The organism is Pseudomonas sp. IT-P218 (assembly GCF_949767605.1).
Lineage (GTDB): Bacteria > Pseudomonadota > Gammaproteobacteria > Pseudomonadales > Pseudomonadaceae > Aquipseudomonas > Aquipseudomonas putida_AE.
The window spans coordinates 1-56,415 of record NZ_CATKQQ010000077.1 but is presented as its reverse complement, the minus strand read 5'-3'; the positions used below and the strand labels follow the sequence as shown (position 1 = coordinate 56,415).

Annotated in this window: 56 protein-coding genes, 1 other RNA gene and 1 pseudogene (1 of these 58 only partly in view); 28 read left to right on the top strand and 30 right to left on the bottom strand. The window is 60.2% G+C overall.

The genetic code is table 11. The annotated features are described in order from the left end of the window. From ACM6I6_RS26510 to ACM6I6_RS26480, 7 genes are all read left to right on the top strand, one after another. On the top strand, positions 1-101 hold the final stretch of the coding sequence (locus ACM6I6_RS26510; protein ID WP_414920925.1) for an electron transport complex protein RnfA. Its footprint begins 469 nt before the window's first position; the window shows 101 of its 570 coding nt (coding positions 470-570); the start codon falls outside the window, past its left edge; the stop codon is at positions 99-101. Further along, entirely contained in the window at positions 98-1,108 is a 1,011-nt protein-coding gene (gene rsxB / locus ACM6I6_RS26505) for an electron transport complex subunit RsxB (RefSeq protein ID WP_406592747.1), read from the top strand. Before ACM6I6_RS26510 ends, rsxB begins: the two co-directional genes overlap by 4 nt. Next, positions 1,095-2,081 (top strand): RnfABCDGE type electron transport complex subunit D, encoded by a 987-nt coding sequence (locus ACM6I6_RS26500; RefSeq protein ID WP_414920924.1) that lies wholly within the window; start codon positions 1,095-1,097, stop codon positions 2,079-2,081. Before rsxB ends, ACM6I6_RS26500 begins: the two co-directional genes overlap by 14 nt. After that, complete coding sequence (locus ACM6I6_RS26495) at positions 2,078-2,689, top strand: RnfABCDGE type electron transport complex subunit G (RefSeq protein ID WP_414920923.1); 612 nt, start codon at positions 2,078-2,080, stop codon at positions 2,687-2,689. Before ACM6I6_RS26500 ends, ACM6I6_RS26495 begins: the two co-directional genes overlap by 4 nt. Further along, entirely contained in the window at positions 2,682-3,269 is a 588-nt protein-coding gene (locus tag ACM6I6_RS26490; RefSeq protein ID WP_414920922.1) for an Rnf-Nqr domain containing protein, read from the top strand. Before ACM6I6_RS26495 ends, ACM6I6_RS26490 begins: the two co-directional genes overlap by 8 nt. 25 nt (positions 3,270-3,294) lie before the next feature. Then, positions 3,295-3,933, top strand: coding sequence for an endonuclease III (gene nth, locus ACM6I6_RS26485; protein ID WP_274074225.1), 639 nt, complete (start codon positions 3,295-3,297; stop codon positions 3,931-3,933). A gap of 106 nt (positions 3,934-4,039) precedes the next feature. Next, positions 4,040-4,219 (top strand): PA3496 family putative envelope integrity protein, encoded by a 180-nt coding sequence (locus ACM6I6_RS26480; RefSeq protein ID WP_046819033.1) that lies wholly within the window; start codon positions 4,040-4,042, stop codon positions 4,217-4,219. Positions 4,220-4,309: 90 nt separating this feature from the next. Here ACM6I6_RS26480 and ACM6I6_RS26475 read toward each other — a convergent pair whose 3' ends face one another. Beyond that, entirely contained in the window at positions 4,310-4,936 is a 627-nt protein-coding gene (locus ACM6I6_RS26475; RefSeq protein WP_008057539.1) for a response regulator transcription factor, read from the bottom strand. Between the two features lie 516 nt (positions 4,937-5,452). Between ACM6I6_RS26475 and ACM6I6_RS26470 the strand changes: the two are divergent. Next, a pseudogene (locus ACM6I6_RS26470) lies at positions 5,453-6,226 on the top strand (hypothetical protein). 70 nt (positions 6,227-6,296) lie between these two features. Here ACM6I6_RS26470 and ACM6I6_RS26465 read toward each other — a convergent pair. Together ACM6I6_RS26465 and ACM6I6_RS26460 are read right to left on the bottom strand one after the other, a co-directional pair. Next, entirely contained in the window at positions 6,297-7,514 is a 1,218-nt protein-coding gene (locus tag ACM6I6_RS26465) for an argininosuccinate synthase (protein ID WP_020799894.1), read from the bottom strand. A 128-nt stretch (positions 7,515-7,642) separates the two neighbouring features. Further along, complete coding sequence (locus ACM6I6_RS26460) at positions 7,643-8,548, bottom strand: flagellar protein MotY (protein ID WP_414920921.1); 906 nt, start codon at positions 8,546-8,548, stop codon at positions 7,643-7,645. Positions 8,549-8,707: 159 nt separating this feature from the next. Between ACM6I6_RS26460 and pyrC the strand changes: the two genes are divergently transcribed. Then, entirely contained in the window at positions 8,708-9,754 is a 1,047-nt protein-coding gene (pyrC, locus tag ACM6I6_RS26455; protein ID WP_414920920.1) for a dihydroorotase, read from the top strand. Further along, complete coding sequence (gene rnt, locus ACM6I6_RS26450) at positions 9,751-10,428, top strand: ribonuclease T (RefSeq protein ID WP_274074222.1); 678 nt, start codon at positions 9,751-9,753, stop codon at positions 10,426-10,428. The genes pyrC and rnt overlap by 4 nt, the downstream gene beginning before the upstream one ends. 150 nt (positions 10,429-10,578) lie before the next feature. On the opposite strand, the gene ACM6I6_RS26445 is transcribed toward rnt, so the two are convergent. After that, positions 10,579-11,181 (bottom strand): peroxiredoxin, encoded by a 603-nt coding sequence (locus tag ACM6I6_RS26445; RefSeq protein ID WP_008057532.1) that lies wholly within the window; start codon positions 11,179-11,181, stop codon positions 10,579-10,581. A gap of 305 nt (positions 11,182-11,486) precedes the next feature. Between ACM6I6_RS26445 and ACM6I6_RS26440 the strand changes: the two genes are divergently transcribed. The 12 genes from ACM6I6_RS26440 (at position 11,487) to ACM6I6_RS26385 (ending at position 24,403) form a co-directional block, all read left to right on the top strand. Beyond that, complete coding sequence (locus tag ACM6I6_RS26440; protein WP_008057530.1) at positions 11,487-11,705, top strand: bacterioferritin-associated ferredoxin; 219 nt, start codon at positions 11,487-11,489, stop codon at positions 11,703-11,705. 198 nt (positions 11,706-11,903) lie between these two features. After that, positions 11,904-12,380 (top strand): bacterioferritin, encoded by a 477-nt coding sequence (gene bfr / locus ACM6I6_RS26435; RefSeq protein WP_274074221.1) that lies wholly within the window; start codon positions 11,904-11,906, stop codon positions 12,378-12,380. Positions 12,381-12,580: 200 nt separating this feature from the next. Then, on the top strand, positions 12,581-13,483 hold the full coding sequence (locus ACM6I6_RS26430; RefSeq protein ID WP_274074220.1) for a chemotaxis protein CheV: 903 nt from the start codon (positions 12,581-12,583) through the stop codon (positions 13,481-13,483). 27 nt (positions 13,484-13,510) lie between these two features. After that, positions 13,511-13,969: a GNAT family N-acetyltransferase gene (locus ACM6I6_RS26425; protein ID WP_414920980.1), complete on the top strand. Its 459-nt coding sequence runs from the start codon at positions 13,511-13,513 to the stop codon at positions 13,967-13,969. Positions 13,970-14,056: 87 nt separating this feature from the next. Then, complete coding sequence (locus ACM6I6_RS26420) at positions 14,057-14,371, top strand: hypothetical protein (RefSeq protein ID WP_323606939.1); 315 nt, start codon at positions 14,057-14,059, stop codon at positions 14,369-14,371. Between the two features lie 105 nt (positions 14,372-14,476). Next, positions 14,477-15,637, top strand: a complete 1,161-nt coding sequence (locus ACM6I6_RS26415; protein WP_414920919.1) for an efflux RND transporter periplasmic adaptor subunit — start codon at positions 14,477-14,479, stop codon at positions 15,635-15,637. Next, positions 15,634-18,747: a multidrug efflux RND transporter permease subunit gene (locus ACM6I6_RS26410; protein WP_323628752.1), complete on the top strand. Its 3,114-nt coding sequence runs from the start codon at positions 15,634-15,636 to the stop codon at positions 18,745-18,747. The genes ACM6I6_RS26415 and ACM6I6_RS26410 overlap by 4 nt, the downstream gene beginning before the upstream one ends. A gap of 9 nt (positions 18,748-18,756) precedes the next feature. Beyond that, a complete protein-coding gene (locus ACM6I6_RS26405) occupies positions 18,757-19,434 on the top strand; it encodes a heavy metal response regulator transcription factor (RefSeq protein ID WP_414920918.1) in 678 nt (225 codons plus the stop codon). Beyond that, positions 19,424-20,788: a heavy metal sensor histidine kinase gene (locus ACM6I6_RS26400; protein WP_414920917.1), complete on the top strand. Its 1,365-nt coding sequence runs from the start codon at positions 19,424-19,426 to the stop codon at positions 20,786-20,788. The genes ACM6I6_RS26405 and ACM6I6_RS26400 overlap by 11 nt, the downstream gene beginning before the upstream one ends. A 272-nt stretch (positions 20,789-21,060) precedes the next feature. Further along, the gene (locus tag ACM6I6_RS26395; protein WP_323627047.1) at positions 21,061-21,282 is read left to right on the top strand and encodes a hypothetical protein; all 222 of its coding nucleotides are present in this window, start codon (positions 21,061-21,063) and stop codon (positions 21,280-21,282) included. Positions 21,283-21,529: 247 nt separating this feature from the next. Beyond that, the gene (locus ACM6I6_RS26390; protein WP_414920979.1) at positions 21,530-22,792 is read left to right on the top strand and encodes an OprD family porin; all 1,263 of its coding nucleotides are present in this window, start codon (positions 21,530-21,532) and stop codon (positions 22,790-22,792) included. Positions 22,793-22,912: 120 nt separating this feature from the next. Continuing rightward, positions 22,913-24,403, top strand: coding sequence for a diguanylate cyclase (locus ACM6I6_RS26385; protein ID WP_406592330.1), 1,491 nt, complete (start codon positions 22,913-22,915; stop codon positions 24,401-24,403). 78 nt (positions 24,404-24,481) lie between these two features. Here ACM6I6_RS26385 and lpxC read toward each other — a convergent pair whose 3' ends face one another. The 18 genes from lpxC to rsmI all read right to left on the bottom strand — a co-directional run bounded on the left by lpxC (position 24,482) and on the right by rsmI (position 43,964). Next, complete coding sequence (lpxC, locus tag ACM6I6_RS26380; protein WP_008060300.1) at positions 24,482-25,393, bottom strand: UDP-3-O-acyl-N-acetylglucosamine deacetylase; 912 nt, start codon at positions 25,391-25,393, stop codon at positions 24,482-24,484. 112 nt (positions 25,394-25,505) lie between these two features. Next, entirely contained in the window at positions 25,506-26,699 is a 1,194-nt protein-coding gene (ftsZ, locus tag ACM6I6_RS26375; protein WP_046819017.1) for a cell division protein FtsZ, read from the bottom strand. Between the two features lie 78 nt (positions 26,700-26,777). Further along, positions 26,778-28,037 (bottom strand): cell division protein FtsA, encoded by a 1,260-nt coding sequence (ftsA, locus tag ACM6I6_RS26370; RefSeq protein WP_008060298.1) that lies wholly within the window; start codon positions 28,035-28,037, stop codon positions 26,778-26,780. A gap of 13 nt (positions 28,038-28,050) precedes the next feature. Then, on the bottom strand, positions 28,051-28,917 hold the full coding sequence (locus ACM6I6_RS26365; protein ID WP_323606942.1) for a cell division protein FtsQ/DivIB: 867 nt from the start codon (positions 28,915-28,917) through the stop codon (positions 28,051-28,053). Between the two features lie 4 nt (positions 28,918-28,921). Continuing rightward, a complete protein-coding gene (locus tag ACM6I6_RS26360) occupies positions 28,922-29,896 on the bottom strand; it encodes a D-alanine--D-alanine ligase (protein ID WP_323606943.1) in 975 nt (324 codons plus the stop codon). Further along, complete coding sequence (gene murC / locus ACM6I6_RS26355) at positions 29,893-31,353, bottom strand: UDP-N-acetylmuramate--L-alanine ligase (protein WP_323627052.1); 1,461 nt, start codon at positions 31,351-31,353, stop codon at positions 29,893-29,895. Before murC ends, ACM6I6_RS26360 begins: the two co-directional genes overlap by 4 nt. After that, the gene (murG, locus tag ACM6I6_RS26350) at positions 31,346-32,416 is read right to left on the bottom strand and encodes an undecaprenyldiphospho-muramoylpentapeptide beta-N-acetylglucosaminyltransferase (RefSeq protein WP_274074209.1); all 1,071 of its coding nucleotides are present in this window, start codon (positions 32,414-32,416) and stop codon (positions 31,346-31,348) included. The genes murC and murG overlap by 8 nt, the downstream gene beginning before the upstream one ends. Next, positions 32,406-33,623: a putative lipid II flippase FtsW gene (gene ftsW / locus ACM6I6_RS26345; RefSeq protein WP_274074208.1), complete on the bottom strand. Its 1,218-nt coding sequence runs from the start codon at positions 33,621-33,623 to the stop codon at positions 32,406-32,408. Before ftsW ends, murG begins: the two co-directional genes overlap by 11 nt. Further along, entirely contained in the window at positions 33,620-34,966 is a 1,347-nt protein-coding gene (gene murD / locus ACM6I6_RS26340; protein WP_414920916.1) for a UDP-N-acetylmuramoyl-L-alanine--D-glutamate ligase, read from the bottom strand. The genes ftsW and murD overlap by 4 nt, the downstream gene beginning before the upstream one ends. Before the next feature lie 6 nt (positions 34,967-34,972). After that, positions 34,973-36,055 (bottom strand): phospho-N-acetylmuramoyl-pentapeptide-transferase, encoded by a 1,083-nt coding sequence (gene mraY / locus ACM6I6_RS26335; RefSeq protein ID WP_008060275.1) that lies wholly within the window; start codon positions 36,053-36,055, stop codon positions 34,973-34,975. Further along, a complete protein-coding gene (locus ACM6I6_RS26330) occupies positions 36,055-37,422 on the bottom strand; it encodes a UDP-N-acetylmuramoyl-tripeptide--D-alanyl-D-alanine ligase (protein ID WP_414920915.1) in 1,368 nt (455 codons plus the stop codon). Before ACM6I6_RS26330 ends, mraY begins: the two co-directional genes overlap by 1 nt. Beyond that, the gene (locus ACM6I6_RS26325; protein ID WP_274074205.1) at positions 37,415-38,878 is read right to left on the bottom strand and encodes a UDP-N-acetylmuramoyl-L-alanyl-D-glutamate--2,6-diaminopimelate ligase; all 1,464 of its coding nucleotides are present in this window, start codon (positions 38,876-38,878) and stop codon (positions 37,415-37,417) included. The genes ACM6I6_RS26330 and ACM6I6_RS26325 overlap by 8 nt, the downstream gene beginning before the upstream one ends. Further along, entirely contained in the window at positions 38,878-40,617 is a 1,740-nt protein-coding gene (locus ACM6I6_RS26320) for a peptidoglycan D,D-transpeptidase FtsI family protein (RefSeq protein WP_178134366.1), read from the bottom strand. The genes ACM6I6_RS26325 and ACM6I6_RS26320 overlap by 1 nt, the downstream gene beginning before the upstream one ends. After that, positions 40,617-40,910, bottom strand: coding sequence for a cell division protein FtsL (gene ftsL, locus ACM6I6_RS26315; RefSeq protein ID WP_032834661.1), 294 nt, complete (start codon positions 40,908-40,910; stop codon positions 40,617-40,619). The genes ACM6I6_RS26320 and ftsL overlap by 1 nt, the downstream gene beginning before the upstream one ends. Continuing rightward, on the bottom strand, positions 40,907-41,854 hold the full coding sequence (rsmH, locus tag ACM6I6_RS26310) for a 16S rRNA (cytosine(1402)-N(4))-methyltransferase RsmH (RefSeq protein WP_414920914.1): 948 nt from the start codon (positions 41,852-41,854) through the stop codon (positions 40,907-40,909). The genes ftsL and rsmH overlap by 4 nt, the downstream gene beginning before the upstream one ends. Beyond that, the gene (gene mraZ / locus ACM6I6_RS26305; RefSeq protein ID WP_274074204.1) at positions 41,851-42,306 is read right to left on the bottom strand and encodes a division/cell wall cluster transcriptional repressor MraZ; all 456 of its coding nucleotides are present in this window, start codon (positions 42,304-42,306) and stop codon (positions 41,851-41,853) included. Before mraZ ends, rsmH begins: the two co-directional genes overlap by 4 nt. Positions 42,307-42,662: 356 nt before the next feature. Next, positions 42,663-43,016: RNase P RNA component class A (rnpB, locus tag ACM6I6_RS26300), an RNA gene on the bottom strand. A gap of 75 nt (positions 43,017-43,091) precedes the next feature. Then, on the bottom strand, positions 43,092-43,964 hold the full coding sequence (gene rsmI, locus ACM6I6_RS26295) for a 16S rRNA (cytidine(1402)-2'-O)-methyltransferase (protein ID WP_274643041.1): 873 nt from the start codon (positions 43,962-43,964) through the stop codon (positions 43,092-43,094). A gap of 208 nt (positions 43,965-44,172) precedes the next feature. On the opposite strand from rsmI, the gene ACM6I6_RS26290 reads away from it, so the two are divergent. The 4 genes from ACM6I6_RS26290 to ACM6I6_RS26275 all read left to right on the top strand — a co-directional run bounded on the left by ACM6I6_RS26290 (position 44,173) and on the right by ACM6I6_RS26275 (position 47,619). After that, a complete protein-coding gene (locus tag ACM6I6_RS26290) occupies positions 44,173-45,984 on the top strand; it encodes a penicillin-binding protein activator (RefSeq protein ID WP_414920913.1) in 1,812 nt (603 codons plus the stop codon). After that, entirely contained in the window at positions 45,984-46,346 is a 363-nt protein-coding gene (locus ACM6I6_RS26285; RefSeq protein WP_274074377.1) for a YraN family protein, read from the top strand. The genes ACM6I6_RS26290 and ACM6I6_RS26285 overlap by 1 nt, the downstream gene beginning before the upstream one ends. 104 nt (positions 46,347-46,450) lie before the next feature. Beyond that, on the top strand, positions 46,451-47,044 hold the full coding sequence (locus tag ACM6I6_RS26280; protein ID WP_007972584.1) for a phosphoheptose isomerase: 594 nt from the start codon (positions 46,451-46,453) through the stop codon (positions 47,042-47,044). Further along, positions 47,041-47,619 (top strand): BON domain-containing protein, encoded by a 579-nt coding sequence (locus ACM6I6_RS26275; protein ID WP_008147477.1) that lies wholly within the window; start codon positions 47,041-47,043, stop codon positions 47,617-47,619. The genes ACM6I6_RS26280 and ACM6I6_RS26275 overlap by 4 nt, the downstream gene beginning before the upstream one ends. Before the next feature lie 165 nt (positions 47,620-47,784). Here ACM6I6_RS26275 and ACM6I6_RS26270 read toward each other — a convergent pair whose 3' ends face one another. The 7 genes from ACM6I6_RS26270 to rplM form a co-directional block, all read right to left on the bottom strand. Then, positions 47,785-48,198, bottom strand: a complete 414-nt coding sequence (locus tag ACM6I6_RS26270) for a ClpXP protease specificity-enhancing factor (RefSeq protein WP_046819002.1) — start codon at positions 48,196-48,198, stop codon at positions 47,785-47,787. A 16-nt stretch (positions 48,199-48,214) separates the two neighbouring features. After that, the gene (locus ACM6I6_RS26265; protein ID WP_007972581.1) at positions 48,215-48,832 is read right to left on the bottom strand and encodes a glutathione S-transferase N-terminal domain-containing protein; all 618 of its coding nucleotides are present in this window, start codon (positions 48,830-48,832) and stop codon (positions 48,215-48,217) included. A 150-nt stretch (positions 48,833-48,982) separates the two neighbouring features. Further along, entirely contained in the window at positions 48,983-49,765 is a 783-nt protein-coding gene (locus ACM6I6_RS26260) for a cytochrome c1 (protein WP_274074202.1), read from the bottom strand. After that, positions 49,765-50,976, bottom strand: a complete 1,212-nt coding sequence (locus tag ACM6I6_RS26255; RefSeq protein WP_008060256.1) for a cytochrome b — start codon at positions 50,974-50,976, stop codon at positions 49,765-49,767. Before ACM6I6_RS26255 ends, ACM6I6_RS26260 begins: the two co-directional genes overlap by 1 nt. After that, positions 50,976-51,569: a ubiquinol-cytochrome c reductase iron-sulfur subunit gene (gene petA / locus ACM6I6_RS26250; RefSeq protein WP_414920912.1), complete on the bottom strand. Its 594-nt coding sequence runs from the start codon at positions 51,567-51,569 to the stop codon at positions 50,976-50,978. The genes ACM6I6_RS26255 and petA overlap by 1 nt, the downstream gene beginning before the upstream one ends. Positions 51,570-51,838: 269 nt before the next feature. Further along, entirely contained in the window at positions 51,839-52,231 is a 393-nt protein-coding gene (gene rpsI / locus ACM6I6_RS26245) for a 30S ribosomal protein S9 (protein ID WP_003228056.1), read from the bottom strand. A 14-nt stretch (positions 52,232-52,245) separates the two neighbouring features. Beyond that, a complete protein-coding gene (gene rplM / locus ACM6I6_RS26240) occupies positions 52,246-52,674 on the bottom strand; it encodes a 50S ribosomal protein L13 (RefSeq protein ID WP_003228062.1) in 429 nt (142 codons plus the stop codon). Positions 52,675-52,920: 246 nt separating this feature from the next. Here rplM and ACM6I6_RS26235 point away from each other — a divergent pair, with 246 nt between their 5' ends. Then, the gene (locus tag ACM6I6_RS26235) at positions 52,921-53,961 is read left to right on the top strand and encodes an NADP(H)-dependent aldo-keto reductase (RefSeq protein WP_323627057.1); all 1,041 of its coding nucleotides are present in this window, start codon (positions 52,921-52,923) and stop codon (positions 53,959-53,961) included. A 103-nt stretch (positions 53,962-54,064) separates the two neighbouring features. Here the strand turns inward: ACM6I6_RS26235 and ACM6I6_RS26230 are convergent, their stop codons facing one another. Beyond that, the gene (locus ACM6I6_RS26230) at positions 54,065-55,201 is read right to left on the bottom strand and encodes an acyl-CoA dehydrogenase family protein (RefSeq protein WP_274074199.1); all 1,137 of its coding nucleotides are present in this window, start codon (positions 55,199-55,201) and stop codon (positions 54,065-54,067) included. 222 nt (positions 55,202-55,423) lie between these two features. Here ACM6I6_RS26230 and ACM6I6_RS26225 point away from each other — a divergent pair, with 222 nt between their 5' ends. Further along, positions 55,424-56,344: a GlxA family transcriptional regulator gene (locus tag ACM6I6_RS26225; protein ID WP_274074376.1), complete on the top strand. Its 921-nt coding sequence runs from the start codon at positions 55,424-55,426 to the stop codon at positions 56,342-56,344. Positions 56,345-56,415 lie beyond the last annotated feature (71 nt).

Below are 56,415 nucleotides of genomic sequence, written 5' to 3'. Positions count from 1 at the left end.
ACGATGTGCCCCTGCCCTTTCGCGGCCTGCCGATCGACCTGGTCGGTGCCGGCCTGATTGCAGTGGCCTTTCTCGGATTCAGCGGACTGATCAAAACATGAGTCTGATTCAACGCATCGACGCCCTCTTGCCGCAGACCCAGTGCGGCAAGTGTGGCCATCCCGGATGCAAGCCGTACGCCACCGGCATTGCCAACGGCGAGCCGATCAACAAGTGCCCGCCCGGCGGCAGTGAAACCATCCACGCCCTGGCCGAACTGTTGCACGTACCGGTGCTGGAGCTGGACGTCAGTCGCGGCTCGGCCCCGGCGCAGATTGCCTATATCCGTGAGGCCGAATGCATTGGTTGCACGAAATGCATTCAGGCCTGCCCAGTGGACGCCATCGTCGGCGCGGCCAAGTTGATGCACACGGTCATCATCGACGAATGCACCGGGTGCGACCTTTGCGTGGCGCCTTGCCCGGTGGACTGCATCGAAATGCATCCGCTGCCATTGAACAGCGTGCTGCCGATTGTCGGTGGCCTGGCTTTCAGCCTGGAGGAGCAACGGGCACGCGCCGCCAAGCGCGATCATGCGCGGCGCCGTTTCGAGCAGCGCAACGCCCGCTTGCAGCGTGAAGAACAACAAAAAACTGCCGAGCGCGAGGCCCGTGCGCAACGGGTCGTCCAGCCCAGCGAAACGATCCTCGACCCGGTACAGGCAGCCCTGGAACGCGTCCGCGCGCAAAAGGCGGCGAATGCCGATGCGGCCCTGAAAAAAGCCAAGATCGACCTGGCGATGAGCCGGGCGCAGTTGAACAAGTCGCTCAAGGCCTTCGGTCATCCGCCGACCTTCGAACAGCAATCGCAGTTGATTGTCCTGCAACAGCAGTTCGAAGCCGCTGAGCAGGCTTTGGCCCAACTGGAACGCAGTGCGCCACCTACCCCGCCCCCCGTCGCGGCTCCGGCGCAGGACGCCGAGCTGAAACGCGCAAAAATTCAGCTGGCCATGCGCCGCGCCGAACTGAAGAAAGCCCAGGCCAGCGCAGCACCCGCCGAACAAATCGAAGCCCTTGAGCGGGCCCTGAGCGAAGCCGAACGCCAGGTGGATGCCCATGCCGCCCCTTGAACCGATCGACGAGCGCCTGCAACAGGCGATGAAACTGGTTCTGCTGGCGACGTTGCCAGGGATGCTGGCGTTATTCTGGTTCTACGGCTGGGGGGTGTTGCTCAACCTGATACTGGCAGGCGTCAGTGCGCTGGGCGCGGAAGCGGCGGTACTGCGCTTGCGCCGGCGTGCGCTCAAGCCGACCTTGAGCGACGGCAGCGCCCTGGTCAGTGCCACGCTACTGGCCCTGGCCTTGCCGCCCTACTGTCCCTGGTGGCTGACGATCAGTGCTGCCGCGCTGGCCATGGTGTTCGGCAAGCACCTGTATGGCGGGGTCGGCAGCAATCCGTTCAATCCGGCGATGCTCGGTTTCGCCTTGGTGATGGTGACGTTTCCGCAACAGATGACCCAATGGCCTGCCTCCCAGGGCATGGACCTGTGGGGTGGTGTGCAGCAAGTATTCGGTGTCGGCCAAAGCCCGGACGCCTGGGTCCGGGCCACGGCACTGGACAGCCTGCGGATCAACAAGAGCCTGACCATGGACGAACTCTTCTCGGCCAATCCGGCCTTTGGGCGTTTCGGCGGTCGCGGTGTGGAATGGGTAAGCCTGGCCTACCTCGCCGGTGGCGCGTTTTTGCTGCAACGCCGAGTGTTCAGCTGGCACGCGCCGGTCGGCATGCTCGCCAGCCTGTTCGTCATCAGCCTGTTGTGCTGGAACGGTTCGGGCTCAGACTCCCATGGTTCGCCGCTGTTTCATCTGCTCACCGGCGCCAGCATGCTGGGCGCATTCTTCATCGTCACTGAACCGGTATCCGGCGCCAAAAGCCCCGGGGCGCGACTGCTGTTTGGTGCAGGAGTCGGGTTGCTGACCTATCTGATTCGCACCTGGGGCGGTTACCCGGACGGCGTGGCCTTTGCCGTGCTGCTGATGAACCTCTGTGTACCGGCGCTGGAGCGGCTGGTCGCGGCCAGGCAGGAGCGGATCGCACCATGAGCCGAGCGTCGAGCGCCGCCATCCTCGCGTTACTGACCGCCCTCGGAGCAGGCCTGACCTATCTCGCGCAACACAGCAGCGCACCACGGATTGCGGCTGAGCAGCGCCTGATCGACAGTCGTTATCTGCTCGACCTGCTACCGCCCGACAGCTACGACAACCAGCCGCTGGACCAACCGCTCAAGCTCGACAACACCGCGCTGGGCAACAGCACGCTGCTGACGGGTTATCGGGCGACCAAGGCCGGCCGAGCCTATGCCGTGCTTTTACGCAGCCAGACCCCGGGCTACGCGGGCGCCATCGATTTGCTGATCGCCATCGATCTCGACGGCAGACTGCTGGGGGTCAAAACCCTCAAGCAAACGGAAACCCCGGGGCTCGGCGCACGAATCGCCGACTGGCCCAATACCTGGCTTGCAGCCTTTTCCGGCAGGTCGCGAATCGATCCGGGCGACAATGGTTGGGCCTTGAAAAAGGACCAGGGGCAGTTCGACCAGATTGCGGGAGCGACCATCACCTCAAGAGCGGTGATCAATGCCACCCATGACGCCTTGCGTTATTTCGATGAGCACCGGCACTCACTGCTTGGGAGCCCCTCCGATGAGTAATCCGTTGCGGCTGCAGAAAACCTTGATGCTCGTGCCGCTGATTGGCGCCACCGACTCACTGGTGAATGCCCTGGGCCTGTGGTTGCTGTTCATTGTCGTGATCAGTGGGTTCGGCCTGTGCATGAACGCCTTGCGATCGCGCCTGCTCCCGGCAACCCACTTGTCGGCCAGCGTGCTGCTTGCCGCAACGCTGACCAGTTGCGCAGAACTCGGCGCGCAGGTCTGGTCGCTGCAATGGCACCAGCATGCCGGGATCTATACCGGCTTGATCGCCTTGCAATGTGTCGTACTGGAGCGCTCCGATTTCTTCCAGAGCCCCTGGCGAGAGCGCTGGCGTCTGTGCGGCCTGTTCGGCGCATCGATGGTGGCTATGGGCCTGCTGCGTGAACTCATCGGTTACGGGACACTGGGCAACCACCTACCCTGGCTGGCTGCTGTAACACACGCGGATTGGCCGGGCTGGGTACTGACCGCTGACGGTGGCCTGCGCCTGGCCACGCTGGCCCCCGGAGGTTTCATACTGCTGGGATTGCTGATCGCCGCCTGGCAAGCCTGGCACCGCCCGACACGCTCAAACTGACTGCCTTCGAGGAAACGCTTCGCCCATGAATGCCGCAAAACGTCTGGAAATTTTCCGCAGGCTGCATGAAGACAATCCAGAACCGAAGACCGAACTGGCCTATTCCTCAGCCTTTGAATTGCTGATTGCGGTGATTCTTTCCGCGCAATCGACCGATGTCGGCGTGAACAAGGCCACGGCAAAACTGTTTCCGGTTGCCAATACTCCGGCGACGATTCATGCCTTGGGGGTCGAAGGATTGTCGGAATACATCAAGACCATCGGCCTGTACAACAGCAAGGCAAAAAACGTGATCGAGACCTGCCGCCTGCTGGTTGAGCGTCATGCAGGCGAAGTGCCGCAAACCCGTGAGGAACTCGAGGCGTTGCCTGGCGTTGGCCGCAAGACCGCCAACGTGGTGCTCAATACTGCATTCCGCCAGTTGACGATGGCCGTGGACACTCACATTTTTCGGGTCAGCAACCGCACCGGCATTGCGCCCGGCAAGAATGTGGTTGAGGTCGAGCATAAATTGATGAAATTTGTGCCAAAGCAGTACCTGCTCGACTCCCATCACTGGCTGATCCTTCACGGACGTTATGTTTGCCTGGCCCGCAAACCTCGCTGCGGCAGTTGCCGGATCGAAGACTTGTGCGAATACAAGCACAAGACCTCGGACGATTGAGCCGCTATTGGGTTTATCAATATATCGATTGAAAAAATCTTTTTTACCCGTCGCAGGATTGTCGATATAAGGAGCCCCAAAGGCCTTCTTCGCCTGGAGTAACTAAATGAGCACTGGCAAAGAGCAATTGGATGTAGATGACGACTTCACCCCCGTAGAGGCTGATGATGCCGAGCCGGTGGTTGAAGTAGCGAAAACCAACCTGAGCAAGCGCCGGACCATCGACAATCTGCTGGAGGAGCGCCGACTGCAAAAGCAATTGGCCGATTACGATTTTGACTTGTAAAACCTAAAAGCCTCCCGAAACGGAGGCTTTTTACCAAGTGCCGAACCGCGATCAACGCTCGCCTGGTGTACTCCGTCAGAGGCAGGCTCATCATGCCAGACCATTACGCTGGGCCAGTTCAATCAGATCGACCAGGGAGCGCGCATTGAGCTTTAACAGTAGTCGGGTCTTGTAGGTACTGACGGTCTTGTTGCTGAGAAACATCCCATCAGCAATCTCTTTGTTAGTCTTGCCCCGGGCCAACTGCTGTAGCACCATCATTTCCCGCCCAGAAAGACGATCCACCATATCGGCTTCACTGGCGTTGCCAAGACTGGCACGCACAGTGTGCAAGGCCTGATTTGGAAAGTAACTGTAGCCTGACAATACCGCCTTTATTGCACTGAGCAACTCCGTGAGATCCTGTTGTTTACAAACATATCCGGCGGCTCCCGACTGCATGCAGCGCATGGAAAAATGCCCAGGTGACTGGGACGTCAATATCAGCACTTTCATCGGCATCGCAGCCGAGGTCAGTCGTGCAATGACTTCCAGTCCATCGAGTTTAGGTATTCCTATATCCAGGATGACAATGTCCGGCATGTATTCACGGGCTAGTTGTAATGCATCCACACCATTATCTGTTTCTGCAATGACTTCGTAGCCATGACGCTCCATCAGCATTCGTACCGCAAGACGAATGACGGGGTGATCATCCACAATCAGCACTTTATTCATGGGCAAGTCCAATTTCGCTGTTCGAATTTTTAGAGCCCGCACAATAGCCTAGTCGTTTCCCCCCTGGCATGTCGCCTCCCCCAACCACTTGCACCGAGAGACATTCCCTACAAAATTCACAGATTTTTCCTACAAAAAATCGAGCAAATCGTTAGGCAGAAAACTTTTTTTGAAGTCTTGACTTTCCAATTGCGATTACTTTTTTGTATCGACCTGCAACGAAAAAATGAGCGGAGTTTTATTTTCAGACAGCGATCAGACATGTGCCGCCCTACCCAACCGCGCAAAGGTAATTGGGATAATCCAATATCCACACTAACTCCAGAAATATCACACACAACTTATCCACTCGTTCTTACAGCAAAAATCACCCCATCATCGATTATAAGAAAACCGTAAACAAGAAAACGCCTACCCGACATCAAATAAATTAAAAAACAGAAACCATGGATGCCCAACATGCGTTAGATGGATTAAATTCAAACCAATCAAGCAATAGCTATCGAGGAATTTAAAATGGACAGGATTAAAAAAAGAATAAACAACCCCATGACAGTGATTGCGATATTCGCAACACTGTCTGAAACATCAGCTGCGATTTCACTGCCCTTTCTTGATGATGATGATAGAGACATCTACGTCTGGTTCCTGATCAGCTTTCCTTTTTATCTGCTGTTGCTATTCTTTGTCACTCTCAACTTCAACTATCGATCGCTTTACGCCCCCTCCGACTTTGAGAAGGGAAAACACTTCATAAAAGTCATGGACGGTCTCGAGCAATCCTAGAACAAGAAGACTCGAAAGTCCCCGACCAGGGCATCGGGTACTGGCGACCAATCCACTCGCCGCCCATCGAAAGCACAAGACCCACCTTCAGCAACAGTTTCTGCCAAAGCCCTTTCGGCGCATCACCACGTACGTCTACCCGAACGATTGAAGGACCTGTATGTGATTGATGCACGCAGGATGACAGGCCAGGCCGAGTTCAGCCATTTGTTGGAGAGCATCCAGATCGAACCGGGAAAGGCTGCACGTGCAGTGGTGTTCCTCACCTGTACCGAGTCGGATTCAAAACTGAGGGAAAGCGCTGCCGCTCCTTCAAAACACGTGAAGAAACATTGCCGCACAACGTTCTGTGCTGCCTACAATTTAAATTCACAGGGTTTGACGGTCATTGACCAACATTTGCCCATCGACGCACGGCAACCCGAAGCGTTTGACGATCGATCAGAAGGGAATGATGAGAGGAGTCATAGCAAGGCGGGAAAGAACACTGATACGGGCAGGTAGCAACTCCCCCCCCTTTTAAATGTGCGGCCCTGTCGACGACCGGGCCACACATTCCATTGCGTCAAAGGTTTCAGAAAAGCTTGCGACCTTTGTTCGCCGCGATGCGCATGCGCAAGGCGTTGAGCTTGATGAAGCCCGCTGCGTCGGCCTGGTTGTAGGCGCCGCCATCTTCTTCGAAAGTCGCAATGTTGGCGTCGAACAACGACTCGTCTGACTTGCGACCGGTGACGATCACGTTGCCCTTGTACAGCTTCAGGCGCACAACGCCATTCACGTGAGCCTGGGACGCATCGATCATCTGTTGCAGCATCAGACGCTCAGGGCTCCACCAGTAACCGGTGTAGATCAGGCTGGCGTACTTGGGCATCAACTCGTCTTTAAGGTGAGCCACTTCGCGGTCCAGGGTGATCGATTCGATCGCACGGTGGGCGCGCAGCATGATGGTACCGCCAGGAGTTTCGTAGCAGCCACGGGACTTCATGCCCACGTAACGGTTCTCGACGATGTCCAGACGGCCGATACCGTGTTCGCCACCGATACGGTTCAGAGTCGCCAGCACGGTGGCCGGGGTCATTTCGACGCCGTCCAGCGCGACGATGTCGCCATTGCGGTAGGTCAGTTCCAGGTACTGCGGCTTGTCGGGTGCCTTCTCCGGGGAGACGGTCCAGCGCCACATGTCTTCTTCGTGCTCGGTCCAGGTGTCTTCCAGCACGCCACCTTCATAGGAGATGTGCAGCAGGTTGGCATCCATCGAGTACGGGGATTTCTTCTTTCCGTGACGCTCGATCGGGATCGCGTGCTTTTCAGCGTAATCCATCAGCTTTTCACGGGACAGCAGGTCCCATTCGCGCCACGGAGCGATCACTTTCACACCTGGCTTCAAGGCGTAGGCGCCCAGTTCGAAACGAACCTGGTCGTTACCCTTGCCGGTGGCGCCGTGGGAAATGGCGTCAGCACCGGTTTCGTTGGCGATTTCGATCAGGCGTTTGGCGATCAACGGGCGAGCGATGGAAGTACCCAGCAGGTACTCGCCTTCGTAAACGGTGTTGGCGCGGAACATCGGGAAAACGAAATCGCGCACGAACTCTTCGCGCAAGTCGTCGATGTAGATCTCTTTCACGCCCATGGCTTGAGCCTTGGCACGTGCAGGTTCGACCTCTTCGCCCTGACCCAGGTCAGCGGTGAAGGTCACCACTTCACAGTTATAAGTATCCTGCAGCCACTTGAGGATCACCGAAGTGTCCAGGCCGCCGGAATACGCCAGAACGACCTTGTTTACGTCCGCCATGCCATCACTCCACGGGGTTCTACGGAAAGCCGTCAAGTCTACCGCCCGCGCAAGATAATTTACAGTGGCGCGACAGCTTATGACGACGAAGCGACAGATTATGTCGAGAGCGCGACGATGACCAAGGGTCAGGAAGTCGCCGAAGCGGCCGGCTTCGTCGCTTGCGGGGCTACCTGCTCCGCGGGGGCTCCGCGCTCCAGGCGTATCGCTACCCGGCGGTTTTTCGCGCGGTTGGCGTTGCTGATGTTGGGGGCCAGGGGATAACGCTCGCCATGGAAACGCAGGGTGATTTGCGATTCCTGGACGCCATTGGCCTTGAAGAAGTCCATCACCGCCAGCGCCCGACGCCGTGACAGGTCACGGTTAGTCAGGCGGTTGCCGCTGTTATCGGAGTGGCCGTCAAGCTCGATGCGATTGACCGTCGGATCGGCTTTCATGTACTCCAGCATGACTTGCAGCCTGGCCTTGGCGGCCGCATCCAGATCGACACCGCCACCGGGAAAGCCAATCTGGGATTGCTTGACCTGATCGAAGTTCTGCGGCAGCAACTTGGCCACGCAGCCCTGATACTCGGCAAATGCCTTGGTGAACCGGACCGGCAACAAGCGCACCTCCGACACCCGGCCATCGCCCGAGGAATTTCGAACCACAGGACTGCGTCCGTCGATCAGGCCGCTGATCAAGCGTGCGGCCTGGGCCTGGGAGCTGTTGAAGAGGATGTTGCCGCTGCCGATTCTTACCGTGCCCAGGTTGATATCACCGCGTCCCGGCTGCCAGGGTGCAGCGGCCGCCAGCAAGGTGGCAGAACCACCGCCCATCATTGCGTTGTAGGCATTCAAACGAAACGTCGCCTGTTCCCCGGCGCGCCGCACGAATTCACCCGAGCCGAAATCGGTGATCGGCTGAGTCAGCCGGCATTCGAATTTGTCGCCTTCGACCGTCCACTCGATGCTCTCCAGGCGAGTCTGGAAAGTGAGTGCCATCGCGGGAAGGCTGGCAAACACGCTGAGCAAGGCTAAATAACGCTGGCGCACGGGAGGCTCCACTGGCTTCTACGACAAAAAGACCGACACACAGATGTTCACGGCATACCTGTTGGATATCGGAAGCTTCCCGTAAAACTTGATAGCGAGTGCCTGCAAGAGTCTTTTCCGGTAGCATTCCCCTCAGTTTGACCCGCCTGGAATCCCCTCATGTCCGACCGCCTGACCCTGCTGCGTCCCGACGACTGGCATATTCATCTTCGCGATGATGCCGTGTTGACCAATACCGTCGCGGATGTCGCGCGCACCTTTGGCCGCGCCATCATCATGCCCAACCTGGTACCACCAGTGCGCAATGCGGCTGAAGCCGACGGCTATCGCCAGCGGATTCTCGCTGCTCGCCCGGCCGGCAGCCCGTTTGAACCGCTGATGGTGCTGTACCTCACCGACCGCACCCAGCCTGAAGAAATTCGCGAGGCCAAGGCCAGCGGTTTCGTTCACGCCGCCAAGCTGTACCCGGCCGGCGCGACCACCAACTCGGACTCGGGCGTCACCAGCATCGACAAGATCTTCCCGGCCCTGGAGGCCATGGCCGAAGTCGGGATGCCTTTGTTGATCCACGGTGAAGTCACCCGCGGCGATGTCGACGTCTTCGACCGCGAAAAAATCTTCATCGATGAGCACATGCGCCGTGTGGTCGAGCGTTTCCCGACCCTCAAGGTGGTGTTCGAACACATCACCACCGCTGACGCCGTGCAGTTCGTCAACTCGGCTTCGGCCAACGTTGGCGCGACCATCACCGCGCATCACTTGCTGTACAACCGCAACCACATGCTGGTGGGCGGGATTCGGCCGCACTTCTACTGCCTGCCGATCCTCAAGCGAAATACCCACCAGGAAGCCCTGCTCGACGCCGCCACCAGCGGCAGCGAAAAGTTCTTCCTCGGCACCGACTCGGCGCCCCACGCCCAGCACGCCAAGGAAGCCGCCTGTGGCTGCGCCGGTTGCTACACCGCTTATGCCGCGATCGAGATGTACGCCGAAGCCTTCGAACAGCGCAACGCGCTGGACAAGCTCGAAGCCTTCGCCAGCCTCAACGGCCCGCGTTTCTATGGCCTGCCGGCAAACACCGATCGCATCACCCTGGTCCGCGAAGAATGGACCGCCCCGACCAGCTTGCCGTTTGGCGAGCTGACCGTTATCCCGCTGCGCGCCGGTGAAAAACTGCGCTGGCGCCTGCTGGAGGAACACGCGTGAGTGAAGACCATTTCGACGACGAACAGGAAGGTCAAGGCGGTGGCGGCGGTTCCCGTCACCCAATGGCCGCCAGGTTCCGTGGCTACCTGCCGGTTGTCGTCGACGTAGAAACCGGTGGTTTCAACTCGGCCACCGACGCCTTGCTGGAAATCGCCGCGACCACCATCGCCATGGATGAAAAGGGTTTTGTGTACCCGGATCACACCTACTTCTTCCGGGTCGAGCCGTTTGAAGGTGCGAACATCGAAGCGGCCGCCCTGGAGTTCACCGGGATCAAGCTCGATCACCCGCTGCGCATGGCCGTGAGCGAAGAGTCGGCGCTGAACGATATCTTCCGCGGCGTGCGCAAGGCGCTGAAGGCCAACGGTTGCAAACGGGCGATCCTGGTTGGGCACAACAGCAGTTTCGACCTGGGCTTCCTCAATGCCGCGGTCGCACGCCTGGACATGAAACGCAATCCGTTCCATCCATTCTCCAGTTTCGATACCGCGACGCTCGCCGGCCTGGCCTATGGTCAAACCGTGCTGGCCAAGGCCTGCCAGGCTGCCGATATCGACTTCGACGGGCGCGAGGCGCACTCGGCCCGCTACGACACCGAGAAGACTGCCGAGCTGTTCTGCGGCATCGTCAATCGCTGGAAACAAATGGGCGGCTGGGAAGACTTCGGCGATTGATTCGTTTGTAGGAGCTGGCTTGTCGGGTCGCAGCGATGGCGGCATAACGGCTACCATCGCATCGCCAGCAAGCCGGCTCCTACAGGGTTCCAGACATTTTTCGCGCATAAAAAAACCGGCCCTGAGGCCGGTTTTTTTGTACCTGGTGCCTTACAACGCAGCAGCGTGCTCGGTCAGGTAAGCCGCAACGCCTTCTGGCGAAGCGTTCATGCCTTTGTCGCCTTTTTTCCAGTTGGCAGGGCAAACTTCGCCGTGCTCTTCGTGGAATTGCAGGGCGTCGACCAGACGCAGCAGCTCTTCCATGTTACGGCCCAGCGGCAGGTCGTTGATGATCTGCGAACGGACAACGCCTTTGTCGTCGATCAGGAACGCGCCACGGAAAGCAACGCCGTCAGCGGACTGAACGTCGTAGGCCTTCATGATTTCCTGCTTGATGTCGGCAGCCATGGTGTAACGCACTGCGCCGATACCACCATCGTTTACCGGGGTGTTGCGCCATGCGTTGTGGGTGAAGTGCGAGTCGATCGACACAGCGACCACTTCAACGTTGCGTGCCTTGAATTCGGACATGCGGTTGTCCAGAGCGATCAGCTCCGACGGGCAAACGAAGGTGAAGTCCAGTGGGTAGAAGAACACCAGGCCGTATTTGCCTTTGATGGCCGACGACAGGGTGAAGCTGTCCACGATTTCGCCATTGCCGAGTACGGCCGGTACGGTGAAGTCAGGGGCTTGTTTGCCTACGAGTACGCTCATTGGATATCTCCTGGTGTAGAAGCGTTAAGAACAAGGTTTGCGTCAGCCTGCCACCCTCAGGCGACAGCCCTGTGACACGAACCCGTTTCGAAAAGACCGGCCATCATACACTGCGTTTTTGACCTGTCCGTAACGGTTTCTCCCCTGGGCGTAAAAAAGGACGAAGGGTATTTCGGTTGACGGCGCGTCGCTGGTCAACCGTTCGTCAGGCCTGTCAAAAACCCTTCTCAAAGCACTTTGACAATCATTCTCGTTAACATTAAGATCCATCGCATTCGAGACATAAACAGCGACGGTTTTCACTTATGTATGTTTGCCTCTGCACTGGCGTCACCGACGGCCAAATCCGCGATGCGATCTATGAAGGATGCTGCAGCTACAAGGAAGTGCGCCAGGCCACCGGCGTTGCCAGTCAATGCGGCAAATGTGCCTGCCTGGCCAAGGAAGTGGTCCGCGAGACCCTGACCAAATTGCAAACGGCCCAGGCGGCGATCCCTTTTCCTGTTGAATTTACCGCCGCATAAATAACCGATTTCAAAGAACCGGACTCATGTCCGGTTTTTTTATGCCTGAAAATCAATTGCTTAGGCTCTAGACGCGGAACACAAACATTCTTATTCCGATTAATTTTCATTTATTATTCAATAACTTAGGTTTGACACTCTTAGTTGTGCGGCTCAAACTCTGCCTTATAGACAGCTAATACAGGGCAGGACCCCATCATGAAAGGCGACGTTACAGTCATCCAGCATCTCAACAAGATCCTTGCCAATGAGCTGGTCGCGATCAATCAATACTTCCTGCATGCACGCATGTACGAAGATTGGGGCCTGAACAAGCTCGGCAAGCACGAGTACCACGAATCCATCGACGAGATGAAGCACGCGGACAAGCTGATCAAGCGCATCCTGTTCCTTGAAGGCCTGCCGAACGTCCAGGACCTGGGCAAGCTGCAGATCGGCGAGCACACCGAGGAAATGATCCAGTGTGACCTGCGTATCGAGAAGACCGGCCATGCCGACCTGAAAGCGGCGATCGCGCATTGCGAAACAGTCGGCGACTTCGGTAGCCGTGACCTGCTTGAAGATATCCTCGAGTCCGAAGAAGAACATATCGACTGGCTGGAAACCCAACTGGGTCTTATCGACAAGATCGGTATCGAGAACTACCTGCAATCGCAGATGGGCGACGACGAGTAAGTTCTACTGCGCCAGTCTTGATGCAAAACAAAGCCCCGCGCTCTTTTAAAGAGACGGGGCTTTTTTGTTTCAGTTTGCAAGGGTCTGCACAGCCCTGGGGATTTTTCCTAAAGCCTGCCCCCGACAAGTCGATAACCTGACATCGAAAGCTGTGGCTGATCCACTGATCGCCTCACCACCTTTTTCCACAGAAGGTTTTTATGTCCTCCACCAAAGCCCGCGCAGATTCACTTTCGCTTCTGCTGTTTACCTTGCGCAGTGGCAAGCTGATGGCGATCAACCTGCTCAAAGTCAGTGAAATCATCCCTTGCCCGCCACTGACCAAACTCCCCGAAGCGCATCCCCACGTCAAAGGCATCGCCACCCTGCGCGGCACTTCATTGTCGGTGATCGATCTCAGCCGTGCCATCGGTGAGCGCCCGCTGGCAGATCCTGATGGTGGGTGCCTGATCGTCACGGACGTCAGCCGCTCCAAGCAAGGTTTGCATGTACAGGCGGTGAGCAAGATCGTGCACTGCCTGACCACCGACATCCGTCCTCCCCCCTTCGGCTCTGGCGGTTCGCGCTCGTACATCACCGGCGTCACCTCGGTGGACGGCACTCTGGTGCAGGTGCTGGACATCGAAAAGGTCATCCATGGCATCGCCCCGGTGCCCATCGACATGGCGCCGACCGAGCTCAGCATGGAAGATGCCGAGACCCTGGGCAGCGCGCGCATCCTGGTGGTCGATGACAGTCAGGTCGCGCTGCAGCAATCGGTGCACACCTTGCGCAACCTGGGCCTGCAATGCCACACGGCGCGCAGTGCCAAGGAAGCCATCGACTGCCTGCTGGACCTGCAAGGCACCGCCGAGCAGATCAACCTGATCGTCTCCGATATCGAAATGTCCGAAATGGACGGCTACGCCTTCACCCGCACCCTGCGTGAAACCCCGGACTTCGCGCACCTCTACGTGCTGCTGCATACGTCCCTGGACAGTGCGATGAACAGCGAAAAGGCGCGGCTTGCGGGCGCGAATGCGGTGCTGACCAAGTTCTCTTCGCCGGAGCTGACCAAGTGCCTGATCGACGCGGCCAAGGCTGTGGCCGAACAAGGTCATTGAGTCTTGGACGAGCAATTCTGCTTTCTCATGCGCCGCTGTCTCGCTGAAGCCGTGCCCGCCATCACCTGGCCCCCGGGAATCGTCCTGACCGGGTATCGTCCCGAACTTGCAGCAGAAGTTCATCGCTTGATGGCACAGGGTCACGCGCAAGGCGGTGGCCGCGTCCCGGGCCTGGACGTATGGCAACAGCGATTTGAAACCGATCCTGAGTATGATCCGACACTGTGTTTCATCGCTCTGGATGCCCAGGGTATCGTGGGCGTCTGTCAGTGCTGGACCAGCGCCTACATCAAGAGTCTGGTGGTGCATCCACGGGCTCAAGGCCGCGGCTTGGGGCGAGCCTTGCTGCTCAATGCCTTCACCGAATTTCAACGGCGGCGCGAAGGCTACGTCGACCTGAAAGTGCTGGAAGGCAACCTTCGCGCACAGCGGTTGTATGAAAGCGCCGGGATGTATGTGGTGCGCCGGGAACCGGTTCCGGTCTGACCCGTCCCTCGCCGAGCCGCGCGTTCGCCCCCCAAGCCTTCAGGCATACTCACACCTTGGCCAACCCCGCCCAAGGATCCCTGAACCATGAAAGCTGTCACCCTGACCTTCGCCTGCCTCACTGCCCTCGCCACCCAGGCCCACGCCTCCAGCCCCGAGGCCTGGGCCGCCTTCGACAAGGCCGTGCTCGCCAGTTGCACCAAGGCCAGCGGTCTGGCGAACGCCAAACCCGTCGGCAACGCCGCACAATTCGATGATCGGGTCGGCTACACCGCCCTGCTGCTGCAAGGCCAGTACCCGCAAAAGCACATGAAAGGCCAGCAAGGTACCGAACTGTGCCTCTACAACAAGAAAAGCAAAACGGCTTACGTGACCGAGTGGGACTCCGTACGTGCAAACTGACACCGCTGTCAGTTAACAGTCACTTTCCTGACCGGGTCACGGGGCTATAACGTAGAAAGACAAAGCTGCGAACACTTCCATTTCCCGACCCGGCGCCCCTCTCGCATGCGAACCCAGAAAAAATCCGTTCTTCTAGCAGCCTTTCTGATCGTGCTGGTGGCGCTGGGCGCGTGGTACCTGATGAAACCGTCCACGGTTAAAGTCGCCGCACCGACCGCCATCCCGGTGCGCGCGGTCAACGTGGTGGAAAAAGACGTGCCGCGCTACGTCACCGGCATCGGCTCGGTGCTGTCGCTGCACAGCGTGGTGGTCCGACCGCAGATCGACGGCATCCTCACCAGGATCCTGGTCAAGGAAGGCCAAGTGGTGAGCAAAGGCGACCTGCTGGCCACCATCGACGACCGATCGATCCGCGCCAGCCTGGACCAGGCCAGGGCGCAACTGGGCGAAAGCCAGGCGCAACTGCAAGTGGCCCAGGTCAACCTCAAGCGCTACAAGCTATTGAGCGTTGACGACGGTGTGTCCAAACAGACCTACGACCAGCAACAAGCGTTGGTCAACCAGCTCAAGGCCACCGTCCAGGGCAACCAGGCGTCGATTGACGCGGCCCAGGTGCAGTTGTCCTACACGCAGATTCGCTCCCCGGTCAGTGGCCGTGTCGGTATTCGCACAGTGGACGAAGGCAACTTCCTGCGCATGACTGACGCCTCAGGACTGTTTACGGTGACCCAGATCGACCCGATCGCCGTGGAGTTCTCCCTGCCGCAGCAAATGCTGCCGACCCTGCAAGGCCTGATCAGCGACCCGGAACGGGCCAGGGTCAAGGCCTACATCGGTGCCGACACCGACGGCGAAACCGGCAACCTGCTGGGCGAAGGCCGCCTGACCCTGATCGACAACCAGATCAACGCCAATACCGGCACCATCCGCGCCAAGGCCGAATTCAGCAACGCCGGACAAAAACTCTGGCCCGGCCTGTTGGTGACGGTAAAGATTCAGACAGCGCTGGATAAGGATGCGCTGGTGGTACCTCCCACCGTCGTACAGCGTGGCCTCGATCAGCACTTCGTCTACCGGGTAAACGGCACCAAGGTTGAAACCGTGCCCGTGCAGATGGTTTACCAGGGCAGCGGCCAGAGCATCATCAAGGGGGTGAAACCGGGTGACGTGCTGGTCAGCGACGGTCAATCGCGGCTCAAGCCCGGCGCCACCGTGCAAGTGCTGACCGAGCCGCCGCAGGTCGTGCAATCGGAGGCGGCGCCATGAAAGGCCACGGCTCGATATCCGCCTGGTGCATCGACCACCCGGTGGCCACGATCCTGCTGACATTTGCCCTGGTGCTGCTGGGGGTCATCGCGTTTCCGCGCCTGCCTATCGCGCCGCTGCCGGAGGCGGAATTTCCGACAATCCAGGTGGCCGCCCAGTTGCCTGGTGCCAGCCCGGAAACCATGGCGTCATCCGTGGCCACGCCCCTTGAAGTGCAGTTCAGCGCCATTCCCGGCGTGACGCAAATGACCTCGAGCAGCGCCCTGGGCTCGACCAACCTGACCCTGCAATTCACCCTCGACAAAAGCATCGACACCGCGGCCCAGGAAGTCCAGGCCGCCATCAACACCGCGGCAGGCAAACTGCCCAAGGATATGCCGAACCTGCCGACCTGGCGCAAGGTCAACCCGGCCGACAGCCCTGTGCTGATCCTCAGCGTCAACTCGTCGCTGATGCCTGGCCCTGAACTCAGCGACCTGACGGAAACCCTGTTGTCCCGCCAACTCAGTCAGGTCGACGGCGTCGGCCAGGTGTCCATCACCGGGCAGCAGCGCCCGGCGATCCGGGTCCAGGTGTCCGCCGACAAACTCGCCGCCATCGGCCTGACCCTGGCAGACATTCGCCTGGCGATCCAGCAGACCAGCCTCAACCTGGCCAAAGGCGCGCTGTACGGCGAATCGAGCATCTCGACGCTTTCGACCAACGATCAACTGTTCCACCCCGACGAATACAGCCAGTTGATCGTTTCCTACAAGGACGGGGCACCGGTTCACCTCAAGGATGTGGCGAAAGTCGTCAACGGTTCGGAAGATGCCTACGTCCAGGCGTGGGCGGGCTCGCAACCTGGCGTCAACCTGGTGATCTTCCGCCAGCCAGGCGCCAACATCGTCGAGACCGTGGATCGTATTCAGGCCGCACTGCCGGCGTTGCAGGCGATGTTGCCGGCCTCGGTGCAGGTCAAGGTGCTGATCGACCGCACCCAGACCATCCGCGCTTCGCTGCATGAGGTGGAAATCACCTTGATGATCGCCGTGCTGCTGGTGGTGGCGGTGATGGCGCTGTTCCTGCGCCAACTGTCTGCCACCCTGATCGTGTCGGCAGTGCTCGGTGTGTCGCTGATTGCCAGCTTTGCGCTGATGTACGTCATGGGTTTCAGCCTGAACAACCTGACGCTGGTGGCGATCGTGGTGGCCGTGGGCTTTGTGGTGGACGATGCGATCGTGGTGGTGGAGAACATCCACCGCCATCTGGAGGCCGGTGACGGCATGCGCGAGGCGGCGATCAAGGGCGCCGGCGAGATCGGATTTACCGTGGTGTCGATCAGCTTCTCGCTGGTGGCGGCGTTCATTCCGTTACTGTTCATGGGGGGTGTGGTCGGACGCCTGTTCAAGGAGTTCGCCCTGACCGCCACCTCGACCATCATGATTTCGGTGGTGGTGTCCCTGACGTTGGCGCCCACCTTGGCAGCGCTGTTCATGCGCGCGCCCGTGCACCACGCCCACGACAAACCGGGCTTCGGCGAGCGCCTGCTGGCGTGGTACGAAAAAGGCCTGCGCCGTGCCCTCGCCCACCAGAAATTGATGATTGGCGTGTTCGGTCTGTCGCTGGTGTTGGCGGTCGCCGGATACATCTTTATTCCTAAAGGCTTCTTCCCGATCCAGGACACAGGCTTCGTTCTCGGTACCACCGAAGCAGCTGCGGATATTTCCTACGGCGACATGGTAAAAAAACACCTGGCGATGGCCGAAATCGTCTCCGCCGATCCTGCGGTTCAAGCATTCTCTCACTCGGTCGGCGTCTCGGGCAGCAACCAGACCATCGCCAACGGCCGTTTCTGGATCGCCCTGAAAAAACGCGGCGACCGTGATGTGTCAGCCAGCGAGTTCATCGACCGGATTCGCCCGCAATTGATGAAAGTACCGGGCATCGTCCTGTACCTGCGTGCCGGGCAAGACATCAACCTCAGCTCCGGCCCGAGCCGGGCCCAGTACCAGTACGTGCTCAAGAGCAACGACGGTGCTGTCCTGAGCACCTGGACCCAGCGCCTGACGGAAAAACTGCGCGGCAACCCGGCCTTCCGCGACATTTCCAACGACCTGCAACTGGGCGGCAGCATCACCCATATCACCATCGACCGCAGTGCCGCGGCACGCTTTGGCCTGACGGCCAGCGATGTGGATGAAGCGCTGTACGACGCCTTCGGCCAGCGCCAGATCAACGAGTTCCAGACCCAGATCAACCAGTACAACGTGATCCTGGAACTGGACACCCGGCAACGGGGCAAGGCCGAGAGCCTCAACTACTTCTACCTGCGCTCGCCCCTGAGTGGAGAAATGGTGCCGCTGTCGGCCCTGGCGAAATTCGACGCGCCAACGGTGGGGCCGCTGTCCATCGCCCATGACGGCATGTTCCCGGCCGCCAACCTGTCGTTCAACCTGGCACCCGGTGTGGCGTTGGGCGATGCGGTGATCATGCTCAATCAGGCCAAGGTAGACATCGGCATGCCTACCGCCATCAGCGGTAATTTCCAGGGCGCGGCCCAGGCGTTCCAGAGTTCGCTGGCCAGCCAGCCATGGTTGATTCTGGCGGCGCTGGTGGCGGTTTACATCATTCTCGGCGTGCTCTACGAGAGCTTCGTGCATCCACTGACCATCATCTCGACACTGCCCTCGGCCGGGCTGGGCGCGGTGATCATGCTGTGGATCTGCGGCCAGGACTTTTCGATCATGGCGCTGATCGGGCTGGTGCTGCTGATCGGCATCGTCAAGAAAAACGGCATCCTGATGATCGACTTCGCCCTCGAAGCGCAGCGCAACGGTGGTTTGTCGCCGGAAGAGGCGATCTTCAAGGCCTGTATCACGCGGTTCCGGCCGATCATCATGACCACCCTCGCCGCCCTGCTCGGCGCCCTGCCGCTGATGCTCGGCTACGGCACCGGCGCGGAACTGCGCCAGCCCCTGGGGATCGCCGTGGTCGGCGGCCTGCTGGTGAGCCAGGCACTGACGCTGTTCACCACCCCGGTCATATACTTGTGGCTGGAGCGTTTATTTCATAGGCAAACTCTCCCACCAGCAGCTTCGCCGGTACCGGCGTTGGCGACCACAGACTGAGGCGGGGTCATGCGCGTCCTGATTATCGAAGACGAAGAAAAAACCGCGGATTATCTGCACCGCGGCCTGACGGAACAGGGATACACCGTGGACCTGGCCCGCGACGGCGTGGAAGGCCTGCACCTGGCGCTGGAAAGCGACTACGCGGTGATCGTCCTCGACGTCATGCTGCCGGGCCTGGACGGATTCGGTGTGTTGCGCGCCCTGCGCGCGCGCAAGCAGACCCCGGTGATCATGCTCACCGCCCGCGAACGGGTCGAAGACCGCATCAAGGGCCTGCGCGACGGTGCCGACGATTACCTGGGCAAACCGTTTTCCTTCCTCGAACTGGTGGCCCGCCTGCAGGCGCTGACCCGACGCAGCGGTGGCCACGAACCGGTGCAAGTGAGCATCGCCGACCTGTGGATAGATCTGATCAGCCGCAAGGCCACCCGCTCCGGTACGCGCCTGGATCTGACCGCCAAGGAGTTCTCGCTGCTCAGTGTGCTGGCCCGGCGCCAGGGTGAAATCCTCTCGAAAACCGCCATCGCCGAAATGGTCTGGGACATCAATTTCGACAGCGACGCCAATGTCGTCGAGGTCGCGATCAAACGCCTGCGGGCCAAGCTCGACGGGCCGTTCGAAGAGAAACTGCTGCACACGATTCGTGGCATGGGTTATGTGCTGGAGAGCCGTGGTGTCCAGTAATTCGATTGCCCTGCGCCTGAGCGGGATGTTCACCCTGGTGGCGCTGCTGGTGTTCCTGTTGATCGGTTGGGCGTTGTACCAACAGGTCGACAAAGGCCTTGGCCTGCTGCCCGAAGCGGAACTCGATGCGCGCTACAGCGTGCTCGAATCCACTGTCGGCCGCTACGGCACGCCCGAGCATTGGGTGAAGATCAACAACAAGCTCAAGCTGCTCGGCGAAGAAGACAAACGCATCAGCTTCTGGATCATCAGCGGCGATCCGAACTTCGAATACGGCAATCCTACACCGAGCATCCGTGCCTTTGCCGCAGGGCCGCTGGGCATGCGCGACATGCAACTGGCGGATCGCCCCTACCCGTTGAAAGTGCTCGTCAGCCAATTCCCGGCCAAGGACCAGCGTCCACCCCTGCGCTTCATGATCGGCATCGATACCGAAACGTTTTTCCATACCCAGCACCAGTTGCTGATCGCCCTGGTCAGCCTGGCGGTGATTGGTGTGCTGATAGCCTCGGCGCTTGGCTACTGGGTGGCGCGGATCGGGCTCAAGCCGTTGATCAAACTGTCCCAGGAAGCCCAACGCCTGGCCCCGCCGTTGCGCTCAGGCCGCTTGCGCCTGTCATCGCTGCCTCCGGAACTGAATCAGTTCGTCGACTCGTTCAACTCGACGCTGGAGCGGGTCGAACAGGCCTACTCGCGACTGGAATCGTTCAACGCCGATGTCGCCCATGAACTGCGCTCGCCGCTGACCAACCTGATCGGCCAGACCCAGGTCGCCCTGACGCGCGGGCGCTCGGCAGAGCATTATTTCGAGGTGCTGCAATCGAACCTTGAAGAGCTCGAGCGACTGCGCTCGATCATCAACGACATGCTGTTCCTGGCCAGCGCCGACCAAGGCAGCAAGGCCACCAAACTGACGTCCACCTCGCTGGCGGAGGAAGTGGCCACGACTCTGGAATACCTGGATTTCATTCTCGAGGATGCCCAGGTACGGGTTCAGGTCAGCGGCGATGCCCTGGTGCGAATCGAGATCGCCCACCTGCGCCGGGCCTTGATCAACCTGCTCAACAACGCCGTGCAGCACACCAGTCCCGGACAAATCATCGAGGTACGGATCGAAGCCGGCGAGCACCAGGTCAGCATCGGCGTGGCGAACCCGGGCGTACCCATTTCCAGCGAGCACCTGCCGCGCCTGTTCGAGCGCTTCTACCGGGTCGATGCCTCACGCGCCAACAGCGGCAACAACCACGGGTTGGGGCTGGCCATCGTCAAGGCGATTGCCCTGATGCATGGCGGGGATGTGTTCGTGCGCAGTGACCATGGGATGAATACCTTTGGTATGCATTTGCCGGTCTGACGGCCGCAATGGATTCTGGCATGACAGAGGATTTGCGGGGTGTGTTGGATTTGTGCTGTGACACCGATCTGTAGGAGCCGGCTTGCTGGCGATGGCGTCGGTGGGATCGCCATCGCCAGCAAGCCGGCTCCTACAGTGAATCGGGTACAGCCACGAGCGATCTTTGCTCTTTGCGTAACAGTCCTTTCATGAATCCGCTCTTTTTCCTTTCTCCCAAGCCCCTTATCTTTGCCCGCACCAAACAGCACTTGCCAAGCAAGAAGGTTTAAAAGATGTCCAACAGTATGGGTATTGCCAGCGCTTTCGTTCTGTCTTCTCTGTTCCTGTCTCCGTTCGCCATGGCCGAAGAGTCGCAGGCCTTCGTCGCGCAAAATGCCGCCCGAGCCGCCGCTTACGAAGAGCACCAGATTGAGATGACCGCCAAAGCCCAGGAGGCCACCCAAGCCCCGCAAGCGTCGAGCATTCAGGCCAAGCAGGCTGAAAAAGACAGCTGATTTGCGCGCATCGCTCCAGTTTCCCTCGACACTTTCCATCGGCTCTTCCCAATGAAAAGTTGTCTTCAAAGCCGCTGCCATCAGCGGCTTTTTTTCGTTGTGGTTTTACAACCCGCTGCGTTCTCCCCGCCCAAAAAAACCGCTGTAACCGCAAGAACAATGATGTTCCCCCGCTGACCCAGGAGCTTTACCCCCCGTGCGTTTCCCACTCAGTTCCCCTGCGCTGTTCGTTGCAGTCGCTGCAACGATGGCCACTAATACTCACGCTGCCGATGCTGCCCAAGGTTTCACCGAAGACGCCAGCCTCACACTCAACGCACGCAACTACTACATGAACCGCAACCGCCTGCAGCAGGCAGACGACAACATTGAATGGGGCCAGGGTTTTCTCGGCATCTTCGAGTCTGGCTTCACCGAAGGCACGGTCGGGTTCGGCATCGATGCCCATGCCATGCTCGGGCTCAAGCTCGACGGTGGCGGCGGCACGGACAATTCGAGCATCCTGCCGGTCGGCGATGGCAACGGCAAAGCACCGCGCTCGTTTTCCACCGCAGGCGGCACCTTGAAAATGCGCGCCTTCGATACCGAATTGAAGGCCGGCGACCTGTTCCTCACCAACCCGGTGATTGCCGGCGGTGAAACCCGCATGCTGCCCCAGACCTTTCGCGGCGTCAGCCTGAGCAACCACAGCCTTGATGGCTGGTTGATCGAAGGGGGTCAGGCGAGCTTCACCAAACCCTATAACCAAAGCGGCCACATCCGCATCGGCACTTCCTATGGCAGCCTGCCGGAGGGTGACGAGAGCCAGCATCTCAATTGGGCCGGCGTGGCCTGGAGCGGTTTGCCAGGCCTGACCAGCAGCCTGTATGCCGCCGAGCTCAAGGACATCTGGAACCAGTACTACTACGACCTCGATTACACCTATGCGCTCAACGAGGTTGTCAGCCTCAACCCGGGCCTGCACTTCTATCACACGCAAGACACCGGCGATGCGCTGCTCGGCCGCATCGACAACAACACCTACAGCCTGCATTTCACTGTGGGCGTCGGCAATCACAGCGTCACTGCCGCTTACCAGCGGGTCAACGGCAATACGCCGTTCGACTACATCAGCCAGGGCGACAGCGTCTTCCTCGACAACTCCCAGCAATACTCGGACTTCAACGGCCCGAACGAACGCTCATGGAAACTCAAGTACGCCTATGACTTTGTCGGACTCGGCCTGCCGGGTCTGACTTCGGCGCTGTCCTGGTCCCGAGGCGAACTGGACCTGACCAAGGTCGATCCCGACAGCCCCGGGTATAGCGCGTGGTACAGCGCCGACGGCAAGAATGCCCGGCACTGGGAGCGCGACGTCGAACTCAAGTATGTGGTCCAGGCCGGCCAGGCCAGGAACCTGGCACTGCGTCTGCAATGGGCAACCAACCGCGGCGGCAACGGCTATGGGGCACTGGACCAGGACACCGACGAGTACCGGGTGATTTTCGACTACCCGCTCAATGTCTTCTAAGCTTCTATAAACAAAAAGGCCGGCAGGTTTTGCTGGCCTTTTTTTTATCCGGGTGTCCGGGACGCTGCCCGATTCTTGTCAAAGAATGTCCCCGACGTCTAGACAGCAGAAGCCAGAACCATGAGCGAGCGCGCGACAACTCACCCAACAACCCGATCCAGGCAATCCGAGCGGCTGGTGATGCTCGGCAGCGTGTTGCTGGTGCTTGCCATCCTCAGCATTGTCGCGTTTCTGCTGGTGCGTGAACGCGCCAATGCCGAACTGTCAGCCAGCCGCTCCGCCTCCAACATCGTGCAATTGATCGAAGCCGACGTCCTGCGCAACGTCGAGCTCTACGACGTGTCCCTACTCGGCTTGATCGCAGCCTCACGACGTGAAGACCTCATGCAGGTCTCCCCGCAGATCCGTCATCTGGCTTTGTTCGATCGCGCCACTGCGGCCCCCTACAAGGGTGACATTCTGTTGCTCGATCGGGAGGGTAACGTGCTCGCCGACTCGGCTTCACGAGAACCCAGGGCAGGCAACTTTGCCGACCGCGAGTATTTTCAGTCCCACGTGAACAACAGCGACCCGGGCATGTTCATCAGCCGGCCTTTTCGCTCCCGGATGGCCAACAACGAATGGCGCATCAGCTTCAGTCGCCGGATCAGTGGCGCTCAAGGCGAGTTCCTTGGCGTCGCCGAGGCGGCCATGCGCCTGAGCTACTTCGAACAGCTTTTCAACAGCCTGAACATCGGTCCCGACAGCTCGATCAGCCTGATCAACAAGGATGGAATCCTGTTGGCCCAGGTCCCTCGCCTGGGCGAAGACCTGACCGGCACCGACTTCAGCACCCGTCCCAACTTCCAGCGCATCGTCAAGGAAGGCAACGGCAGCTTCAGCAGTGTCTCCAGTCGTTATCAAGACCAGCGGCTCTACACTTTTTCCCAGGTGGGCAATCTGCCGCTGATTGTCATCGTGGCGCTGTCGGGCGCAGAAGTGTTCGATTCGTGGCAACGCACGGCGTTGGTGGTCAGCCTGGCGACCATTGCCCTGTGTGCGTGCCTGCTGTGGCTGACCTGGCTGCTCTGCCGCGAACTGCGCCTGCGCCACCATGCCGAACTGGAACTGGCGCAACTGGCCGCCACCGACGCGCTGACCGGCCTGGCCAACCGCCGGACGCTGGACCAGACGTTGCGCCATGAATGGTTTCGCGCCCAACGTTCCGGCAAGCCATTGTCGTTACTGATGATCGACGCCGATCACTTCAAGGCCTTCAACGACCGCCATGGCCATCAAGCCGGTGACGAGGCCTTGCGCACAGTGGCCCAGGTGTTGCGCAGCCACGTGCGGCGGCCGACCGACCTGGTCGCGCGCTACGGTGGCGAGGAGTTTTCGGTGGTCCTGGCGGAAACCGACATGGCGGGCGCGCAACTGATCGCCGAGCACATTCGAGAGGCCGTCGAACAGCTTCCATTGATCGACGGCGCCGACTCGCCGATGACCGTGAGCATTGGCATCAGCACCTGGAACGCCTGCAGCGACATCAACCTGGAGGTGCTGATGTTTGCCGCGGACAAGGCGCTGTACCAGGCCAAGGAGACGGGACGCAATCGGGTGGTGGCGTTGTAGCGAGCGGCGAGCAAGATCGACAGACATAAAAAAAGGCCGCCCGAAGGCAGCCCTTAAAAAACTAGAGAGGTTTTTTACTTACACGGCCGCAACAGGGCGCATGTAAGAGATCGGTGCGGTGCTGGCATCTTCGAACGTCACGACTTCCCAGGCATCTGTCTGCTCAATCAACTTGCGCAGCAGCTGGTTGTTCAGTGCGTGGCCGGACTTGAAGCCCTTGAACTCGCCAATCAGGCTATTGCCCAGCAGGTAGAGGTCACCAATTGCATCGAGGATCTTGTGCTTCACGAACTCGTCTTCATAGCGAAGGCCGTCTTCGTTCAGTACACCATCAGCGTCGACCACAATGGCGTTTTCAACGCTGCCGCCGAGTGCGAGGTTGTGCTTGCGCAGGTACTCGATGTCACTCATGAAACCAAAGGTACGGGCGCGGCTGACTTCTTTTACGAACGAAGTGCTGGAAAAATCCACGCTTGCACTTTGTGTGCGGTCACGGAAAACCGGGTGATCGAAATCGATCTCGAAGCTCACCTTGAAACCTTCGAAAGGGACGAAAGTGGCGCGCTTGTCGCCGTCTTCCACAGTCACTTCGCGCAGGATGCGGATGAACTTCTTCGCGGCGTCCTGTTCTTCCAGGCCAGCCGACTGAATCAGGAATACGAAAGGTCCAGCGCTACCATCCATGATTGGCACTTCGGACGCGGAGAGCTCGACGTAGGCGTTATCGATGCCCAGGCCAGCCATGGCCGAGAGCAAGTGCTCCACCGTGTCCACTTTGACGTCACCGTTGACCAGCGTGGTCGACATGGTGGTTTCGCCAACGTTTTCCGCGCGTGCAGGGATCTGCACCACAGGATCGAGGTCGGCACGACAAAACACAATGCCGGTGTCGATCGGCGCAGGCTTGAGGGTCAGGTATACCTTCTCCCCGGAGTGCAGACCTACACCTGTGGCACGGATAATATTTTTCAGTGTGCGTTGTTTAATCATGGCTTGGGCCGCTTCAGCGCAAATTGCGAACTGGTATCAACAAAGGCTGGCGATGATAGCAGACCATGCCTTTGCTGAACACCAATCAACTTCATAGCCCTGATACATTTCATCAATCGGCCTGACGACGCAGGAAGGCCGGGATGTCCAGGTAGTCCAGATCATCTTGCGGATTCATCTTCGCGGCAGTCGCAGCACCGGCCTGGGCCTGGTTGCGCATGACGGTCGGACGGTCCAGGTCACGGTAGTTCACCGCTGGAGCTTCCTGACGAACAGGGGCCTGTTGTTGCGGCTGGGAAGCCATCGACGTGTGCACGGTATTGTCGATGATCTTCACCGGCTTCTCGATTTTAGCGCCCAAACCGGTCGCAACGACAGTCACGTGCAGCTCGTCGCGCATGTCCGGATCGATAACGGTACCGACCTTGACCATGGCGTGCTCGGAAGCGAAGGCTTCGATGATGCTACCCACGTCGGAGTACTCACCCAGGGACAGGTCAGGACCGGCGGTGATGTTCACCAGGATGCCGCGTGCACCTTGCAGGTTCACGTCTTCGAGCAACGGGTTGCGAATGGCCGCTTCGGTGGCCTCGCGTGCACGGTTCGGACCGCTGGCGCAGCCAGTGCCCATCATCGCCATGCCCATTTCGCTCATCACGGTACGCACGTCGGCAAAGTCGACGTTGATCATGCCCGGACGCTTGATGATGTCGGAGATACCGCGAACGGCACCGGCCAGAACATCGTCAGCCTTGGCAAATGCCGACAGCAGGCTGGCGTCCTTACCGAGGATGGTCAGCAGCTTCTCGTTGGGAATGGTGATCAACGAGTCGACGCTTTCCGACAGCAGGCGGATGCCTTCATCGGCGATCTGCATGCGCTTGCGACCTTCGAACGGGAACGGACGGGTCACCACCGCAACGGTGAGGATCCCCATTTCCTTGGCCACTTCGGCAATGATTGGCGCAGCACCGGTACCGGTACCACCGCCCATGCCCGTGGTGATGAACACCATGTTGGTGCCCTGCAGGACTTCGGCAATGCGCTCACGATCTTCGAGAGCGGCCTGACGACCTACTTCAGGGTTGGCGCCGGCACCCAGACCTTTGGTCACGCCGGTACCCAGTTGCAGGATGGTCCGCGCGCCAATGCTCTTGAGCGCCTGGGCATCAGTGTTGGCGCAGATGAACTCAACGCCTTCAATGTTGCTCTTGACCATGTGATTCACGGCGTTGCCGCCGCCACCGCCAACACCGATAACTTTAATCACCGGGCTTGCGGGGATGTTGTCTACGAGTTCGAACATTTTCCCTCTCCTTTACGTTCTCTAGTTTTTTCGCCTACTGCCTGTATCTACAACGGTGTTGCGGTGTTGCGGTAAATCTTAGAAATTGCCCTGGACCCAGCTCTTGATGCGATCGAGCAAGGCGCCTTTGGGTTCTTCGTTGCTGAAGCTGTCGCGGCTGCCGATACCCGAGAACGAGATGCCGTCGGATTGCTTCTGCAAGCCGTACATCAACAGGCCAACGCCCGTGGAATAAATCGGGTTGCGCACCACGTCATCCAGGCCTTTCACGCCGTGAGGCACGCCCAGGCGCACCGGCATGTGGAAGATTTCCTCGGCCAGCTCGGTGGCGCCTTCCATCTTCGCCGTACCGCCGGTCAGCACGATGCCGGCCGGGATCAGGTCTTCGTAGCCACTGCGACGCAGCTCAGCCTGGATCAGCGTGAACAGCTCGTCGTAACGCGGCTCGACCACTTCGGCCAGGGCCTGGCGGGACAGCTCGCGCGGCGGACGGTCGCCAACACTTGGCACCTTGATGGTTTCACCGGCGCCGGCCAGTTTGGCCAGGGCACAGGCGTAGCGGATCTTGATTTCTTCGGCGTACTGGGTCGGGGTGCGCAACGCCATGGCGATGTCGTTGGTCACCTGGTCGCCCGCGATCGGGATCACCGCGGTGTGACGGATCGCGCCTTCGGTGAAGATCGCGATGTCGGTGGTGCCGCCACCGATGTCCACCAGGCACACGCCCAGTTCTTTCTCGTCGTCGGTCAGCACCGAGTACGCGGACGCCAGTTGCTCGAGGATGATGTCGTCGATTTCCAGGCCGCAGCGACGCACGCATTTTTCAATGTTCTGTGCGGCGTTGACGGCGCAGGTGACCACGTGGACCTTGGCTTCCAGGCGCACACCCGACATGCCCAATGGCTCGCGGACGCCTTCCTGGTTATCGATCACGTAATCCTGCGGCAAGGTGTGCAGCACCCGCTGGTCAGCCGGGATCGCCACGGCCTGGGCGGCGTCGAGCACACGCTCGAGGTCGGCCGAGCTGACTTCGCGATCACGAATCGCCACGATGCCGTGGGAGTTCAGGCTGCGGATGTGGTTGCCGGCCACGCCGACAAATGCCGAGTGGATGCGGCAGCCGGCCATCAGCTGCGCTTCTTCGATGGCGCGCTGGATCGACTGCACGGTGGACTCGATGTTCACCACCACGCCCTTCTTCAGGCCACGGGACGGGTGGGTGCCGATCCCGACGATTTCCAGCGTGCCGTCGTCCGCGACCTCGCCGACCAGCGCCACCACCTTGGAGGTGCCGATATCGAGACCGACGATCATTTTGCCGCTTTGCACGTTTGCCATGGTCCTGCCTCTCTTAATTCTTCGCGACAGCGGGTTGGGCTGTCGTAGGCGCTACTGGTTCCCGCCAGCCAACAGCGAGGCCGTTGGCGTAGCGCAGATCGATGCGCGCAATGTTCGTAATCTGTTCTTTGAGCGTCTTGTCATAGATGGCAATGAAACGGCGCATCTTCTCTACCAGGTTGCCGCGTCCCAGCAGCAGTTCGATCCCGGGCCCGGCACTGCCAGGGCCGGTCGTCAGGAACCAGCTGCCTCGTTCGCGCAACTCCAGGCGCGCAATCGAGAAGCCCAATGGCCTGAGCAGCTGGCTCAGTACCTGGTATTGCTGCATCACTTGCTGCTGGGCCCGCTGCGGACCGAACAACTGCGGCAAGTGTTCGTAATTGGCCAGCTCGCGCGGGGTAAACGCCTGCCCCTGGTTGTTCAATAGCGATTCGTCGCCCCAACGGGCCACCGGCAATTGTTCTTCCAGGCGAATCACCACCTGGTCCGGCCACACCCTGCGCACTTCGGCATGGGCAATCCATGGCATGGTTTCAAGCTCGGTGCGCATGCCCGCCAGGTCGATGGTGAAGAAGCTCGACGCCACGAACGGGGCGATTCTCTGCTGCACCGCTTGCTGGCTGATGTAGCTCAGGTCGCCCTGCACCGCGATTTTGGTGATCGGTCGGTCGGCGTACGGCAACAAACGCTGCGCGCCTTCGTAGGTACCGAACCCCAACGCGACCAGCAGCACCGGCCAGAACAAGGCTTTGAGAACACCGAAGTTGGCTTTCGGCAGGCGCGCGGACATCGGCTCTTTGGCCACCATTCGGCTGGCACCCCGCGGCACCGGCTTGCGGCCGGGTGCGGGTGGCTGATGTCTCAACTGTGCGCCTTGCATGGTCTTAACCTCGCGGCTCTTCGGTGCCGGCAGCGGGAATGCTGGCGGCCAGAATGGCCAGAACCAATTGCTGGAAATCCAGGCCGGCAGCGCGGGCCGCCATCGGCACCAGACTGTGATCGGTCATGCCCGGTGCCGTATTGACTTCCAGGAACCAGAACTGCCCTTCGGCGTCCTGCATCACGTCCGCCCTGCCCCAACCGGCGATACCCAGCGCTTCACAGGCTTTCGCCGTGAGGTCCATGAGTTCCTTTTCCTTGGCGCTGTCCAGGCCGCACGGGATGCGGTACTGGGTATCGTTGGCGATGTACTTGGCGTCGTAGTCGTAGAAACTGTGCGTCGTGCCCAGGGCGATTGGCGGCAACACCTGGTCACGCAGGGTGGCGATGGTGAACTCCGGACCGTGAATCCATTGCTCGACCAACACTTGCGAATCATAGGTACTGGCCGCTTTCCAGGCGTCGATCAACTCAGACGCGGAACTCACTTTGGCCATCCCGATACTCGAACCTTCATGAGCCGGTTTGACGATCAAAGGGAAGCCCAGTTCCGTCGCCGCCGAAATACAATCGGCTTCGCTGCTCAGCACTGCGTGACGTGGCGTCGGAATGCCCAGGCTGTGCCAGACCTGCTTGGTGCGCAGCTTGTCCATGGCCAGCGCCGAGGCGAGGATGCCGCTGCCGGTGTAGGGAATCCCCAGGCACTCGAGCAGGCCCTGCATGCTGCCGTCTTCACCGCCACGGCCGTGGAGGATGATGAAGGCGCGGTCGATCTTTTCGTTCAGCAGACGCTGCAGCAGGTCATCGCCGACGTCGAGGCCAAACGCGTCCACGCCTGCGCTTTGCAGCGCATCCAGAACGGCATTGCCCGACTTCAACGACACTTCGCGTTCGGCACTCTTGCCGCCGAACAGCACGGCGACGCGGCCGAAGTCTTTCGGCGCGACGGTGCTGACGAGGTTGGCGTAGGCAGCAGTCATTTCAACTTCCCCTTCTCCGGCGCAGCAACGGCACCGGCGAACAACTCACTTTTCAACAGTTTCGGTGCAAGACCGCCGATATCGCCGGCGCCCTGGCACAGCAGGATGTCGCCGGCACGCAGCAGCGGCTTGACCAGCGGCGCGAGGTCGACTCCGCGCTCGATGTAGATCGGGTCGAGCTGCCCGCGCTGGCGGATGCTGTTGCACAGCTTGCGGCTGTCGGCGCCCGGAATCGGCTCTTCACCGGCCGGGTAGACTTCCATCAGCAGCAGGACGTTGGCGTCGGCCAGTACATTGACGAAATCGTCGTACAGGTCGCGGGTACGGCTGTAACGGTGCGGCTGGTAAACCATCACCAGTCGGCGCTCCGGCCAGCCACCGCGCACGGCCTTGATCACAGCCGCGACTTCGGTCGGGTGGTGACCGTAGTCGTCCACCAGCATCACGTTGCCGCCGTCCACCGGCAGTTCGCCGTAGACCTGGAAACGTCGGCCAACCCCCTGGAACCCGGACAGGCCCTGGACGATGGCTTCATCGCTGACGCCTTCGTCGGTGGCGATGCAGATGGTCGCCAGCGAGTTCAGTACGTTGTGGTTGCCCGGCATGTTCACCGAAACATCCAGCGGCTCGCGGTCGGGGCGCAGCACGGTGAAGAAGGTCTGCATGCCTTGCTGGCGCACATTGATAGCGCGCACGTCGCAGTCTTCGCCGAAGCCGTAGGTGACGGTCGGACGCTTGACCAGCGGCAGGATTTCACGCACCACCGGATCGTCCAGGCACACCACCGCCAAACCATAGAACGGCAGGTTGTGGAGGAACTCGACGAAGGTTTTCTTCAGTTTGTTGAAGTCACCGTCGTAGGTCGCCATGTGATCGGCGTCGATATTGGTGACCACGGCCACCAGTGGCTGCAGGTGCAGGAAGCTGGCGTCGCTTTCGTCGGCTTCGGCGATCAGGTAGCGGCTGGTGCCGAGCTGGGCATTGGTGCCCGCGGCATTCAGGCGGCCACCGATGACGAACGTCGGGTCCAGGCCACCGGCGGCGAACACCGAGGCGATCAGGCTGGTGGTGGTGGTTTTGCCGTGGGTACCGGCGACGGCGATGCCGTGGCGGTAGCGCATCAGCTCAGCCAGCATTTCTGCACGCGGCACTACTGGAATACGACGCTCCAGCGCTGTGGCGACTTCCGGGTTGGAAACGTTCACGGCACTCGACACCACCAGCACATCGGCGGCGGCAGCGTTCTCGGCGCGGTGACCGATGAAAATCTGCGCACCGAACGATTCCAGGCGCTCGGTGACCGGAGAAGCCTTCAGGTCGGAACCGGACACTTCATAGCCCAGGTTCAGCAACACTTCGGCAATCCCGCACATACCCACGCCGCCGATCCCGACGAAGTGGATGCGCCGGATGCGGCGCATTTCCGGTTGCGGCATGGCTTTCTGATTCTCAACCATGGGCCACCTCCAGGCAGGTATCGACCACGTTACGGGTGGCATCGGGTTTGGCCAGGCGGCGGGCCGCAGTGGCCATATCGTTGAGTCGTTGTGGTTGCATCAGGACCTCTGTCAGGCGCGCGGCAAGATCCGCTGCACCGGTCGTTCTTTGCGGCATCAGGAAGGCAGCGCCTTCACGGGCCAAATAATCGGCGTTGCGGGTCTGGTGATCGTCGATCGCGTGGGGCAACGGCACCAGCATCGAGGGCAGACCGGCGGCGGCCAGTTCACTGATGGTCAGCGCACCTGCGCGACATACCACCAGGTCGGCCCAGCCATAGGCTTGGGCCATGTCTTTGATGAACGGCTGCACTTGCGCCTCGACGCCAGCCGCGAAGTAGCGCTGCGCAGTCACTTCATCATGGTTTTTACCGGCCTGATGGAACACTTCCGGGCGCAGGTCGACGGCGACTTGCGACAGGGCTTCAGGCAGCAGCTTGTTCAACGGTTCTGCGCCCAGGCTTCCGCCCAGGATCAGCAAACGCGCCTTGCGACCGGCCAGGGCCGGGCGCGGTGTTTCGAGGAACAGCTCGGTGCGCACCGGGTTACCGGTGGTCCGTCGGCTGCTCGACAGGGTAAAGGTGTCGGGGAACGCTTCACAGACTCGGGCGGCCAACGGCACCAGCAACCGATTGGCGGTACCCGCCACGGCGTTCTGTTCGTGAACGATCACCGGCACACCGGCCAGTTTGGCTGCGACACCACCAGGGCCGGTCACATAACCGCCAAAGCCCACCACGCAAGCCGGCTGCAAACGACGAATGATCGCCCGCGCCTGCCAGACCGATTTGAGCAACATGAACGGCGCCTTGAGCAGCGACAGCTTGCCCTTGCCACGCAAACCGCTGGCGTTGATCCGGTGCAGTTCGATACCGGCCATCGGAACCAATTCGTTCTCGATACCGCGCGGCGTCCCGAGCCAGTGCACGGTGTAACCGCGGGCCTGGAATTCGCGGGCACAGGCCAGTGCCGGGAACACGTGGCCCCCGGTGCCGCCGGCCATGATCAATACGTTAGCGCCCATGGTTCGGCTCCTCGGCGAAGTCGCTCTCATGGAACTCCATCTCTTCGCTGCCCAGGTGGGTTCGACTCTCCCACTCGATGCGCAGCAACAAGCCGAGACAGGCACAGCAGATCACCAACGAACTGCCGCCATAGCTGAGGAACGGCAGCGTCAGGCCCTTGGTCGGCAGCAGGCCGACGTTCACACCAATGTTGATCAGGAACTGACCGATCCACAGGAACGACAGGCCGTAGGCGACATAGGCGGCGAAAAACTGCTTGGCCTTCTCGGCCCACAAGCCGATGTACATGCCACGAATACAAACGAAGACGAACAGCGCCACCGTGCACAGGGAACCCACGGCACCCAGCTCTTCGGCCAGGACCGAGAACACGAAGTCAGTGTGGGCTTCCGGCAGGTAGAACTGCTTCTGCACGCTGTTGCCCAGGCCAACGCCCAGCCATTCGCCGCGGCCGAAAGCGATCAATGCCTGGGACAGCTGGTAGCCGGCACCGAACTGGTCGGCCCACGGATCGGCAAAGTTGGTCAGACGCGCCATTCGATACGGCTGCATCTGAATCAGCAACACCACCGCCCCGACCGCCAGGACCACCATCAGGGAAAACCGGAACAGCCCGACCCCGCCGAGGAACAGCATCGCCGCCGCCGCACCCATCATCACCACGGTGGCACCAAAGTCCGGCTCCATCAGCAACAGGCCCGCCATCGGCAGCAGCACGATGAACGGCTTGAAGAAACCCATCCAGCTTTCACGCACTTCTTTCTGGCGACGCACCAGATAACCGGCGAGGTAGATCACCACGAACACCTTGGCGATCTCGGAAGGCTGGACGTTGAAAAAGCTGAAGCCGATCCAGCGCATCGAACCGTTCACTTCACGCCCGATCCCGGGAATGATCACCATCACCAGCAAACCGAATGCCCCCAGCAGCATCAACCAGCCCAGGCGTTGCCAGGTGGCGATCGGGATCATCATGGTGACGATGCAGGCAGCAAGGCCCAGCACCACGTAGATCAGGTGGCGAATCATGTAGTACAGGGCGCTGCCGGACTGCACCGCCGCCACTTCGGTGGAGGCCGATGCAATCATCACCAGCCCCAGGCCGAGCAGCGTCAGGCAACCGACGAGCATCGGGAAGTCGAGGTCGATGCCGCGCCCGGTGATGAGCGGCGATGGGTAAGGTTTGATGATGCCCCGAAGACTCATGCCAGTTCCTCCACGGCTTGGACGAACTGGTGACCACGGTCTTCGTAGTGCTTGAACATGTCGAAACTGGCGCACGCCGGCGACAGCAGCACCACGTCGCCCGGCCGGGCAGCGGCGCGGCATTGTTCGACGGCTTCGAGCAGGGAGCCTGCACGAATCAGCGGAACGGCATCGCCGATGGCCTGGCCGATCCTGTCGGAGTCGCGACCCATGAGGACCACGGCACGGCAGTTGGCCGCCACCGGATCACGCAGGTCCTTGAACTCGGCACCCTTGCCGTCGCCACCGGCGATCAGCACGATCTTGCCGTCGATGTCCGCACCCAGGCCTTCGATGGCCGCCAGCGCGGCGCCGACGTTGGTGGCTTTGGAGTCGTTGTAGTAACCCACGCCATCCAGGTCGCGGACCCATTGGCAACGATGCTCGAGCCCGGCGAAGGCGCGCAGCGCCGAGAGCATGGCGTCGAACGGCAAGCCGACGGCGTGACCGAGTGCCAATGCCGCCAGGGCGTTGGATTGGTTATGGGCGCCGCGGATTTTCAGTTCGCGCACCGGCATCAGGTTCTGGAATTCGAAGGCCAGGTACTTCTCGCCGCCTTCTTCGCGGATACCGAAGGCCTTGAAATCCGGCTTGGTCAGGCCAAAGGTCCAGCACGGCTGGCCCTCGCCCATCAACGGCCGGCTCAGGGCATCCTGACGGTTGACCACGAACTGTTTGGCCCCACGGAAGATCCGGTGCTTGGCCAGGTGATAGGCCGGCAGGCCGCTGTAGCGGTCCATGTGGTCTTCGCTGATATTGAGCACGGTCGCTACTTCGGCGTTGAGCTGATCGGTGGTTTCCAGCTGGAAACTCGACAACTCCATCACGTACAGCTCGACGTCGTCGCTGAGCAGGTCCAGCGCCGGCGTACCGAGGTTGCCACCAACCGCGACACGTTTGCCCGCCGCCGCCGCCATCTCGCCGACCAGTGTGGTCACGGTGCTCTTCGCGTTGGAACCGCTGATGGCCACGATCGGCGCCTTCGCGTTACGCGCGAACAGCTCGATGTCGCCGGACAATTTCACGCCACGGGCAGCAGCGGCCTGCAGGGCCGGGGTCGCCAGTGCCAAGCCGGGGCTCACGTAGAGCTCGTCGGCACGGCACAGGAACTCGACGTCCAGCTCGCCGCAACGCACTTCCACCTGCGGGTAGTCACGCTTGAGCGTGGCCAGTTCCGGCGGGTTTTCCCGCGTATCGGCCACCGCAAACGCCACGCCCCGGTTCGCCAGGAAGCGAACCAGGGACATGCCGCTCTTGCCGAGGCCGACAACGATGCGGAAGTGGTCAGACGCGATCAGGGACACGGGTTTCTACCTCAGTTTCAGGGTGGCAAGACCAATCAGCACGAGAATCACGGTGATGATCCAGAAACGGACGATCACGCGCGGCTCGGGCCAGCCCTTGAGTTCAAAGTGGTGGTGAATCGGTGCCATGCGGAACACACGGCGACCGGTCAGCTTAAAGGACGCAACCTGAATGACGACTGACAGGGTTTCCATCACGAACACGCCGCCCATGATGAACAGGACGATTTCCTGACGGACGATCACGGCGATGGTGCCCAGGGCCGCGCCCAGCGCCAGCGCGCCGACGTCGCCCATGAAGACTTGTGCGGGATACGTGTTGAACCAAAGGAAGCCCAGGCCGGCACCGATCAGCGCGCCGCAGAACACGATCAGCTCACCCGCGCCCGGTACATAAGGGATCAGCAGGTATTCGGCGAATTTCACGTTACCCGACAGGTAGCAGAAGATCCCCAGGCCACCACCGACCATCACGGTCGGCATGATCGCCAGGCCGTCGAGGCCGTCGGTCAGGTTGACCGCGTTGCTCGAACCGACGATCACGAAGTAGGTCAGGACGATGAAGCCTGCGCCCAGCGCAATGCTGTGATCCTTGAGCATCGGCAGGATCAGGGTGGTTTCCACCGGCGTCGCGGCGGTCATATAAAGGAAGATCGCAGCGCCCAGGCCGAACACCGACTGCCAGAAGTACTTCCAGCGACTCGGCAAGCCGCGGGAGTTCTTCTCGATCACCTTGCGGTAGTCGTCGACCCAGCCGATGGCACCGAACAACAGGGTCACCAACAGGACGACCCAGACATAACGGTTGGTCAGGTCAGCCCACAGCAGGGTGCTGACACCGATCGAAGACAGAATCAGCGCACCGCCCATGGTCGGGGTGCCGGATTTGGACAGGTGCGATTGCGGGCCGTCGTTACGGACGGACTGGCCGATCTGACGGTTCTGCAGAGTACGGATCATCCACGGGCCATAGCACAGCGACAAGACCAGCGCGGTCAGCACACCGAGAATCCCGCGCAGGGTCAGGTACTGGAAGACCGCGAAGCCTTTGTAGAACTGTTGCAGATACTCCGCTAGCAGCAGCAGCATTAATGTTTCTCCGGACTGGTCCCGCACAACGCGGCAACGATGTTTTCCATCGCAGCGCTGCGCGAGCCCTTGATCAAAATGGTGGTGTTTGTATCCTGCTCGGCCCCCAGGGCCTTGATCAGTTCAGCCTGCGTGCTGAAGTGAAAGGCTTGTGGACCGAAAGCGTCGACGGCGTGAACCATCATCGGCCCGACGGCGTACAGCGCAGAAACCTTGCCACGGGCGTATTCGCCCACGTCGCGGTGCCCCTGCTGCGCCCAGTCGCCCAACTCGCCGATATCCCCGAGCACCAGAACGGTGCGACCGGAAAAGCCGGCCAGTATATCAACGGCGGCGCACATGGAGGTGGGGTTTGCGTTGTAAGTGTCATCAATGACGCGCATGCCATTGCTGGCCAGTTGCGCAACGGTACGACCCTTGACCGGTTGCACCGCGCCGAGGCCGGTGGCGATGCCGAACAGCGACACCCCCAGGGCATGGGCGGCAGCCGCAGCAGCCATGGCGTTGGCGACGTTATGGGTGCCGAGCAGGTTCAGTTGAACACGCTCCACACCTTCAGGACTGTGCAGGTTGAACGCCGGGCAACCACGGGCATCGGTGGCCAGGTCGCTGGCGTAGAAATCGGCACTGACATTGCTCAGGGCGAAGGTCAGCACCTTGCGCTCGCCAGCGCGGGTCTTCCAGATGTCGAACGCCTTGTCGTCGAGATTGAGCACGGCGACGCCATTGGCATCCAGCCCATCAATGATCTCGCCCTTGGCTTCGACGATTTTTTCCGGCCCGCCGAACTCGCCGACATGGGCGGTTCCGGCATTGTTGAGAATGGCCACATGGGGTTTGGTCAGGCCCACGGTGTAGGCAATTTCACCCAGGCGCGAAGCACCGAGCTCGATCACGGCGGCGGTGTGTTCCGGTGCCAGTTCGAGCAGGGTCAACGGCGCGCCGAGGTCGTTGTTCAGGTTGCCGCGGGTGGCCAGCACAGGACCACGGGTGCGCAGGATGCTCGCGAGCATTTCCTTGACCGTGGTCTTGCCGCTGGAACCGGTGATGGCGGCGACTGGCTGGGTGAATGCCGCACGATTCAGCGCGCCCAGTTGGCCCAGGGCCTGGCGGGTATCGGCCACCAGCAATTGCGGCAGCGCGCTGTCGGCGACTTCACGCTCGACCAAGGCTGCCACGGCACCTTTGGCCGCGACTTCATTGAGGTAGTCATGGCCATCGAAGCGCGGACCGGCCAGGGCAATGAACAGCTGGCCCGGCTTGATGGCGCGACTGTCGATGCTGACGCCGTCGAAGCTCGCATCTGCTGCGATCAAGCGTGCATTCAGCGCGCCGGTCAGTTCGCTCAGTTTCAAGGCTTTAAGCATGGGCCACCTCCCACGCGGTCAAGGCATGATCGGCCTCGACCAGATCGGAAAAGGCATGCCGTTCGCCGTTGATTTCCTGATAGTCCTCGTGACCTTTACCGGCCAGGACAATCACGTCATCAGCCGACGCACCGGCGATCAACTGGGCAATTGCCTGGCCACGGCCAGCCACGAAGGTCACTTTATCCACAGCGGTGAAGCCGGCACGGATGTCGTCGAAAATTACCGATGGATCTTCAGTGCGCGGGTTGTCGTCGGTGACCAGTACGCCATCGGCCAGACGCTCGACCACTTCGGCCATCAGCGGACGCTTGCCGCGATCGCGGTCGCCGCCACAGCCGAACAGGCACAGCAGCCGTCCTTTGACGTGAGGGCGCAGGGCCGTCAGGACTTTTTCCAGGGCGTCCGGGGTGTGGGCGTAATCGACCACCACCAACGGCTGGGTACCGCCGCCAAGGCGTTGCATGCGCCCGGCCGGGCCTTCGAGTTTGGGCAGCACCTTGAGAATTTCGTCCAGGGCATAGTCCAGACCGAGCAAGGCGCCGACCGCGGCCAGCACGTTGCTCAGGTTGAAACGACCCAGCAGCGTGCTGCGCAGGTGGTGTTCGCCCTGGGGCGTAACCAGCGTGGCGCGCACGCCGTGATCATCGAACTGCGCTTCGCGGCAATACAGGTAAGCGCTGCTGTCGAGCAGGCTGTAGGTGATCAGACGCGACTCGCGTTTTTCGGCAGCCAGTTGCCGGCCGAAATCATCGTCGAGGTTGACCACGCGGCACTTCAAGTCATTCCAGGCGAACAACCTGGACTTGGCTTCGCCATAGGCCTGCATGGTGCCGTGGTAGTCCAGATGGTCGCGGGACAGGTTGGTCATCACGGCCACATCGAATGCCAGCGCGGTGACCCGGCCCTGATCCAGGCCATGGGACGAGACTTCCATGGCAACCGCCTTGGCACCGGCCTTTTTCAGGTCGCCCAAGGTCGCTTGCACTGCAATCGGGTTTGGCGTGGTGTGCAGGCCGCTTTCCAGCGCGCCATGAAACCCGCTGCCGAGGGTGCCGACAATGCCGCAGTGCTGACCAAGCAGATCCAGTGCCTGGGCCACCAGTTGGGTCACACTGGTCTTGCCGTTGGTGCCAGTCACGCCCACCAGTTTCAGGTGATGGCTCGGCTCGCCATAAAAACGCCCGGCGATGTCCGACAGCTGCGCTGCCAGGCCCTTGACCGGAATCAGCGGCACGTCGGTGATCGGCAGCACGGTAGCGCCTTCCACTTCATAAGCCACGGCCGCAGCGCCTCGCGCAAGCGCATCAGCAATGTGCGCACGGCCATCGAATTTGCCGCCCGGCACCGCGAGGAACAGGTCACCCGCGCGTACGTTGCGACTGTCCAGCGCCAACTCACGGATCAACAGATCGTGGCCGGCGTGGGGGAAAATCTTGTTCAGGCTCAAAGACATCAGCCGCGCCCTCCATTGGCTTTCAGTGGAACGACCGGCGCTGCGTTCGCTTGTTGGGTAGGTGGCAGGTTGTCCGGGGTAACGTTCATCAGGCGCAGGGTGCCGGACATCACACGGCTGAACACCGGCGCAGACACCAGGCCACCGAAGTAACCGGCCTTGGTCGGCTCGTCGATCACCACCACGATGGCGTAGCGCGGATCGCTCATCGGGCCGAAACCGGCGAACAGCGAGCGGTAGGAGTTCTCTGCATAGCCTTTGGTGCCGACCGATGTTTTACGCGCAGTACCGGACTTGCCGCCCACGTGATAAGCCGGCACCTGCGCACGGAATACCCCGCGCGGCGCTTCGATCACTTGCTGCAGCATGCCTTGCATGGTTTTCGCGACGGCTTCCGGCAACACCTGGGTGGTCTGCGGCGCCTTGTCGGTTTTGATCAGTGTCAGCGGCGCCAGGCGACCGTTGTTGGCCAGGGCCGAGAAGGCGTGAACCAACTGGATCGCCGTCACGGAAACACCGTAGCCGTAGGACAGCGTGGCGGTTTCAGCCTTGCGCCATTCGCGGTAGTTCGGGAGGTTGCCGACACGTTCGCCCGGGAAGCCGAGGCCGGTATCCTGGCCGAGACCGACTTTCTGCGCCAGGCGGAAAATCGTCTCACCACCGATATCGAAGGCGATCTTGCTCATGCCGACGTTACTGGAATTGATCAGGATACCGGCAAGGTCAAGCACCGGACCTTCGCTCTTGGAGACGTCCTTGATGGTGTACTTGCCGATCTGCAGGGAGCCCGGGTACACCTCGACGGTGTCGCTCGGCTTCCAGCGTCCGGTTTCGATGGCGGCACTCATCGAGATCGCCTTCATGGTCGAACCCGGTTCGAACACGTCGATCATCGCGCGGTTACGCATCATTGCCGGTTGCAGGTTGCGGCGGTTGTTCGGGTTGTAGGTCGGCTGGTTGACCATGGCGAGGATTTCGCCGGTCTTCACGTCCATGATCACCAGGCTGCCGGCCTTGGCGCCGTTCTCGATGATCGCGTTGCGCAATTCGCGGTTGGCGAGGTATTGCAGGCGCAGGTCAATGGACAACGCCAAGGGCTTTCCGGCCTTGGCGTTTTTGGTGACCTGGACATCCTTGATCAACCGGCCGCGCCGGTCTTTGATCACTTGCCGTTTGCCGGGGACCCCGGCCAGCCATTCATCGTAGGCGAGCTCGACGCCTTCTCGACCATGGTCGTCGATGTCGGTAAAGCCGACCATATGGGCGGTGACCTCACCGGCCGGGTAGAAACGGCGGAACTCTTCGATGCCGTAGACACCCGGCACTTTCAGGTCGAGTACGGCCTGGCCCTGCTCAGGCGTCAGCCCGCGCACCAGATAAATGAATTCCTTGTTGGCTTGTGCTTCAAGGCGCTCGGCCAGTGCCTTGGGGTCCTGCCCCAGCGCAGCAGCCAGTGCTGGCCACTTTTCCTTGGCCAGCTGCATTTCCTTGGCATTGGCCCACAAGGTGGTGACCGGGGTGCTGACGGCCAGGGGCTCGCCATTACGATCGGTGATCAGGCCACGGTGAGCCGGAATCGGAATATGCCGAACGCTGCGCGCGTCGCCCTGACCTTTGAGAAAGGCACGGTCGACCACTTGCAGGTCAATGATGCGCCAGGCGATCGCCGCCACCATGACGCCAAGCAGACCCAGCACCAGGCGGAAACGCCATGGAAAAAGAGCGCCTTCGAGTTTCATCATGGCGCCACCATCTGCACTTCGGCGGCGCCGGGAATGCGCATTTTCAGTTGTTCGGTGGCCAGCACTTCGATACGGCTGTGGGCGGTCCAAGTGCTTTGTTCAAGAATCAGGCGACCCCATTCGGCCTGCGCCTTGTCGCGCACGCTCAACTCGCCGTACAGCGTGTTCAGCAACTGGCGGTTCCAGTGGGCGCTGTAGGACACGCCAATGGCCGACACGAGCACGCCCACGAACAACAGCAGCATGAAAAAGCTTCCGCCGGGAAGTGGCTTGGCGAAGAGCTTGCTCACCGCAGCTTCTCCGCCACGCGCATGACAGCACTACGGGAGCGTGGGTTGGCCTTCAGCTCGGCGTCGGAGGCCGTCTGCGCTTTGCCATGGATTTTGATTTTCGGTTCGAAAGCGACGTGCCGAACCGGCAGGTTGCGTGGCAGGTTGTCGGCTTCGCCTTTGACCAGCTTGCGCATGAACAGCTTGACGATGCGATCTTCCAGCGAATGGAAGCTGATTACCACCAGGCGACCGCCCACTTCCAGGCTCTCCAGCGCGGCTTCGAGACCGGCTTCCAGATCGCCCAGTTCGTTATTGACGTGAATGCGCAACCCCTGGAATGCACGGGTAGCCGGGTTCTTGCCCTTTTCCCACGCAGGGTTGGCGACCTTCAGCACTTCAGCCAGATCGGCGGTGCGCTCGAACGGTTTGATATCGCGACGTTCGGCCACGGCACGGGCCATGCGCCCGGAAAAACGCTCTTCGCCGTATTCCTTGAACACCCGGGCGATTTCTTCCACGGGCGCGGTGTTGACGAATTCGGCAGCGCTGATCCCGCGGGACGGGTCCATGCGCATGTCCAGCGGGCCATCGTTGAGGAAGCTGAAACCGCGCTCAGGGTCGTCCAGCTGTGGCGAAGAGACGCCCAGGTCAAGCAGCACGCCGCTGACCTTGCCGTTCATGCCGCGCGCGGCAACTTCCGCACCCAGCTCGGCAAAGCTGCGCTGTACAACGACAAAGCGGCCGTCTTCGGCCGCTAGCGTCTGCCCGGTGGCAATCGCTTGAGGGTCTTTGTCGAACCCGAGCAACTGACCATCGGGACCGAGCTGGCTGAGGATCAACCGGCTGTGTCCGCCCCGTCCGAACGTTCCGTCCAGATAGCAGCCATCAGGACGTACGGCGAGAGCCTCGACGGCTTCGTCAAGCAGTACGGTGATGTGGTTAAAGCCGCTATCTATAGTCACAGGATCAATTCACGCAGGTTATCAGGCATCGCGCCCGGTTCTTGAATAGCAGCCAGGTCAGCGGCAGCAACCGCATCCCAGGCATCTTCGTCCCACAATTGGAACTTGTTCAGTTGGCCTACCAGCATCGCGCGCTTATCCAACTTGGCATATTCACGAAGACGCGGTGGAACCAGAAAACGACCACTGCCATCGAGCTCGAGGTCGACGGCATTGCCAATCAGTAAACGTTGCAGACGGCGGTTCGCTTCGTGAAGCGAAGGCAGTGCGCGCAGTTTGGTTTCAATAATTTCCCACTCATCGAGGGGGTAAACACACAGACACGGATCAACGGCATCAATGGTGACGATCAACTGACCGGAACTACGCGAAACCAGCTCGTCACGGTACCGGCTCGGCATAGCGAGACGGCCCTTTGCATCGAGACTGATTGCGTTGGCTCCGCGAAACACGTCAGCGTTTCTCCAAATTCTAGCGTTTTACGTTCAGAAAACCCACTTTACGCCACTTTCCGCCACTTGCGCACACTATAGGAATGCGCCCACCACACCGTCAAGGCGCGGATTACAGGAAAACCCTTACAGAACTGAGATTTAGGAGCATAAAGAGAGGAGCAATCAGAATCAGACGGATGAAACCGCCCAACAACTTGAATCAGCACAGGAGGCTGCGTTCAGAAGTTAAAGTGATTTATTAAGAGTAAGATTTTTTTGATATTACGAAAGTGATAATGAGGACGAATGTGAAAGGAGGGAAATTGCCATCATCGGACCCCTGCTCAATGATTTAAGCAGAGGGGAGAAAAAAGGTGGAGAGTCGATCTGTAAGCCGGGTTCTGTCTTGAACAGTCATTCGTCTACGATGGCCATCACTGGACATCTTTAGCAACCTACCCGGTCCCAGCGCGGGCCACGCCTTGGGACCCTATTTGGTCTTGCTCCAAGTGGGGTTTACCTAGCCACGAACTGTTGCCAGACGTGCGGTGCGCTCTTACCGCACCTTTTCACCCTTACCGGCGCCGAAGCGCTTAGGCGGTTATTTTCTGTGGCACTTTCCGTAGGCTCACGCCTCCCAGGCATTACCTGGCACTTCGCCCTATGGAGCCCGGACTTTCCTCCCCCCCCTAATTTTCATAGAGGGCAGCGACTGTCCGATCGACTCTCCGCCGCGAAGGTTACCGGCAGAGCGCCCGAAGAACAAGCGTTAAGCGCCGTTGCGCACGCCGGTGCGTCGGGTTTTACTCGCCCTTCTGTTTATCCAGCGCAATCTGATACAGCACATTCTTGCGTTCGCCGGTAATTTGCGCCGCCAACGCCGCGGCACGCTTGAGCGGCATTTCTTCGAGCAACAGATCGAGGATACGCATCGCTTCACTGCTGACCGCGCCCTCTTCCTCGGGGGCCGTCCAACCCGCCACCAACACCACGCACTCGCCGCGCTGTTGATTACTGTCCGACTCGACGAACTCGCGCAACTCGGCCAGCGGCAAGCCCTTGAGCGTTTCGAACGTCTTGGTCAGCTCCCGCGCCAGCAACGCCGGGCGCTCGGCACCGAACACCAGTTCCATGTCCTGCAGGCATTCGAGGATACGGTGCGGCGCCTCGTAGAAAATCAGCGTACGCGGCTCTTCCTTGACGAGCTCAAGACGCGCGCGTCGCCCCACCGCCTTGGCCGGCAGGAAGCCTTCGAAGATGAAACGGTCCGACGGCAAACCCGCCGCCGACAGGGCCGCAATCAACGCACAAGCTCCCGGCACAGGCACAACATTGATGCCCGCCGCACGCGCCTGGCGAACCAGGTGATAACCCGGATCGGAGATCAGCGGCGTACCGGCATCGGAAATCAACGCGACATCGTCACCCGCGAGCAGGCGGGTGATAAAGCGGCTACCTTCATCGCGCTCGTTGTGTTCATGACAGGCAGCCAGGGGCGTGGGAATGCCGAAATGCTGCATCAGGCGCTGGGAGTGGCGGGTGTCTTCAGCGGCAATCAAGGCCACCTCACGCAATATTTTCAGCGCCCGGGCACTGATATCGTCCAGGTTGCCGATGGGCGTCGCCACCACATAAAGCGAGCCAGCAGCGGAATTCAAAGCACCTGGAGCAGTCAAAGCGCACACCTCATGATCGATAAAACGGCCATTGTAGCGCGTAGCGACGTTCGCGATACGGGCAAGCAACACCCGCTTTTGCAGGCTTTTGTAGCGCACGGCAACATTTACACCAGCTAAATTGATCGTTTCTTACCAGCAACATCGCGCCCCGGCCAGTGCTTGGGTACAATTCCACGCTAATTTGATCGAGTATCAGGAACACTACATGATCGCTTGCCTGCGGCTGTTCTCTGCCCTATGCCTCGCTGCCTTGCTGGCGGCTTGCGCCAGCTCGCCCTCCTCCAGCCTTGGCGAACTTCCACGGACCCCGGATGCCAGCATCGAGCAACTGCTCGAAAAGGCCGCCCAAAGCAAAACGCCGGAAGACGCGGCACTGCTACGCCTGAGCGCAGCCGACCTGGCCTATCATCAGGGCAATGCCGGCCAGTCCGCGCAGATCCTGCAACAGGTGCCCGTTGAAACACTCAAGCCAGGCCAACAGATCTTCGCCAACACCCTGGCGGCTGAACTGGCCATGACCCGCAACCAGCCGAAAGCCGCGCTGACCGCCTTGAGCCACCCGAGCTTCCAGCGCCTGGGCGAGATGCCGGAAGAGCAACAGGTCCGCACCGGCACCGTTCGCGCCCGCGCCCTTGAAGCCGATGGCCAGACCCTGGCCGCGGCAAAGGAACGCATTTTTTTCGCACCGATGTTGAGCGGTGAAGCGGCGAGCAAAAACCACGAGGCCATCTGGACCCTGATCGCTTCGCTGCCGACCGAGCAATTGCAGCCGACCACCGACGACAATCTTGGCGGCTGGATGGCCCTGGCACTGGCGGTAAAAACCGCTGGCACTCTTGAACAGCAGCAGGCGGCGATCGACAACTGGCGCGCCCAGAACCCGAAACACCCGGCCGCCCGCCAGCTGCCGCTGCCACTGACCAACCTCAAGGACCTGGCCAGCCAGCCCCTGAATAAAATCGCCCTGCTGCTGCCGCAGGACGGCCCGCTGGCGTCGGTCGGCAAGGCATTGCGCGAAGGCTTCATGGCCGCCCACTACCAGGCACAACAGTCCGGACAGAAACCGCCGGCCATCGAGTTCTACGACAGCTCGCGCCTGACCTCGCTCGACGAGTTCTATCGCAAGGCCCAGGCCGATGGCGTGCAACTGGTGGTAGGTCCGCTGGAAAAACCGCTGGTCAAACAGCTGAGCGCCCTCCCGCAGCTGCCGATCACTACCCTGGCCCTGAACTACAGCGAAGGTGCTCAAGGTCCGGCCCAGCTGTTCCAGTTTGGCCTGGCCGCTGAAGACGAAGCCCGCGAAGTCTCCCGCCGCGCTCGCGCCGACGGCCTGCACCGCGCCGCCATCATGGTGCCGAAAGGCGAATGGGGCGACCGCGTACTCAAGGCGTTCAGCCAGGACTGGCAAGCCAATGGCGGCAGCATAGTCGCCACCGAGCGTGTCGACCAGCCGGTGCAACTGGCCCAGCAGATCGCCGACATGTTCCAGCTGCGCCAGAGCGAAGGTCGCGCCAAGAGCCTGCAAAGCACCGTTGGCTCGCAGGTAGCCGCCCAGCCGTCGCGTCGCCAGGACATCGAGTTCATTTTCCTCGCTGCCACGCCGCAACAGGCCCAGCAGATCAAGCCGACCCTGAACTTCCAGTACGCCGGTGACGTTCCGGTCTACGCCACGTCCCACGTCTTCAGCGCCAGCGGCGACGTCAACCAGTACAACGACATGAATGGCGTGCGCTTCTGCGAAACCCCATGGCTGCTGGACGCCAACGATCCGTTGCGCCGCCAGGTCACCGCGCAATGGCCTCAAGCGGGCGGCAGCCTGGGCCGTTTGTACGCCATGGGCGTGGACGCCTACAGCCTGGCACCCCGCCTGGGCCAGCTCAAGGCCCTGCCGGACAGCCGTATCGAAGGTCAATCGGGCAGCCTGAGCATGACCCAGAACCAGCGCGTCGTGCGCGAGCTGCCGTGGGCGCAGTTCGTCAATGGTCAGGTTCAACGCCTGCCGAACACCCCACGCTGATGCCTGAAAGGTCACGCCAGCAATGCGGTAAAGATGCCGAGCGCCATGCGCTCGAGCATCTTCAGCGACAAGGCCTGCAGCTACTGGCGCAGAACTGGTTGTGTAAACGCGGCGAGCTTGATCTGGTCATGCTGGAGGGCGATACAGTAGTATTCGTTGAAGTTCGCTACAGAAAAAACACTCAATGGGGTGGCGCGCTCGATAGCATCGATGAGCGCAAACGGCAAAAACTGATTTTTGCCGCGCAGTATTTTCTTCAGCGTGAGTCGCGCTGGGCCAACGCCCCTTGCCGCTTCGACGTGGTTGCGATCGACAGCGACCTCGATCAGTTGAACTGGTTGCAAAATGCCTTCGACAGCTGATTGCCTACGCCCCGAACCGGACACCACCACTCAACAATTTTGCTCTTTGCTTTGCGGGCTGCACATTCACGTGCCGGACAGCCGCGCTCATTAAGGTCACACAGATGGACATGCAATCCCGAATTCGCCAGCTTTTTCAGGCCAGTATCGACACCAAGCAACAGGCGATGGAAGTACTTGCACCGCACATCGAGCAAGCCAGCCAGGTGATGGTCAACGCCTTGCTCAACGAGGGCAAGATGCTTTCCTGCGGCAACGGCGGCTCTGCCGGTGACGCACAGCACTTCTCGTCCGAGCTGCTCAACCGCTTCGAACGTGAACGCCCGAGCCTGCCAGCCATTGCGCTGACCACCGACAGCTCGACGATCACCTCGATCGCCAACGACTACAGCTACAACGAAATCTTCTCCAAACAGATCCGTGCACTCGGTCAGCCGGGCGACGTACTGCTGGCGATTTCCACCAGCGGCAACTCGGCCAACATAATTCAAGCGATCCAGGCCGCACATGATCGCGAAATGATTGTCGTAGCATTGACCGGTCGCGATGGCGGCGGCATGGCGTCGCTGCTTTTGCCCGAGGACGTCGAGATTCGCGTTCCGGCCAACGTCACCGCACGTATCCAGGAAGTCCACCTGCTGGCGATCCATTGCCTTTGCGATTTGATCGACAGCCAACTGTTCGGGAGTGAAGAATGACCCCTAATCGCCTCGGCCTACTGGCCCTGACCCTATGCCTCGGCATCAGCGGCTGCACCTCGGTGGTCAATGCCAGCCGTGAAGCACCGATTGAAGATGACCGTGGCACCCGCACTTTCGGCAGCAAGATCGACGACTCATTGATCGACACCAAGGTCGGCGTGAACATCGCCAAGGCCGATCCGGCCCTGGACAACGACTCGCACATCGTCGTCACCAGCTTCAACGGCGTCGTACTGCTCGCCGGGCAAACCCCGCGTGCCGACCTCAAGGCCAAGGCCGAACAGGCTGCTGCCGCTGTTCAGCGGGTCAAGACGGTGCATAACGAACTGCAGGTGCTGCCACCTTCCGGCTTCCTTGCCCGCCAGAACGACACCTGGCTGACCTCCAAGATCAAGACCCAGATGCTCACCGACCCGAACATCCCCGGCTCGCGCATCAAGGTGGTGACCGAGAACGGCATCGTTTACCTGCTGGGGTTGTTGACCAAGCAGGAAGCTGCACAGGCGACCAACCTGGTGCAGGGGGTTTCCGGGGTGCAGAAGATCGTCAAATTGTTTGAATACATCGACTGATCTTTGTTTGTCGGGGATGGCGACGCTGGAACGCCATCGACCTGTAGGAGCCGGCTTGCCGGCGAAGGCGTCATTAAACATTGCGCTGGTCTTTCGACCGCTTTCGCCGGCAAGCCGGCTCCTACAGTGAAATAAAAAGGGCGATCCTTGCGGATCGCCCTTTTTTTATTTCACCACCTTCAAGCTCGGTCGACCGCTCGGTCGCGGCGGCTCGCTGTCCGGAGGCGGGATATCGTCATCCGGCTCGATCTCTTCCTCGTCCTCCAGGGGCGACTCCAGATCGAACACCATGCCCTGGCCATTCTCCCGGGCGTAGATGCCCAGGATCGATGCGATAGGCACGTACAGGGTATGCGGTACCCCACCGAAGCGGCCTTCGAAGCTCACCGCCTCGTTGTCCATGTGCAAATGACGCACGGCCTGTGGCGATACGTTCAGGACGATCTGGCCATCGCTGGCAAAACCTTGCGGCACCTGCACCGAGGGATACTCGGAATTGACCAGCATGTGCGGGGTGCAATCGTTATCAACAATCCACTCGTAGAGCGCACGGACCAGATAAGGTCGACTGGAGTTCATAGCGGCTCCTTAAGCCTTAGCGCATGTCGCGTTCGACACCAGACAGACTCGCCTGGAAAGCCTCACGCGCAAACTGGCGCTCCATGTAATCAAGCAGCGGCTTGGCTGGCCGCGGCAGTTCTATACCCAGAATCGGCAATCGCCAGAGTATTGGCAATAGGCAGCAATCCACCAGGCTTTGTTCCTCACTGAGGAAAAATGGCTTGTCGGCAAACAGCGGCGACACGCCTGTCAGGCTTTCACGCAGCTCTTTACGCGCCACGGCGCGCGCTGCTTCCTTGGTCCGCGAATCCAGGATCAGATCCACCAGACCACACCAGTCACGCTGAATACGATGAATCAGCAAACGACTGTTGGCACGCGCCACCGGATAGACCGGCAACAGCGGCGGATGTGGGTAACGCTCATCCAGATATTCCATCACCACCGTAGACTCCCACAACGCCAGGTCACGATCGACCAGCGTCGGCAAGCTGCCGTAAGGGTTCACTTCGATCAGTTTAGGCGGCTGGCGACCAGCCTCAACGTAAATGATCTCAGCGCTGACACCCTTCTCTGCCAGTACGATTCGCACTCGGTGGGAATAGTGGTCGGCGGGGTCGGAGTAACAGGCCAACCGATTGGTCACGCCCATGGCGATCCTCCTCGCTTGTTGAAATTATCGGAAGCGGAAAAACGAGCGCGCCCAGAGGGCGCCTCCCGTAACGCCTGGTTCACCAGGCTCGTTACACCTTCAGAGGCGCCCTTGGGCGCGCGCGATTAACAGCAATTGCTTGAAGCTTTATCAGTGCACATCTTTCCAGTATTCGCGCTTGAGCAGATAAGCGAATACGAAGAAGAACGCCAGGTACAGCAATACGTACGTACCGATGCGCTGATGTTGCAACTTAACCGGGTTAGCCGAGTAAGCCAGGAAGGTTACCAGATTCTTGACCTTCTCATCGAACTGCTCTTCGGTCAGGGCGCCACTCTTCGGCACGATGGTCAGCTGATCGCACGCTTCATGGGTCAGCGGCGTACCGGTCAGCGGATCATATTGCTTCTTGCCGTCCTCGACGATCTGCACCTGCTTGCAACCGACGACCTGACGACCCTGCAGGCCGACCAGTACGTTAGGCATGCCGACGTTCGGGAAGACCTTGTTGTTCACACCCCAAGGGCGCGACGGGTCTTCATAGAACGACTTCAGGTAACCGTAGAGCCAATCGGTGCCACGAACACGAGCGACCAGGGTCAGGTCGGGCGGCGCCGCACCGAACCAGGTCTTGGCGTCAGCCGGCTGCATGCCGATGTTCATGTGATCGCCAATCTTGGCGCCGGTGAACACCAGCTTGTCGAGCATCAACTCGTGCGGAATGCCAAGGTCATCGGCAACACGCTCGTAACGCTGGAACTTGGCGCTGTGGCAGCCCATGCAATAGTTGGCGAACGTACGCGCGCCATCCTGCATCGCCGCCTTGTCAGCCACGTCGATGTCGACTTTTTCCAGCTCGGGGCCACCGTGCTCTGCTGCGAAAGCGAACACCGGCAGGGCAGCAAGCATCAATACAGCAAATAGTTTTTTCATCAGCCAGTCACCCTTTCCGGAACCGGTTTGGTCTTCTCGAGCCTGGTGTAGAACGGCATCAGAATGAAGTAGGCGAAGTACAGGAAGGTACATACCTGCGACAGCAGCGTACGGCCCGGAGTCGGCGCCAGGACACCCAGCACGCCCAGGATCACGAACGAAATGCAGAATACCCAGAGCCAGATCTTGCTCATCCAGCCCTTGTAGCGCATCGACTTGACCGGGCTACGGTCCAGCCACGGCAGGACGAACAGCACGGCGATGGCCGCACCCATGGCGATTACACCCAGGAGCTTGTCCGGAACCGCACGCAAGATCGCGTAGAAGGGCGTGAAGTACCAGACCGGAGCGATGTGCTCTGGGGTCTTGAACGCGTTCGCCACTTCGAAGTTCGGCTTCTCGAGGAAGTAGCCGCCCATTTCCGGGAAGAAGAACACGATCGAGCAGAAGATGAACAGGAACACCACCACGCCGACGATATCTTTCACGGTGTAGTACGGGTGGAACGCGATACCGTCCAGCGGCACGCCGTTTTCGTCCTTGTATTTCTTGATGTCGACGCCGTCCGGGTTGTTCGAACCGACTTCGTGCAAGGCCAGGACGTGCAGCACCACCAGGCCGAGAATCACGATCGGCAAGGCCACCACGTGCAGGGCGAAGAAGCGGTTCAGGGTGATCCCGGAAATCAGGTAGTCACCACGGATCCACTGGGTCAGGTCGTTGCCGATGACCGGGATCGCACCGAACAGCGAGATGATCACCTGGGCGCCCCAGTAGGACATCTGGCCCCAAGGCAGCAGGTAGCCCATGAAGGCCTCGGCCATCAGCGCCAGGTAGATCAGCATGCCGAACACCCACACCAGCTCGCGCGGCTTCTGGTACGAACCGTAGAGCAACCCACGGAACATGTGCAGATAGACCACGATGAAGAACGCCGAAGCGCCGGTGGAGTGCAGCAGGCGCAGGATCGAGCCGTACTCGACGTCGCGCATGATGTACTCGACGGAAGCAAAGGCCTCTTCCGCCGAAGGGGTGTAGCTCATGGTCAGCCAGACACCGGTAACGATCTGGTTGACCAGGACGAGCAGCGCCAGGGAGCCAAAGAAATAGAAGAAGTTGAAGTTTTTCGGAGCGTAATACTTGCTGAGATGGTCTTCCCACATCTTGGTGGCGGGAAAGCGCGCATCAACCCAATCCATGAACTTGCTCATCACGCGTTCTCCGTATCGACGCCAACGACGATGATGTCATCGGTCTCATAGGAATGCGGGGGAACTGGCAGGTTCAAAGGCGCAGGTTGCGACTTGTAGACGCGGCCAGCCAGGTCGTAGTGGGAGCCGTGGCAAGGACAGAAATAGCCACCTACCCAATCCTTGCCCAAGTCGGCGGGAGCGACTTCGGGACGGAAGGTCGGCGAGCAACCCAGGTGCGTGCAGATACCGATCAGCAGCAGGACCTCAGGCTTGATCGAACGGGTTTCCGGATCAACATAGGTTGGTTGAGTCGAGTTCTTGGAGGTCGGGTCAGACAACTGGCCCTCGATCTTCTTCAGATTCCCCAGGATTTCCGGCGTACGGCGGACGATGAATACCGGCTGGCCGCGCCACTCAGCAATCATCTGCTGGCCTGGCTCGATCTTGCTGACATTCACTTTCACCGGTGCACCTGCGGCTTTCGCCTTGGCACTGGGAAACCATGACCCCACGAACGGGACCGCAGCCCCCACCGCTCCTGCAGCACCCACCACGGATGTGGCTGCTACCAAGAAGCGACGCCGGCCTGCATTCACGCCGTCATTGCTCATTCAGTCCTCTCCCATCAGCTTTGTGGCCTGTTAAATCAGGCATCTACTAAGTAAAACTCTGTACTTATAAAAATTTTGCCGAATGGTAATGAAAAGCCCCAATTCTGACAAGGTAATTACCCCGAGGCACCACTGCCAAGCCTTGGAGTATAGGGGCTCTGCTGATGTGGCAAGTTGTCACAGCGCAATTCTTTGAGAAAATCACAGGCACAAAAAAACGCCCAGCTCCGTGAGGAAACTGGGCGTTCTTTTTTGAACGTGGAAGCGAATTAACGCTTCGAGTACTGCGGACGCTTACGCGCTTTACGCAGACCAACTTTCTTACGTTCAACTTCACGTGCATCGCGGGTTACGAAGCCGGCTTTACGCAGAGCGCTGCGCAGAGTTTCGTCGTAGTCCATCAGAGCGCGGGTGATGCCGTGGCGGATTGCGCCAGCTTGACCACTCACACCACCGCCGATCACGGTGACGTAGATGTCGAACTTCTCGACAGTCTCAGTCAATTCCAGCGGCTGACGAACTACCATGCGGGCAGTTTCGCGGCCGAAGAAATTATCCAGCGAACGGTTGTTGATGGAGATGTTACCAGTACCCGGACGCAGGAAAACGCGTGCGGTTGCGGTCTTGCGACGGCCAGTGCCGTAATTTTGAGTCGCCGACATAATGAACTATTCCGTTAAATCTTCAGTTCTTGGGGCTGCTGAGCAGTATGAGGGTGTGCAGCGCCCGCATAGACTTTCAGCTTACGGTACATGTCGCGACCCAGCGGGTTCTTAGGCAGCATGCCTTTGACCGCGGTCTCGATCACGCGCTCAGGGGCCTTGGCGATCAGCTTTTCAAAGTTGATCGACTTGATGCCGCCCGGGAAACCGGAGTGGGAGTAGTACATTTTGTCAGTGGTTTTAGCGCCGGTAACACGGATCTGCTCGGCGTTGATTACGACGATGTAGTCGCCGGTGTCAACGTGAGGAGTGTACTCAGGCTTGTGCTTGCCACGCAGACGGCTCGCGATTTCGGTGGCCAGACGACCCAGGGTCTGACCAGCAGCGTCGACGACAAACCAGTCGCGCTTTACTGTTTCCGGTTTAGCAGTAAAAGTTTTCATTCTTTATAGCCTCAGGGGCCGCCCTGTAAATTAGACGGCGGATCTTACTGAATAGTGCGTACTTTGACAAGTCAAAGGCAGCCGGATACAGACGCTTTCGGGGGCTCGGGTCGGCGCGTCCGTTCAACGGCAAGATTCTTCGGCGGCGGCGCATCACTTCCACTGCAGAAAGAGGTGCGCAATTATGCAGATTGCGAAAAATAATTCAACCTGCTTTTATGATTGTTTTGCCCAGGGGAGCACCCGATGGACTATCGCCAGCTAGGCCGAACCAACCTGAACGTGAGCGCAATCTGCCTCGGCACCATGACCTGGGGCGAGCAAAACAGCGAGGCAGACGCCTTCGCCCAAATCGAGCGAGCCAAGGACGCCGGGATCAACTTCATCGATACCGCCGAAATGTACCCGGTGCCGCCCAAGGCCGAAACCTATGCCACCACCGAGCGCTACATCGGCAATTACTTCAAAAGTCGCGGTGACCGTGCCGACTGGATCCTCGCCAGCAAGATCGCCGGCCCGGGCAACACCATCGACTACATCCGCGACAAGAACCTGCGACACAATCGCCAGCACATCACCGAGGCCGTGGATGCCAGCCTCCAGCGCCTGCAGACCGACTACATTGACCTGTACCAGCTGCACTGGCCGGAGCGCAGCACCAATTTCTTCGGGCAGTTGGGCTACAAGCACCAGACCGAAGCCAACCTGACGCCCCTGGAGGACACCCTCGAGGCGCTGGACGAACAGGTCCGGGCCGGCAAGATCCGCCACATCGGCCTGTCCAACGAAACGCCGTGGGGCACCATGCGGTTCCTGGCCCTGGCCGAGCAACGCGGCTGGCCGCGCGCGGTGTCGATCCAGAACCCCTACAACCTGCTCAACCGCAGCTTCGAGGTCGGCCTGGCGGAAATCGCCATCCGCGAACAGTGCGGCCTGCTCGCCTATTCGCCGCTGGCGTTCGGTTTCCTGTCAGGCAAGTACGAAGGTGGGGCGCGCCCGCCAAAAGGCCGTCTGAGCCTCTACAGCCGCTTCAGCCGCTATTTCAACCCACAGTCGGAAGCGGCCTGCAGCCGTTACGTCGCTCTGGCCCGTGAGCACGGCCTGGACCCGGCGCAAATGGCCCTGGCATTTGTGACGCAACAGCCGTTCGTGACCAGCAACATTATCGGCGCCACGACACTGGAGCAACTGGACAGCAACATTGCCAGTTTTGATCTGAAGTTGTCGGAGGAAGTACTGGAAGGGATCGAGGCGATCCACAAGGATCACCCGAATCCTGCGCCATAACCCGCACCTGTAGGAGCGAGCTTGCTCGCGAAAAACCTGAGCACACCGCAGGGTGTCAGGCTTTCAGCGTTATCGTTGACGCCCATCGCGAGCAAGCTCGCTCCTACAATGACCTGGCAATTATCTCCTTCATGATTTCATTGGTCCCCGCATAAATCCGCTGCACCCGCGCATCCGCCCACGCCCGGGCGATCGGGTACTCCCACATGAAACCGTAGCCGCCATGCAACTGCACGCACTCGTCGAGCACCTTGCATTGCAGGTCCGTGCCCCAATACTTGGCCATCGCCGCCGTCGGCACATCGAGCTTGCCTTGCAGGTGCAACTCCAGGCAGCGGTCGACAAAGACCCGGCCGATCTGGATCTCGGTCGCCATCTCGGCGAGCTTGAACCGGGTGTTCTGGAAGTCGGCAATCGCCTTGCCGAACGCCTTGCGCTCGCGGGTGTAGTCCAGTGTCCATTGCAACGCCGCCTCGGCTGAAGCCAGGCCGCCGATGGCGACGGTGAGGCGCTCCTGCGGCAACTCCTGCATCAAATACGCGAAGCCCATCCCGGCCTGACCCAGCAGGTTTTCCTTGGGCACCCGCACGTCCTGGAAGAACAGTTCCGAAGTGTCCTGGGCTTTCATGCCGACCTTTTCCAGACGCTTGCCCTTATCGAAGCCGGGCGTATCGGCCTCCACCAGGAACAGGCTGGTGCCCTTCGCGCCCGCCTTAGGATCGGTCTTGGCGACGACGATCACCAGGTCGGCGAGGAAGCCGTTGGTGATGAAGGTCTTCGAGCCGTTGATTACGTACTCGTCGCCATCGAGCACGGCGGTGGTCTTCACCCCTTGCAGGTCGGAACCGGCGCCGGGCTCGGTCATGGCGATGGCACTGACCATCTCGCCAGACACCAGTTTCGGCAGGTATTTGTGTTTCAGCGTTTCACTGCCGTAATGCAGGATGTAGGGCGCAACGATGTCCGAATGCAGGGAGAAACCGATACCGGTCAGCCCCAGGCGCCCCACCTCTTCGATGACCACCGCGCTGTACAGGAAGTCTGCCCCCAGCCCGCCGTACTGCTCCGGCAGATGCGAGCACAACATCCCCGCCTCCCCTGCCTTGTTCCAGAGTTGACGATCGATATAGCCCTGTTTTTCCCATTGCCCGTGGTACGGCACTGCTTCTTTTTCGAGGAACGTTCGCACACTGTCGCGAAAAAGTTCGTGCTCGGAACTGAACAAGGTTCTGGGAATCATGCGGCACCCTTTTCTTTGTTGTTAGAAGGATTGGACCTTCAGAGACTATGCCTCGTGTCCGATACAGGACACTGGACACATCCGACAAAAAATAAGACGATCCAGCCGTCTGGTGACCACTTTCCCCTATAAGAATAAAGTTGAATTATGTCTAACCAAGCCTCCACGCCTCTACGGCGCGTCAGCATCCTGGCCATTGACCGGGTTTTCGCTTCCACCCTCATGCAGGCCAAGGATTTCTTCCACCTCGCCAGCCTGCGCTACGGCAAACAACTGGGCCACGGCCTGACTCCCGCGTTCGAAACCCGACTGGTCAGCCCCGACGGCAAACCGGTCAACACCTTCAGCGACGTGATGATCCCGGTGGATGGCGGCCTGGAAAATGCCGACATCATCGTCATCCCCGCGTTCTGGGACGATTTCGATACCCTGAGCAAACGTTATCCACAGGTCCTGCCCTGGCTGCGCCAGCAACATGCGCGGGGCGCCGTACTGTGCGGCGAGGCCACCGGCGTGTTCTGGCTTGCCGAAGCCGGCCTGCTCAATGGCAAGGAGGCGACCACCTACTGGCGCTTCTTCAATGCCTTTGCAGAGCGTTTCCCGAAGGTCCAGCTCAATCAGGACAAGCACCTGACCGACGCCGACAACCTGTATTGCGCCGGCGGCACCACCTCGGCATGCGACCTGTACATCTACCTGATCGAACGCTTCTGCGGCGCCAACGTTTCCCAGGCCGTGGCGCGCGACATCCTCTATGAAGTGCAACGCAGCTACTCGCCGGGAAGAATCGGCTTCGGCGGGCAAAAGCTGCACCAGGACGTGATCATCCTGCAGATCCAGCACTGGCTCGAGGAACACTTCGCCGACAAATTCCGCTTCGAAGACGTCGCCCGCGAACACGGCATGAGCATCCGCAACTTCATGCGTCGCTTTCAGACCGCAACCGGCGACAAGCCGCTGCACTACCTGCAGCGACTGCGCATCGAAACCGCCAAAGGCCTGCTGTCCGGCAGCCGCAAGAGCATCAAGACCATCAGTTACGAAGTCGGCTACGACGACGCGAGTTTCTTCGCACGCCTGTTCCGCCAGCACACGGAGTTGTCGCCGAACCAGTATCGGCAGCAGTTTCAGCAAGCAGCTTGAGCCAATGTAGGAGCTGCCGCAGGCTGCGATCTTTTGATTTTCAAGATCAAAAGATAGCAGCCTGCGGCAGC

What these genes read in the sequence shown, in the direction of transcription:
- ACM6I6_RS26430 (WP_274074220.1), top strand. Translation starts at nt 12,581, where the DNA reads ATGTCCTCCACCAAAGCCCGCGCAGATTCACTTTCGCTTCTGCTGTTT.
- rsxB (WP_406592747.1), top strand. Translation starts at nt 98, where the DNA reads ATGAGTCTGATTCAACGCATCGACGCCCTCTTGCCGCAGACCCAGTGC.
- ACM6I6_RS26330 (WP_414920915.1), bottom strand. Translation starts at nt 37,422, where the DNA reads ATGCTTAAAGCCTTGAAACTGAGCGAACTGACCGGCGCGCTGAATGCA.
- mraY (WP_008060275.1), bottom strand. Translation starts at nt 36,055, where the DNA reads ATGCTGCTGCTGCTAGCGGAGTATCTGCAACAGTTCTACAAAGGCTTC.
- ACM6I6_RS26390 (WP_414920979.1), top strand. Translation starts at nt 21,530, where the DNA reads ATGGCCACTAATACTCACGCTGCCGATGCTGCCCAAGGTTTCACCGAA.
- ACM6I6_RS26410 (WP_323628752.1), top strand. Translation starts at nt 15,634, where the DNA reads ATGAAAGGCCACGGCTCGATATCCGCCTGGTGCATCGACCACCCGGTG.
- ftsA (WP_008060298.1), bottom strand. Translation starts at nt 28,037, where the DNA reads ATGGCAAACGTGCAAAGCGGCAAAATGATCGTCGGTCTCGATATCGGC.
- petA (WP_414920912.1), bottom strand. Translation starts at nt 51,569, where the DNA reads ATGAGCAATGACGGCGTGAATGCAGGCCGGCGTCGCTTCTTGGTAGCA.
- ACM6I6_RS26395 (WP_323627047.1), top strand. Translation starts at nt 21,061, where the DNA reads ATGTCCAACAGTATGGGTATTGCCAGCGCTTTCGTTCTGTCTTCTCTG.
- ACM6I6_RS26405 (WP_414920918.1), top strand. Translation starts at nt 18,757, where the DNA reads ATGCGCGTCCTGATTATCGAAGACGAAGAAAAAACCGCGGATTATCTG.
- ACM6I6_RS26385 (WP_406592330.1), top strand. Translation starts at nt 22,913, where the DNA reads ATGAGCGAGCGCGCGACAACTCACCCAACAACCCGATCCAGGCAATCC.
- ACM6I6_RS26465 (WP_020799894.1), bottom strand. Translation starts at nt 7,514, where the DNA reads ATGGCGGACGTAAACAAGGTCGTTCTGGCGTATTCCGGCGGCCTGGAC.
- ACM6I6_RS26365 (WP_323606942.1), bottom strand. Translation starts at nt 28,917, where the DNA reads ATGCAAGGCGCACAGTTGAGACATCAGCCACCCGCACCCGGCCGCAAG.
- ACM6I6_RS26230 (WP_274074199.1), bottom strand. Translation starts at nt 55,201, where the DNA reads ATGATTCCCAGAACCTTGTTCAGTTCCGAGCACGAACTTTTTCGCGAC.
- ACM6I6_RS26480 (WP_046819033.1), top strand. Translation starts at nt 4,040, where the DNA reads ATGAGCACTGGCAAAGAGCAATTGGATGTAGATGACGACTTCACCCCC.
- ACM6I6_RS26445 (WP_008057532.1), bottom strand. Translation starts at nt 11,181, where the DNA reads ATGAGCGTACTCGTAGGCAAACAAGCCCCTGACTTCACCGTACCGGCC.
- ACM6I6_RS26415 (WP_414920919.1), top strand. Translation starts at nt 14,477, where the DNA reads ATGCGAACCCAGAAAAAATCCGTTCTTCTAGCAGCCTTTCTGATCGTG.
- ACM6I6_RS26325 (WP_274074205.1), bottom strand. Translation starts at nt 38,878, where the DNA reads ATGTCTTTGAGCCTGAACAAGATTTTCCCCCACGCCGGCCACGATCTG.
- ACM6I6_RS26320 (WP_178134366.1), bottom strand. Translation starts at nt 40,617, where the DNA reads ATGAAACTCGAAGGCGCTCTTTTTCCATGGCGTTTCCGCCTGGTGCTG.
- murC (WP_323627052.1), bottom strand. Translation starts at nt 31,353, where the DNA reads ATGGTTGAGAATCAGAAAGCCATGCCGCAACCGGAAATGCGCCGCATC.
- ftsW (WP_274074208.1), bottom strand. Translation starts at nt 33,623, where the DNA reads ATGAGTCTTCGGGGCATCATCAAACCTTACCCATCGCCGCTCATCACC.
- ACM6I6_RS26495 (WP_414920923.1), top strand. Translation starts at nt 2,078, where the DNA reads ATGAGCCGAGCGTCGAGCGCCGCCATCCTCGCGTTACTGACCGCCCTC.
- ACM6I6_RS26265 (WP_007972581.1), bottom strand. Translation starts at nt 48,832, where the DNA reads ATGGGCGTGACCAATCGGTTGGCCTGTTACTCCGACCCCGCCGACCAC.
- nth (WP_274074225.1), top strand. Translation starts at nt 3,295, where the DNA reads ATGAATGCCGCAAAACGTCTGGAAATTTTCCGCAGGCTGCATGAAGAC.
- ACM6I6_RS26360 (WP_323606943.1), bottom strand. Translation starts at nt 29,896, where the DNA reads ATGACTGCTGCCTACGCCAACCTCGTCAGCACCGTCGCGCCGAAAGAC.
- ACM6I6_RS26420 (WP_323606939.1), top strand. Translation starts at nt 14,057, where the DNA reads ATGAAAGCTGTCACCCTGACCTTCGCCTGCCTCACTGCCCTCGCCACC.
- ACM6I6_RS26275 (WP_008147477.1), top strand. Translation starts at nt 47,041, where the DNA reads ATGACCCCTAATCGCCTCGGCCTACTGGCCCTGACCCTATGCCTCGGC.
- ACM6I6_RS26500 (WP_414920924.1), top strand. Translation starts at nt 1,095, where the DNA reads ATGCCGCCCCTTGAACCGATCGACGAGCGCCTGCAACAGGCGATGAAA.
- ACM6I6_RS26490 (WP_414920922.1), top strand. Translation starts at nt 2,682, where the DNA reads ATGAGTAATCCGTTGCGGCTGCAGAAAACCTTGATGCTCGTGCCGCTG.
- ACM6I6_RS26440 (WP_008057530.1), top strand. Translation starts at nt 11,487, where the DNA reads ATGTATGTTTGCCTCTGCACTGGCGTCACCGACGGCCAAATCCGCGAT.
- murG (WP_274074209.1), bottom strand. Translation starts at nt 32,416, where the DNA reads ATGGGCGCTAACGTATTGATCATGGCCGGCGGCACCGGGGGCCACGTG.
- ACM6I6_RS26235 (WP_323627057.1), top strand. Translation starts at nt 52,921, where the DNA reads ATGGACTATCGCCAGCTAGGCCGAACCAACCTGAACGTGAGCGCAATC.
- ACM6I6_RS26280 (WP_007972584.1), top strand. Translation starts at nt 46,451, where the DNA reads ATGGACATGCAATCCCGAATTCGCCAGCTTTTTCAGGCCAGTATCGAC.
- ACM6I6_RS26260 (WP_274074202.1), bottom strand. Translation starts at nt 49,765, where the DNA reads ATGAAAAAACTATTTGCTGTATTGATGCTTGCTGCCCTGCCGGTGTTC.
- rplM (WP_003228062.1), bottom strand. Translation starts at nt 52,674, where the DNA reads ATGAAAACTTTTACTGCTAAACCGGAAACAGTAAAGCGCGACTGGTTT.
- ACM6I6_RS26475 (WP_008057539.1), bottom strand. Translation starts at nt 4,936, where the DNA reads ATGAATAAAGTGCTGATTGTGGATGATCACCCCGTCATTCGTCTTGCG.
- pyrC (WP_414920920.1), top strand. Translation starts at nt 8,708, where the DNA reads ATGTCCGACCGCCTGACCCTGCTGCGTCCCGACGACTGGCATATTCAT.
- ACM6I6_RS26290 (WP_414920913.1), top strand. Translation starts at nt 44,173, where the DNA reads ATGATCGCTTGCCTGCGGCTGTTCTCTGCCCTATGCCTCGCTGCCTTG.
- ACM6I6_RS26255 (WP_008060256.1), bottom strand. Translation starts at nt 50,976, where the DNA reads ATGAGCAAGTTCATGGATTGGGTTGATGCGCGCTTTCCCGCCACCAAG.
- ACM6I6_RS26270 (WP_046819002.1), bottom strand. Translation starts at nt 48,198, where the DNA reads ATGAACTCCAGTCGACCTTATCTGGTCCGTGCGCTCTACGAGTGGATT.
- ACM6I6_RS26425 (WP_414920980.1), top strand. Translation starts at nt 13,511, where the DNA reads ATGCGCCGCTGTCTCGCTGAAGCCGTGCCCGCCATCACCTGGCCCCCG.
- ftsZ (WP_046819017.1), bottom strand. Translation starts at nt 26,699, where the DNA reads ATGTTCGAACTCGTAGACAACATCCCCGCAAGCCCGGTGATTAAAGTT.
- ACM6I6_RS26285 (WP_274074377.1), top strand. Translation starts at nt 45,984, where the DNA reads ATGCCTGAAAGGTCACGCCAGCAATGCGGTAAAGATGCCGAGCGCCAT.
- ACM6I6_RS26225 (WP_274074376.1), top strand. Translation starts at nt 55,424, where the DNA reads ATGCAGGCCAAGGATTTCTTCCACCTCGCCAGCCTGCGCTACGGCAAA.
- rpsI (WP_003228056.1), bottom strand. Translation starts at nt 52,231, where the DNA reads ATGTCGGCGACTCAAAATTACGGCACTGGCCGTCGCAAGACCGCAACC.
- lpxC (WP_008060300.1), bottom strand. Translation starts at nt 25,393, where the DNA reads ATGATTAAACAACGCACACTGAAAAATATTATCCGTGCCACAGGTGTA.
- bfr (WP_274074221.1), top strand. Translation starts at nt 11,904, where the DNA reads ATGAAAGGCGACGTTACAGTCATCCAGCATCTCAACAAGATCCTTGCC.